The sequence below is a fragment of the Cellulomonas sp. HD19AZ1 genome (assembly GCF_004535805.1).
In the GTDB taxonomy this organism is placed as follows: Bacteria; Actinomycetota; Actinomycetes; order Actinomycetales; family Cellulomonadaceae; genus Cellulomonas; species Cellulomonas iranensis.
This window is the reverse complement of the sequence record NZ_SPHX01000009.1, coordinates 1-57,671: the sequence shown is the minus strand read 5'-3', so window position 1 is coordinate 57,671 and position 57,671 is coordinate 1. Positions and strand designations below refer to the sequence as shown.

Below are 57,671 nucleotides of genomic sequence, written 5' to 3'. Positions count from 1 at the left end.
ACAGGGGGCCGCGCGCGCTGAGCGGCCGGGCGTCAGCAGGAGAAGTGAGGGGTGTACGCATGTCTGACACGAGCGAGGGGTGGGGCTCGCAGGGCCTCAACCTCGGGGACGAGCTGTTCCAGGGCGCGGACCGCGTCAAGAGCTTCGCGGACGACTCGGGGTGGGCGACCACGCCGAGCGCACCGTCGGCGCCGGTGTCGCCCGAACCGGCGTCCCGGGCCGCGGGGAGCGACCTCGCGGAGAGTCGGCGACGCCTGGGCGCAGCACGGGCCCAGCTGCTGCAGACGTCGGAGGGTGCGCCGGTCGTCGAGCCCGCCCAGTGGGGGGCGCGAGCCGTCCTGCGGCGGTCGAGCGGCGGTCTCCTGCGCCCCGGAGCGGGGAAGGCTGAACGCGCGTACCAGGCGGACCTCGAGGTCATCCGCCGGTTCCAGTGGCCGGGCCCGTTCAGCGTGCTCGTCGCCAACAAGAAGGGGGGCGTCGGCAAGACGCCCACGTGCCTGCTGCTCGCCGGCGTGCTGGCGTACGTCAGGACGGGCGGTGTGGTCGCCCTCGAGGGAGCCGACGCGGCCGGGACGCTCGCGCTGCGCGCGGAGCGATCCCAGGAGTCGGTGCGCGGCATCAGCGAGCTGCTCGCCGAGTTCGCCAGGATCCGCACAGCGGCCAACCTCGCGTGGTTCACGCAGCTGCAGTCGTCCGGCGCCGCGGTCCTCGGCTCGATCAGCGACCGCACCACCCTGGACGAGAGCCACGTGCGCGCGCTGCGGCGTCTGCTCGACCAGTACTACGCGATCAACGTCGTCGACACGGGCAACAACCCGGAGGCCTCGGCCTTCCTGCAGTGCATCGACGGAGCCGACGTGCTGGTGCTTCCCACGGTGCTGTCCACGGGCTCCGTCGTCTCCCTGATCGACACGCTCTACCGCGTCCGCGGCGAGCTGCCGCGCGGCGAGCTCCTGGCCGACAACGCGGTCGTGATCGTCACCGACGACGGCCGCTCCGTCGACGCCAAGGAGGCGGCACGCCTGCGCGGCGCGCTGGACGAGCTCGAGCTCGGTGCCGTCGTCGACGTGCCGTTCGACCCGCACATCGCTGCGGGCAACGAGATCTCGCTGGGTCGTCTGTCGCAGGCGTCCCAGCGCGCGTGGGTGCGCGCCACGGCCCAGGTCGTGACGTGCGCCAGCAACCTCCTGCCCCACCTCAACCTCGGAAGGACCCACTGATGAACAGCACGATCCACACCGTCATCGGCACCGCCGCACAGGACGGCCGCATCATCGCCATCGAGAGCCCGATCAACGGACTGGGGCCGTCGTTCTCGTTCGGTGGTCCCTTCGACACCTGGTGGAGGAGCGCCTTCGCGGCGTTCTGGGGACTCGTGATCATTGGCTGCCTCGTGTTCTGCCTGGGCTCGATCCTGAAGCTGCGGTCGACAAGTGACAACCCCCACGCGCACAAGCAGGGGCAGGAGGCGCTGAAGATCTCGTCCATCGCGCTCGGGCTCTCGGTGGCCTTCGGCGTGCTCGTCACCGTGGTCTTCTACATCGCCGGCTGATGACGACTGAGCCACGCCAGCGCAGGGGCGTATGGATCGCTGTCGGGTGCATCTCGGCAGTCGCAGTGCTGGCAGCGGTGGCCGTTGTGGTCGCGCCGCTGCTGGTCAGGGGAGAGTCCCCTGCCAGCAGCGGCCCCACGGCGGGCGAGTCGTCCGTGCCCGCGACGACGACGGCCAGCAGCGTCGCGGGATGTCAGGCGGGGCGCGACGTCACGAACGCTTCGGTCCTCGAGGCACAGCGTGTCGCCGAGCTGAGCGACGCGGGTGCGGCCGCGTTCGCTGCTGACCTGTTCCGGTGGTTGGGCACGGATCCGACCGCGGACCAGGCCGACGAGCTGGCGACGACGGTGGCGAGCATCCTCGCGCCTGACGCGGACCCCCAGCTGAAGAAGACGTTAGAGGCGGCCGTCGAGCAGGCGCGCGAAGGGGCGTCTGCAGATGACTGGCACGTCAGCACCGAGGACGCGCACTTCTACATCGAGGCGTCCACAGGAGTCGCCACGGTCGTCTCGGTATCCGCGACCCGTGTCTTCGACGACGGGACGACTCAGAGCGGCGCTCAGACCTTCACCTTGGTGCAGGGCGCGCCCGGGTGGCAGCTGCAGCGGATGGTCCCGACGCGTGACGCGTCCGACCTCCGGCTGCTGGGGCAGCGGTACGAGGGGGGTTGCTGATGCACGCGGCTGTTGTGCCTGGAGCGATCGGAGACACCATCGGGGACATCTGGGATGCGGTCACCGGCCCGGCGTCCGGGGTCGTCGAGGGCATCTCGTTCGCGGCGGATCCGCTCGCGTGGTCGTTGGGGAAGGTCCAGGACGCGCTCGACGGCCTGGTGAGCCGGCTGCTGCCCTGGCTGATGAGCGCGACCAAGCCCGATCTGACGGCCGAGTGGTTCCTCAACCAGTACGCCCTCGCCTTCGGCCTCGCGGTCCTGGTGTGGCTCGTGATCGTGCTCTCCCGGCTGCTGGCCGCGGCGCGCGGCCGGATGTCGGGCGGGGATCTGATCGAGCTGCTGACGACCCGATCACTGACCTTCATCGGTGGTGCCATGTGGGGTCCCGCCGTGGCGTGGTGGATCGTCGGCATCTTCCACGCGCTGAGCGAGGGACTGGTGGGCCTCTTCAGCACGACGAGCGAGGGCGCGCTCACCAGCCTCCTCGCGATCATCCGGGGCGACTGGATCGACATCCCCGGCGGCACGCTGTTCGCCATCTTCTTGCTCGTCGGCATGCTCTTCGCCATGACGGCCGTCGTCGTCATGCTCATCGTCGCGATGGTCGCCCTCTACCTGTCGGGCGTGATCTTCCCGCTGGGCTGGGTCTGGATCACCGACGACCCCGCACGCCGGGTCATCGCGACACGCTTGGCGTTCACCTGGCTGGGCCTGAACGCTGCCCACCCGCTGATGATCTTCATGATGGCGGCCTCGTTCGCCTACATCGGCAGCATCGTCCCGATGTCCGGCGACCCCGGCATCGTCCTGCTGACGAACGGCATCGCCGCGTTCATCGTGCTGATCATCACGGCGTTCTCGCCGGCCCTGCTGTTCAAGTTCGCTCCCGTCCTGCCGACGACCGCCGGCCAGTCGATGCCCTCGCTCGGCGTCGGAGGCGGCGGAGGCGGCTCGCGGTTCGGCGCCGGCGACCTGCGAACGGTCGCCGACGGGAACGCGGCCGACGACGACTTCGCAGGCGAACCTCCAGAGCCCGCTGCCGGGTCGAACGGCCCGGGAGCACCCGGGGCGAACGGAGCGGGCGGAGACCCTGGCCCGCTCGAGGCGGAAGCGATGAACGCGAGCGTCACGGACGATCCAAGCGGCGCGGACGCCGGCACCGGCGGGGGCGCCGGGGAGTCGAATGCCGGTGAGGGGTCGCCCCTGGGTGCTGATGCACCAGGCGCTGGTGAGAGCGCTGAGGCGACTCCGGGTGCGATGCCAGGGGGCCCCGACGGCGCGTCTGCCGGCGCACCGATCGGCGCCTCCAGCACCTCGGAGGCAGCCCAGGCCGCGGGCGGTGCGTCCGCGGGCGCAGAAGGCGCTTCGAGCGCAGCCGCCGCGGGTGAGGCCGCCGAGGCGGCCGCGGCCGCGGGCGCCGCGGAGAGCGCGACTGGGGTCGGCGCGGTCGTCGGGATCCCGACGCTGGTTGCCGCCGCCGCACTCGAGGCCACGTCCAAGGTCGTGGAGGCCGGCGGAGCAGCCGGCGACATGGCCGCTTCAGACATGCAGTCAGCTCAGGAGGGAAGCCAGTGACACGGCTGTCAGTGCTCGGAGGGGAGACCGGCGGCCGCGGCCTGCTCGGCGCCGGGATGAGCCGTCAGAGGAAGGTCGGGCTGGTTGCCGCCTGCATCGTGGGCGGCTTCCTGACGTTGTCGCTCCACATCCCCGGCGCGGTGATCACCGTCTGCCTCATCATCGCGGTGCTGGTTGCGACGACGGGGGAGAACACGCTCTGGACGCAGCACGTCGCCCGCGCTCGCCTGAGAGACGCGGCCAAGCGGGGGACGGACGTGTACCGCCCGTACGACGCAGCCGAGTGGGAGCGGCTCGCGAGCAACACCGATCGCAGCGAGCGCAAGGCGGTCATCCGCGCGCTGGCTGCTCTGCGACAGATGCCCCCCGGCGCGGACGGCATGGGGTGGCTGGACATGCGGGCCTCGCACCCGGGCGTCGCGTGGCACGCCCCCCGTGGGGAGAGCGAGTACTTCTCGGTGTGCTTCGCGGTGACGGGGCAGCTGCGCGGCATCCAGTCGTCACGAGCCGTCGACCAGGCCGGCGAGCTGTTCGGGCGGTTCCAGGCGTCGCTGGGCAAGCTGTCGTCGCTGGCGTCCGGCGTGCAGACCCTCACACGGGTGCTGCCCCCGGACTCTGCTCGCCACGAGGCGTGGGTGCGGTCGCAGCTCGCGCCGCTCCCGGAGCGCGTGACTGGCGACGACGAGACGGCCCGTCGGGCACGACGCGCCTACACCGGACACATCGAGGCCGTCCGCTCGTACGACGCCCTGCTGCGTCAGATGTCCCGCGGCGCGATGATCTCGCGTCACTACGTCATCGTGACCTGGCGCAACGACGCACGGTTCGCGGCGGCCGCCGCGACCAAGGGCCCAGGGCGGGACGGCTGGCGCGAGCTCATGGCGGACGAGATCGCGTCGATCCGGCGGCGCCTGCAGGCCGCCGGCGAAGGTCGGGTCGACGTCCTGACAGCGCGTCAGACGGCCGCGGTGATCCGGAACATGCAGCACCCCGACTGGCCCATCGATCAGGCCGCCGACGTCGATCCGACGCTCTTCGGGATGGCGTCGGACCCGGCGCCGAAGGCGCATCACGTGAGCGCGCCTGGTCCGGACGGTCACGCCGCGGACTGGTACCACGCGACGGCCCAGGCGGTACCAGCGTCGATCGCCACCGGACCCCGCACGCTGCTGTGGCTGCTGCCGGTGCTGACGAACATGCGGCTGCCGATCATCCGCACGGTCTCGATCACCCGAGTCGTGGTGCCCACCGGTCAGGCGAAGCGCAGCGCTCGCCAGGACGTCACCTCCGACCAGGCGCAGCAGCTCAGCGACAGGGACAAGGGCCGTCTGGTCGACGAGGACACCGTCGTACGGCTCAACGCGGCGAAGAGACGACGAGCAGACCTCGCGCCGGGCACCGGCCATGCCGGGGTGGAGTACCTCATCCACGTGACCGTCTCGGCGCGCACGCCCGAGGCTCTCGCCCAGGCACGCCGCCAGATGAGCGAGGCGTTCGACAACAGCCTCGGCATCGAGCAGCTCGAGTGGTTCGACTCCTACCAGCCGGCTGCGTCCGGCCTGACGTGGCCGATCGGGCGCGGCCTGCGACCCCCGAAGACGAGCTGGGGCGACCGCTTCGAGCGGCGCACCGCACGCGACTGAACAAGCGGAGGCGACATGACACCCACCAAGGCACCCGAGGCCCCTGCCCGCCGCGCGCGCCAGACAGCGACCCCCGTCGTGAACGACGACCCGACCGACGACGTCGACGCGACCAGCACCGTGGAGTTCGGCCCGTGGCTCGCCCAGGGCGCCGAGCTTCGCGTCAGCAAGTGGCGAGCGGGGCGCGGCTTCTATGCCCCCGCGCACCGCGGCGCACCGACGTCGACGCGCCAGGCGGAGGTTCTGAACACGGCTGCGATCGCGGCTCCGACCGACGAGGAGGGCGTAGTCATCGGCGAGGACCGCCTCTCGCGCACCCTCGTCGCGGGCGACCCGTTCACCGCCTACCAGAAGGGGCTGATCTCGTCCCCCAACGTCGTGGTGGTTGGCGACGTCGGTGCCGGGAAGTCCTCCCTGACCAAGACCGTGTGCGTGCTGCGCGTGCTCCCGCTGCGCCGGCGGCGCGTCGTGGTGTTCGACAAGAAGGACCAGGGCGGGCGCGGGGAGTACACCAGCCTGGTCGAGCGCAACGGTTCCACGCCGATCTTCTTCTCGCTGGACGGCAGCGAGAAGCGGTCGATCATCAACCTGCTCGATCCGGCGATCGTGCTCGGTGCTGGGCTGGGGCGCACGCTCGACCTCCTGCGGGCCGTCGCAGAGACCGTCGCTGGGCGAGGGCTCGACGACTGGGAGATGGAGGCGCTGCGGCGCGCTCTGCGGATGACCATGACGTGGGGGGAGAGCGCGGGTCGTGCTCCGACGTTGGTCGACCTCGCCGCCCAGCTGCCGCGCGTGCACACGACTCGGGACGAGCTGTCCCCCGCCGCCCGGGAGCGGCTGCACCAGTCGGCCGCGACCGTGATGTTCGTCCTCTCGGGATTGCTCGAGGAGTTCTCGGGCCTCTTCGACGGCGAGACGAGCAAGGCCATCGATCTGTCTGACCGCCTCACCTCGTTCGACATCTCGCAACTGCCGGCGACGGGGCCGGCTGCGCCCATGGTCGTGGCGGCGGCGAACATGTGGCTGATGGGCGTCCTGCGCCGCCGGCGCGGGTGGTTCACCAACGTCCTGGCCGAGGAGGGCTGGGACCTCATCGGCGGAGCGAACGGTGCCCTGTGGCGCTCGCTCATCAAGCTCGCCCGCGGGCTCGGCGTCTCGATGATCACGAACATCCACAAGCTCGCGGACATCCCGAAGAGCTCGCCGGCGTACGCGATCATCCAGGAGGCGCAGACCGTGCACGTGTTCCGGCAGTCGCGGGCCGAGGATCAGGCCGCCTCGATCGAGGCGTTCAACCTCGAGAGCAGCGCGGGCGGCTCGCTCGGGTCCCTGACGACCGGCGACCACCTCTACAAGGTCGGGTCGAACGCCGAGGTGCGCGTACGGCACGTCCGGACGCCGTGGGAGATCGCGGTCACCAACACCGATGAGGCGATGACCGAGAACGGCCGGGGGCAGGCGTGACCACCAAGGAGAACCTGCGCTACTACGGCCTCGCGACGGCTGTGCTGCTGACCGCGGTGGTGGCGTGGCACATCGCCGCGGCCGTCACGCTCGGAACCGACCTCCTGGATCCGGTCAGCGGCCTCGACGTCCTCAAGGCCACCCTGGGCAGCGGCGACCCCGCTCCCGAGACCCCTCACGCGACCTCGTCGACCGCCGGGGTCGGTGCTGCTCTGTTCGTCCTGGCCATCGTGACCGCGGTCGTCGTCGACGTCCGGCGCCGCCGAGCGCGCGCCGTCAGCACGCCCGGGCAGATGGCCGGGGGTCGCGCGCTCCGACGAGAGATGGCTGGCTCCGCGGAGGAGAGCGCGCTGAGGCCCTTCGCCTACCTCGACGGCCAAGCCCTCACCCTGCGCAACGAGGACAACGGCGCCGTGGTCGCCCCGCCGCGCATCGGCAAGACGATGTACCTGGCGATCCCGCTGATCGTCGACGCGCCCGGGGCCGTGGTCTCGACGTCGACGAAGCCTGACGTCCTGCGTCTGACCGCCGGCATCCGCGAGAGGGTCGGCACGGTGCACGTCTTCGACCCCGAGGGCGTGTCCCTGTGGCCGAACCGCATCCAGTGGGACATGGTCACCGGCTGCGAGGTCCCCGAGGAGGCCGCAGAGCGCGCGGGCGCGCTGGTGGGGTCCCGCGACCTGGGGGACGGACGCAACGCGTCGTTCTTCCAGGAGGCCGCCGACACCGTGCTGCGGTGCCTGCTGCACGCGGCCGCGCTCAAGCCCGGCGGCAACATGCGCGACGTCGTGCGGTGGGCGCGCGACTTCTCGCTCGATGAACCGTACGACCTGCTGCGCGAGCGCGGAGGCGGCGTCAAGGGGTGGGTGGACGACCTCGCCAAGTTCTGCCGGGGTGAGGCCCGCGAGACCGTCTCGAGCACCGACATGTCGCTCGGTCTCGTGCTGAAGGCCTTCGGTCTGCCGGCCGTGCTCGACTCGGTCTGCCCGCGCCCGGGGGAGGGGTTCGACCCCACGCGGTTCCACACGACGCGCGACACGCTCTACCTGCTGTCGCGTTCGGGCAAGACGTCTCTCTCCGCGCCGATCATCACGGCCCTGGTGACCGCTGTCGAGCGCCGCGCGCGCCTCGCCGCCGGGCACACGGCAACCGGTCGCATCGACCCGCCGATCTCGCTGATCCTGGACGAGGTGGCGAACGTCGCGCCCGTGCGCGACCTCGCTTCGCTCATGTCGGACGGTGGTGGCCGCGGCGTTCTGACCTGGGTCTTCGTGCAGTCCCGCCGCCAGCTCGCCCAGCGCTACGGCCAGGACGACGCCAAGACGATCCTGGACTCCGCGTCGGTGTTCGTGATGCTGGCCGGCTGCAAGGACGTCGACCACCTGCGAGAGCTGTCCGCGCTGGCCGGAGAGCACCTGGTCGAGCGCGTCTCGTCGTCGACGGGCACCGGGGGAAGCGCCCAGGGCTCGGTACAGCACTCGTGGGAGCGGCAGCCCCTCATGGCACCCGAGGCGATCCGCACGATCGGCATGGGCAAGGCGTTCATGCTCTACCGCGCGGCCGCTCCAGCCGTGGCCACGCTCGTGCCGTGGTGGGAGCGCAAGGACCGGCGCGACTTCGAGGCGTCCCTGGCCTCCGTGCTGCGGCGTGAGGGGCTGGGCGCGACCATCTCGGCCGACGACCTCATCGCACAGGCGACGAACGAGCACGAGAACGACCTCGCCGAGGCGGCGTCATGACCGCCGCCGGCTGGCCGGGCACGCCGGCCGACGACGGAGCCCTGTACGACGGCGTGCCGCTTGGGGGGCCGTTCGGTGACGGGCCACCTGCCCAGGCACCGCCAGGGCAGGTGGAGTTCGACCCGGTCCTGCTGGCCGCAGACGTCGCCCAGGCCCTGCGCGACGTGGCTTCGCTCACCGAGCTCATCGTCGGCGAGCAGAGCGGGCTGCTGCCGAAGCTGGAGGAGCACCAGGAGGCGATCGACGCGATCCTGAGCCTGCTCGAGGCGGCCCCCGGCGGGCCATGGGCCTGGGACAAGCTCACGGGGGCGGCACTTCGCGACCTGTGGCTGAAGCTGGGGGAGTGGGTCGCCTGGCTCGAGCAGCGCTACCTGATCGCGCTGTCGAGCGACACGTACGAGCTCGCACGGTGCTGGTGGCGACACCCGATCGCCGTCGAGCTCCTGACAGCGCTGATGGTCGCCCACTGGGCGACCTACTCAGCAAAGGTCCAGGTGCCGTCGTTCGCGCTGGTCGACTGGCACACCCGCGCGTTCGAGCCGGTGTTCGCGACCTTGAAGGCGATGCGCGTCTTCAACAACTGCAAGGACGGGCACACGGACCCGACACGCAGCCCCAAGCACGACCCGGCCACGTTCGTGGCATGGGTCGACGAGGTCGCGCCCGAGGTCGACGAAGACGACGTCGAGGTCGCCGACGAGCGGGAAGAGGAGCAGCTGTGAACCGGTGGGTGGCAGGACTGGTGGCTGTCGTCGTGCTGACGCTCGCGGCGTGCTCGACCGGAGAGGCCACGACGTCGCCCTCCTCGTCGCCGGCCCCGGCGACTCCTGCGGCACGAGCAACCGACATCGGTCCGGACGGTGATCACGCCAGCGAGGCTCCGCTCGACGAAGAGGGCCACGACGAGGACGGACACGACGACCTGGAGGTCGAGGCGCCGGAGCTGCCGACGTGGGACGAGCGGGCGGCGATCGACGCCGCCGCCCGGGCGGAAGGGTTCGTCAGGGCCTGGGCGCGCCCCGAGCTCGACGCCGCTGCGTGGCTCGCAGGTGTGCAGGGCTTCCTCACCCCGTCGGCCGCAGAGGGCTACGTCTGGACCGACCCGACGACCGTGCCGGCCACCGAGATCACGGGGCCAGGCACGGTCGTCGAAGGGACCGCGACGAGCGCCGTGGTCAGGGTGCGGACCGACGCGGGGGATCACGACGTGCAGCTCGTGCGCGCCGAGGCCGGCGCCCCGTGGCTCGTCGCATCGCTCACACCTGCCCCGCCCGAGGGGAGCGAGCGGTGAAGAAGGTCATCGCGGCCGTCCTGGTCGTCGTCCTGCTCCTGGGAGGTGCCGCGTTCTTCGGCATGAGCGTGCTCGGCTCGACGCTCGGGACCCTCATGGCCGTGTGCCAGCCCCGCGGCGATGGCGCCCAGGGCGAACTCGTCGTCGTCGGTGACCTGCCGGCGGTCGACGGCTTCACCGACGTCCAGGTCCGCAACGCCGCGGTGATCGTGTCGATCGCGAACCAGCGGGGCCTGGGGGCCCAGGGCGCGCGCGTCGGCATCATCACCGCGCTGCAGGAGTCCGGGCTGCGCAACCTCGCCAACGCGGGGAAGTTCCGCTACCCGGCCAGGACCACCGTCATGACGGCCGCGCAGTGGGCGGCGATCCAGCCGTTCGTCGCGTCGTCGGTGAACTACCCGAACGACGGCGTGGCACCTGGCGACTGGGACTCGATCGGCCTGTTCCAGGGCCGCCCGTCGGCCGGCTGGGGAGGCCAGGGCAGCTGGACCGAGCGGATCACCAACCTGCTCAACCCGTCCTACACCGCCGGCCGGTTCTTCGACGCGCTGGTCAAGATCGACGGCTGGCAGCAGATGCGGCCCGCGGCAGCGGCTCAGGCGGTCCAGCGGTCGGCGTACCCGGACGCGTACGACAAGCACTGGGAGAAGTCGGGGGTCCTCGTACAGGCGCTGACCGGCGTCGACGTCTCGAACACCTCCGGCGGGCCGTGCGCGGCGCCGGTGTCGAACGGCCCCGTCACGGCCGACGGCTGGACCAAGCCGATCACCAACTACAAGAAGCTCACCTCGCCGTTCGGGATGCGGTTCCACCCCGTCGACAACGTGTGGAAGCTGCACGCCGGGATGGACATCTCGGCCGCACGGGGGACGCCGTTCTTCGCGGCCGCCGACGGGCTGGTCGTCAAGGCGGGCGCCGCGGGCAGCAACGCGAACGGGCTGCAGTGGGTCGTGATCGACCACGGTGGCGGCGTCGTCACCCGCTACCTGCACTCGGACCCTGGAGGCATCTTCGTCAAGCCGGGCCAGCGCGTCACAGCGGGCCAGCAGATCGCGGCCGTGGGCATGTCCGGGAAGACGACAGGACCGCACCTGCACTTCGAGGTCGTCATCGACGGGAAGCCCGTCAACCCGTTGCCCTTCCTCGAGGAGCGGGGCATCACGTTCTAGCGCTGTTCGGGCGCCAGACGCCTGAGGGGCTCCACTCGCGATCGAGTGGAGCCCCTCAGGTGTCTGGTGCCAGGGTGCTAGCAGTGGACCTTGAGCAGACCCTGGTTGCACACGATGAGGACCTGCTCGCCCGACTCGATGACATGGAAACCACGCCTGGTCGCAACCGCTATCACCTCTTCGATTGAACTGTATTTATCGACGTGGAACCGGTGCCGCCTGACAACACCCCCCTTTGCTACCTGTGCCGCCTGTAGCCATCGCTCTAACCATTTGTTCATGCTGCTCTCCAACGCTCTGATAGGTGGTCGTGCCAGCAAACTGGGCACAACCGCTATTATACACTAAAGAGCATCGAGGAAATGTCGGGTGCTGCGACTGAAAGGGACTCTGCGCCTTTCCAAACGGTAAAGCCCAGGGGGAAGCTCGCGCGATTCGTGGTGACCGACCCCTGCCTCAAGGGCTGGCGTCAGGTCGTGATCTCCTCGCCACGGCTCTTCGACAGGTAGTAGCGCCGGTGACGCAGCACGACATCCCCTGTGCCGATAGCCGCGACGGCGCCGGGCGCTGGCTCCGGACCGGGGATGATCTGCCAGCCACCCTGCGTCTCGGCGGTGGGGGCGATCGGTACGCCGCCGATGGCCAAGTCCCAGCGGTCGGACGCGCCGGTGTCGGCGGGGTCGTTGTAGTGCACGGCAGCTACGACCTCGTCGGCGGCGTCGCCGAGCTCTCGGCGCTGGTAGACGTCGATCCATTCGGCGAGCGTGTGCGTGCACGCGCACCAGGCTTCGATCGTCCGACCAGGGCCGAGGAGCACGGGTGAGGGGATCGGCGTCACGCCGTCGTCCTTCTCGATCAGCCCGAACACGTTCATGCGCACATGGCGGTGCGAGTCGTTCACGATCCGGACGCCGGCCCGCACCATGATGAGCCGGCCTCGGTCTCGTGGCAGGAACAGCGACTCGGGCGCCAAGCCTCGGCGCAGCTGGTTCGGTGAACCGCCGGCGAAGGCGGATGGCTCCAGGGGGGGCCAATCGACCTCGTCGAGAAACACACCGATCGACGGGGTGGCGGCGTCGATGCGTGCACGAACGGCCTCGTCGGCCTGTCGTAGCGCGACGACGAGAGCGTCGTTCGCCGTCTTTAGGCCCCGGGAGGATGCGTCAGCCGCCCGGCGGGTCTCCCATGATTGCCATGCGACCAGCAGGGCCGCCGCCACAGCCGCGACGGCGGCCACCGACGCCGCGAGATCCGCGCTCATGGCGTCAGCGTCCCACGCAGATGCCGTCTGCTGCGGGTGAATCACCCCACGCGGCAGCATCAGGACCGACACACGGCGGCTCGCCTGGCCATTGCGATGAGGCGCTGCACGTTAGGGAGGGGTCGCGCCGACGGGCTGGTCGTCAAGGCGGGCGCCGCGGGCAGCAACGCGAACGGTCTGCAGTGGGTCGTGATCGATCACGGCGGCGGCGGCGTCATCCGCTACCTGCACTCGGACCCCAGCGGGATCTTCGTGAGGCCGGGCCAGCGCGTCACCGCGGGCCAGCAGATCGCGGCCGTCGGCATGTCGGGGAAGGCGACCGGGCCGCACCTGCACTTCGAGGTCGTGATCGACGGCAAGCCGATCGACCCCAAGACGTTCCTCGCTGACCGGGGCATCACGTTCTAGAGCTGGCCCTCCGCGTGTCCACCGCGGCGCCTGCCGCGGTGGACACGCGGCCTCAGGCGCCGATCTGCGGCAGGTAGGCGAAGGGTCCGCCGCTGCGTGCGGACGACCGCCCCCCGAGCATCACCTGGACGGTGTCTCGCTCCTGGTCGCTCAGGTCGGGCGCGAGGTAGTCGCGCTCAGGCTCGCCGAGCGCTCGGCTACGGCCGGCGATGCTCGCGCTGAAGGCGTAGCGCACCTCGACGGTGGTCGTCTGCGCACCACGTCCGGGGATGACTCGGCGGACCTGGGTCTCGGTGTCGATGATCTTCAGCACGGTGACGACGAAGCCTGCGAGCGTCACGGGCAGGAGCCCGGCGGCCACCACCTGCTCGGCGTCGCATCGCCACCACCGCCGGTCGGCGTCGAGCTGCTGGGCATCGGTCAGCATCGCGCCCTCGCCGATGTAGTCGCGCTCCCCGTCGGGGTCGATCTGCGCCACCGCCTGGCGCAGGACGGGCTGGACACCGTCGGTGTACAGGAACGGGCGTCGGGCCAGCGAGAGCACGCGGCCGGCTCTCAGGTCCGGGAGGTAGCCGGAAGCTGTGAGCTTCTCGACGCTGCGCGCAGTCGTCTGGAGCATCTCGGCCACCTGGCGCCGCGACAGTTCATCGGCCTGCAGGGTCGACGGATAGACGGGCGTGATCGTGTTCGTCATCGCGGTCTCCTGGGATGGGGCATGGGCCTGCCCTCGGGGGCACCAACGCGGTAGTGGGTCGGCATGCCCGACGCTACCACGTGTAGGACGTCAATACGATGTCGGACAGCGGATTGGTGACATAATAACGGTTATCGGTATCATCGGAGGGGCACCGACCCGACGAGAGGGCTCGTTCCACCGCGCCCGCAGCCGCGCATGCGCCGACGACGTCGGCGAGGCTTCTCCGCCCTGATCTCTGCCACCCTGGGTCGGTGGATCTGACGACCTGGGTGGCCCCCGTCATCACCGGATTGGTGGCTCTGGCCGGAATCGGCGCGACTCTTGCGACCGCCGCGAAGGGGCGCGCGCAGGCAGCCCAGCTCGCGGCGGATCGGCACCAGACGGAACGTGCAGAAGACCGACGCCGCGAGAGAATCACCCTCTTTGTCGACGCGCTTGCACACGTCAGACACCTCGAACGGAAGCTCAACCGGTTTTGGGTGGGCGACAGCTACAACGGCTACGACGCATCCCCAAAGCCCGCAGGCCCACCGATGTCTCTCACCCCACTGGATGAGGTCGGTATTCGCATCGAGCTCATCGCGCCCGATGCCGTGCAAAGGGCATGGGTGAAGTTCGTCGAAGCGACGGAGAGCCTGGGCTGGTGGTTCGAGACGGACTGGAATGGCGAGGCTGATGCGAAAGTTCCTGCCAGCGTCGCTAAGCCGCTGTACGCGTCAATGCGAGAACTACGAACGGCATGCAGGCACGCCCTCCAGGGGGACTCAGCGCCAGACTGATCGTCGTCAGGAAGCGTGACCCTCGCGCACCCGGCCTTGGCTCGCCCGCGCCCGCGCCCGCGCGAGCCAAGCAGAGAACGCCAGAGCAGCAGCCAACGAGAGGCCCGCAAGACAACGCCCCACGAGACTGCCGTCGGCAGCGGTGTACAGCATGCCCGCGCCGATCAGCATGAATGCTGGTGCAGCGACCGCGATGGTGCCCAAGCACAACGCGGAGACGAGCCGCCTCCGCAGGAGGCCGTGCACGGCCGACCGAGCCCACCGTCCCGCGAGGCTGGTCGCCGTCGCTCCGGCGAGTAGGAGGACGACCGGACCGATGACGTTCTGGACCATGTCTCGCCTCCCGTGGGGTGATGAGGTGACCGTAGCGGTGAGCTCCGACACGGACGACCAGATGTCGGCGAGGAACCGGCCGGGTCAGACCTGGGGGCCACCGGGCGCGTCGCGCCGGGGACCGTCGTCGGCGCGACGCGCGCGCTTCGCCTGCTCCTCCCGCAGCCGCTGCGCACGTGCGGCAGCGTCGTCCTGCTGGTCGTGGAGCGCGGCCTCTCGCGCGTCACGCAGCGCCGCAGCGCGCTCGGCCAGCCCCTGCCGCTGCGTCTGCTGCTCGGCGCGGCGTCGCGCGTCGGCGATGCGCTGCTCGGTCTGCACCCGCAGACGCGCGCGCTCGACGCCTTGCGCACTGGTGGCGACGCGCGGGTTCTCGGTGGCCACCCGCGTCAGGGCACCAGCGGCGAGGGATCGGGCACGTTCCTGCACACCCCGGCCGCTGGCCGGCGGCAGCACGTCGTTCGTCGCGACGGACCACTGGTCGCGGTAGGCGACGATCGTGCGGACGTCGCGGCGCCAGGCCGCGGCCTCGGCCTCGTCGCTGGGGACGGGGCGGATGTGCGCGGCGGCCCAGGCGGGCGGGGCGTACTCGACCTGGGCGACGAGGCCGTCGAGCCGTGCGGCCATGAGCTGCTGCTGCTTGTGGAGCCACTCGGCGACGGGCTGGTCGACGTCGGGCGCGCTCGTCGACGTCGCGCTGTCGTTGGTCGCGGTCCCGTGGCTCGAGGGGTCGGCGGGTGGAGCGTCGCTCGGCGGGGTGCCGGCGCGCGCGGCCGCCTGCTCGACCATGGCCTCTGCGTGCGCGTTCAGGAAGATCTCCGCGATCGATTCTGGCGCGGCGTCGCCCATGGCCTCACGGGTCAGGGTCGCGGCCGCGATGACGCTCGCTGCCGGCAGGGTGGCCACGGCGGCGGCGATGTCGCGCGTGGCGCTCACCCGGTGCTCGACCCACTCGAAGTTGTACTGCTCGAGCATCCGCTTGACCACCACGTCGGTGAGCTCACCAGCGGTGTGGAGCGCGATCTGGAGCTCGGCGGAGCGTCCGGCCTTGACCAGGTCGGCCGGGTCGGCGCCGTCCCCGAGGACCACCGCGCGGACCTCGGCCGCCTCGTTCGGGTCGAGCATCGTCCAGAGGCGGACGGCCGCCTTCACGCCAGCCTCGTCGCCGTCGGTGGCCACGACGAGCCGCCCGAGCCCGCCCGGCACGACGGCGCGCAGAACGTCGAGCTGCTCGGTCGTCACGGACGTGCCACAAGGCGCGAGCGGGACGAAGCCGTCGCCGAGCGTGGCCACGGCCCCGTGGTCCATGGCGCCCTCGACGAGGACCGGGGTCGCGCCACCCTGCAACGCGGCGATGGCTGCCGCGTCGAGGCCGTAGAGCCGCTCGCTCTTGCGGTAGGCGGCGGTCTCCGGGGAGTTGATGTATTTCGGCGTGCCCTCGTGGTCCTCGAGGGGGTTGGACCGGGCGGTGAAGGCTCGGATGCGGTCGTGCTCGTCAAGGACCGGCAGGACGAGCCGGTCGCGGAATCGGTCGATGAGCTGCCCGCGCTTGGACGTCGTGGCGAGGCCGGCCGCGGTCAGATCGTCGTCGGTGAAGCCCTGCGCCCGCAGGGCGTCGATGGTGGTGGTCCACCCCGCTGGCGCGTGGCCGGCGTCGAGCGCGGCGAGGCGTCGTTCGGCGAGGTAGGTCGGGACCCAGGAGTCCTCCTGCTCCGCACGGCCCTGCCACAGCCGCCACGCGGCCTCGTTCACCTCGAGGACGCGTGCGACGTCGGGGCCGATCGGCTCGACCGGTTCCGGTGCGCTGCTGGCCTCCGGCGGTGCGTCGTGGGGCTCGAGGCCGGGCTCGGGCGCTGCTGGCTGGGGACCGGCCTCGGGGCGCGCGAGCGGCGGCGTCAGCCACACGGGGAGGCGACCGTTCGGGTCACCGCCGGGCTCGCCCAGGCGCCAGTGCAGCACCTGGGCAGCCGACGTCGCGCTCTGAAGCTCGCGCTGTTGCGCGGCCTCCCGGAGATGCGGGACGAGGTCGGTGCCCGCTCGTTCGTGACGTAGCAGCAGGGCACGCAGCGCGGGCCAGGCGGCGTCGGCGAGGACCGCGTCGGCGAGGTCGGGGACTGCGGCACGCACGACGTCGACGAGGCGCGTCTCGGCCGCGGCCGAGACGACCCGCTCCCACACGTCCTCGTACTGCGGTGCGAGGGTGGCCAGGGAGATGGCCTGCTCGTGCTGGTCGTTGAGCGTCGATGTCGCCGACGGTGTGGTGTCCGTGCGCGAGAGGACCGACACCAGGCAGTCGCGGACGGCCTGGGCGCCGGTCGGCTGCTGGTGCAGGTCGGGGTCGACGAGCTCGTCGACCGCGACGTAGACGCGGTTGCTCTGCCGGCCTCGCGTGATGCCCGTGTAGAGCTGCTCGCGGCTGGCCGTGGCAGCCGCGAGGTAGTGGGCGGTGTCGACGGTCATGCCCTGGGCACGGTGGATCGTGGTGGCGTAGGCGAGCTCGACGTGGTCGTCGACGTAGTCCGCCGGCAGCGTGACGAAGCCGTGGTGGTCGCGGTGCCGCAGGCGCAGCGCACCGTCGTCGCCGCGCTCGACGACGGTCCAGACGTCACCGTTCTTGACGAAGTCGGTCCCGCGCTCGACCCGCAGGCGGCGGTCGTTCTGGCGTGTGACCACGAGGTCTCCGACACCGGCGGTCGAGTCGTCGTGCAGGGTCACGCCGCCGTGCTCGACCTCGCCTGCAGCGACCCGGTCGAGGCGCGCGCGTGTCGACAGCGCGAGGACGTCGTCGCGCGAGGCGGCGATCATCAGCGACGTCCTGTCGGCGCGGTGGTCGGCCAACCAGCTGGCGTAGATCTCCTCGAGCATGGCTTCACGGGTGCCGCCGAAGGTCCGCTGGTGCTCGATGTAGAAGTCGATCGCGGCGACGTCGCCGTCGCGAAGGGAGAGGGAGGCTGCTGCCTCTCCCTCGGTGGTGAACCGGTGGACGGCGGCGAGGTGGGTCGCGCCGACCTGCTCGTCGATCAGGCGCAGCACCCCTCCTGCGCCGACGGCCTGCAGCTGAGCGGGGTCACCGAGCAGTCGCACGCTGGCGCCGTTCGCTCGTGCGAGCTGGAGCAGCGCGTCCAGGTCGGGCGTCGAGGCCATGCCGGCCTCGTCGACGAGCAGGATCGTCCGCTCGTCGAGGTGCAGGGCCTCGGGTACCTCGTCGCCGGCACGCTCGCTCATCTGGTGCGCGTGCAGCAGCTTCTGGATCGTGTCGGCGCGCACGCCGAGCTCGTCACCGAGGACGGCGGCGGCCGCGGCGGACGGTGCCAGGCCGAGCACCTGTCCCCCGGCCTCACGGACGGCGGCGGCGAAGACGCCCATCGCGCTCGTCTTGCCGGCGCCTGCCGGACCGATCCCGGCCTCGACGACGTGACCGCCGCACGCGAACCGGCGGGCGAGCTCGACCTGCGCGTCGTTCAGGCGCCGACCCTTCTCCTCTGCGGCGCGCTCGACGGCAGCGGCGACGACGTCGGCTCCGACGACGAAGCCGCCGAGGGTCCGTGCCCCGGCGACGAGTCGGTCCTCGGCGTCCAGGACGCTGAGCGTGGTGAACCGCTCGGTGGCGTGCTGGCGGTAGACGCTCTCGCCGGAGACGCGCTGGAGGGCCGCTGGCGCAGGGTTCAGGTCCGGGGGCGTGAGGGCGAGGGAGGCGGCGACCGCGGAGGTCACGAGCTGCTCAGCGAGCGGCTCGATGCGCTCGGCGTCGACGAGGCCGACCTGCGTGCGGGCGACGCGCTGCGCCTCGGCTTCGATGTGGCCGATGGTCCACACCGCGCGGGCCTGGGCGAGCTGGGTCATGACCTGCTCGTGCAGCTCGTCGAACGTCGCTGGTGCGTCGTGCTCGGACCGGAGCTCCCGTCGGTGCGTCGCTGAGCGCAGGACGCGATCGACGGCCCGCGGCGACCCGAGGACGCGCTCGGCGCGCGCACGCCACTGCTCGCGACGCGTCGAGAGGGCGACGCCCTCCTCCTTCGCCTGGCGGGTGGTGAGCGTCGCCTGCTGCGCCATCTTGTACTGGGTGGCCTTGCTGGGCTCGTGGCCGTGCTCGGAGCGGTAGGCGGTGACGAGGTCTTGGTACGCCTGCTCGATGGAAGCGCGGCGCGCCGAGAACTCTTCACGCAGCTCGACGGGGATGCCTGCGATCTCGCGCACGGGACGCTTCTCGCGCGGGCCGGCCTGCTCGACGAACTCCACCCCGAGTCGACGGGACACCTCGGTCTCGACGAGCGTGTTGTACCGCTCGGACGCAGCCACACCGAGCGCGTGCAGCACCCGCCCGTCGAGTGAGCGCCACTTGCCGTCCAGGCCCAGCACCTTGTTCGACACCGCGACGTGCGTGTGGAGGTTCGGGTCGCCTGCGCGTGAGTCGATGTGATCGAACGCGGTCGCCACGAGTCCGTGGGTGTCGACCTGTGCCACGCCGGCGGCGCCCACGCGCGTCACAGCCGCCTCGGTCTCGAGCCAGGCGAGCGCGCCCTGCCACGCCGCCTGGTGAGCCTCCGCCACCTCGCGCTGGATCCGCTCGTCGCCCAGGCCCCACAGGACGGAGACGGACTTCACGGGCGTGAAGACGAGGTCGTAGCCGGCGACGGGCTGCCTGCGCTGGCCGCGTGCCGTGGCGAGGTACCGCGCGATGTCCGCCGGGGTGAACGCCTTGCCCGCGGCAGCGAGGGTCTGCCCGGCCGCGGCACGGCGCAGGCGATCGCGCTCGGCTCCAGGCTCCGCGGGTCGGCCGTGCTCGACGGCGAACGCCTCGTGCTCGTGCTCGAGGCGCGCCTCGAAGCCGTCGTCCTCCGGCTGCCGGAAGCGCGGGAACCGGCGCCCGAGCTGCGTCGCGCGCAGCGCGTCCTCGACGCTCGCGCCCGAGTGCACAAGGTCGCGCTCCATGACGTCGGCGTTGGGGTGTCGGCCCTCGCCGAACAGCGCCTTCATCTGCGCCTCGGTGACCTCGCCGGTGACACCGAGCTGGGAGAGCCCCTCCCCTACCCAGCGGCCCGGAGGGTTCCCGTCGTGCACGTAGTAGTCCGTCAGGGACTCGCCCCGCTGCCGCGTCACGTCGTGCGAGGCGACCTGCCGCGTGAGGTACGTGTACCCGTCGCCGGCGTGCAGGACGTGGACGGTCATCACGGCCGCACCACCCCCCTCACGGGCCGCCGAGAAGCGTTCTCGATAGACCCCGGACGGGCCGGACTCGGCGCGCCACACACTGTAGTGCAAGAGGTGTGTAAGTCGTGGTCTTCGTCTTGTGGGGGAGGTGCTGTCGATGGGATGCTGACCTCATCGGCTGGGGAGCCTCTGTGACTGTTCGATCAGCACAGACGTTGCCGAACAAAGGAACCGTCGTGAATGACGACGTAGACGAGCAGGTGTCGACAGGCAGGGTGGGCGCGACAGAACGTCAGGAGCAGCAGGGATCGGCGGCCCACGACCACGGCGGGGCGACGATCTACACGACGCCTGGCTGCGTGCAGTGCACCGCCACCCAGCGCGCGATGACGGCCGCCGAGGTCCCCTACCGCGTCGTCGACGTGACGCAGGATCGGGCCGCCGGCGACTTCGTGCGCGGCCTCGGCTACACCAGTGCGCCCGTGGTCGTGACCGAGCGCAACGTGCCGGGGCTGGTGAGCGGGAACCACTGGTCCGGGTACCGGCCGGACGTGATCCGCGCGTACGCCGCCGCCCGCGCCGTCGACGTCCCGAGCGAACGCACCGCGGCGCCGTCGGTCGATCTGGCCGCCCGCGCCCGCTCGCTCGACCGCGAGCCGGCCGTCAGCCGGCCGGGCTTCGACGACCCGCCCACCGCCCGCGTTCCCGCACGACAGGTCGGGCAGTAGCGGGGCGCCGGCGATGGGTTCGCTCGCAACACTGGTCACGACCGTAGGTGTCGTCACCGCTCCCCCGCGTCTGCATCACACCGCCACAGGTTCGCCGCGCGTCGACCTGACGATCGAGGTGCCGGTCAACTCTCCGGTCGATGACGATGCGCAGACGGACGTGATGGCGACGCGTCACGACGTCCGGATCAGCGGTCCCCAGGCGCTCAACGTCAACGCCTCGGTCGGACCCGGAGACCGCGTCGTCGTCGTGGGCCGCCTCGTGTCGTACGTGCACGTCGACGGTGGCGGGCAGCGATTCCGACGTGCGCGGGTGCTCGCGGACGTCGTCGCGACGTCCCTCGAGACGGCCACCGCGGTCCTGACCCCCTCAGGCATGGAACACGCCCCCGACCTCTCCCCCAGCATCAGCTCGCAGCACTGACCACCCACGAACCGGAGGATCTCCACCATGGCAACGACCCGCACCGCAGACCGCACGGCCGCTCGGGAGCGCGCTCGTCAGCGCCGCCTCGAGCTCGACGCCGAGCAGATCAAGCGCGACCAGCAGGTCGACGAGGCGGTCGCTGACTTCTACGCGGCCGCGGACGAGATCGACGACCTGCGTCGGAAGATCGCGGCCGCCGAGCAGGAACAGAGCGACGCGATCGGGCGGTTGCTGGCGCTCGACGAGAAGCCCAAGCGCGCGCAGGCCCTTCTCGCGATCGACGCGGCCGAGTGGAACCGACTCAAGCCGCCGTCGCCGAGCACGCTCCGCGGTGCGGCGCCGTCGGCCCCGTCCGACGCGACGAGCGAGCACCGGTGAACGACGTCGAGGCGGACCTGCGCCTCCTGACATTCGGGGTGCCGGGGTTCGACCGCGCAGCGAACGATGCCCGCGTGGCCTTCCTCGAAGAGCAGCTCGCGCTCCCTCCCGACGAGCGACACCTTCCGGTGCCGGGCTCTCTCGAGGTGCCGGCAGAGGTGCAGGCTGCCGCGCTCGAGGTCGTTGCGCGGGAGGTCGTCGCCCACGGCGGCGACGTCGAGCGCGTAGCGCATGCCCTGTACCCGGACGCGCCGGAGGAGGTCGAGGCTGCTGCAGCACAGGTCGAGTCCGCGTGGGAGCGGGAGGCTCACGCGGTGTCCGCATCCGGCGCGGTCGTCGCCGCCCTCGAGGCCGGTCGAGGCCCTGACGACCCCGACGACGTCACGCGCGGGATCGCATCAGCCACAGCGGACTGGGAGCAGCGCGCGCAGTTCGTCGCCGCCCGTGCGCACGTTGGCGCGCCCACGAGCGACGCAGCGGCGCGGGCACGGCGACTGTCGGAGCAGAGCGGCGCGCTGCTCGAGCGCGTACGCGACCTGCACGGCGAGCAGGACGAGGTCGCGATCGCCGACGACGCCCTCGAGCGCACTCACCTCAACCTCGCGGCACGGGTCGAGTCGATCCAGGGCCAGGTTGCTGACCTCGCCTACACGATCGACCCGCCGCCCACACCGGGCGCGTCGCTGCACCACTGATCCAGCCGAGGGGTCCCGTCCGGCGCGCGTCCGGGCGGGGCCCTTCGCCGCGCCGAGGCACTTGGCACCTCAGCCCTTGCGGGGCTCCCGCAGGTGCTTCGTCCACGACTGCGTCGTCACGTCGGTGATGCCGGCGCGCTGGCTCAACGACCGGAAGGGCACGACCCGCGCGGCGTAGGTCCCCGCGACGGCGGCCCGCAGGCGAGCACGCCGCGCCGTCTCGTCGGCGGTCGCACGTCCGGGTGCCATCGTCACGGTGGGCGCCAGCTTGTCGATGAGCGCGAGGCCGTTGACCGCGAACCACGCCGCGGCCCAGGTGTCCTCAGGGAGGCTCGAGGCGAGCGCGTACTCGGCGAGCCGGGCGCCGGCAGGGATGAGTCCGTCGTCGTTGGTGTGCGTCAACCAGGCGGCAACCAGTCGCACCGGGCGCAGCGTCGCCTTGTGGGCGGCGGCGACGTCGTCGGGGAGGTCCTTGTACGTGGCGCGCAGGTTGAGCGCTGCCTGCATGCGCTCGTCCCAGTCCCACGAGCTCAGCACAGTTGCGGTCTGAGCGAGGGCGGCCGTCCACGGTTCCTCGCTCGATCCGCCCCCGGCGTCAGCCTGCAGACGCAGCGCGTGCGCCGCGGTCGACCCTGCCGCCGCCGCGATGCGCGCCATCTTGGTTCCGGTCCGCGGCACCGGGTGTGCGCTCTCGACGTCGCGGAAAACCTGCTGGCCGTCGACGTCGACGTCGCGCTGCGCCGCGGCGCGCGCGGTGTCGAGGACTGCGAGGTACGCCGCCGCGGCGTCCTCCGGGATCTGCTCGAGGTGTCGGCTGGTCATCGTGGTCTTCCTGTCGGGGTGCGCTGATCATTGTCCCCGCGGTCGCCCACCATGGGGGCGCCCGGGTCGCGCGTGGTCGTCGAGTGCCCGACGCACCGGGACCGTCTCGTGCGGGTCACGCCACACGAGCGGCATGCGCCGACACTCCCCTGATGCCGGCGGCCACGACCCGACCCGCGCGCGGTCTCGCGCACGCCCGAGGGCGGGGCCACAGTGGCCCCGCCCTCGGGTCGCCGCGTCACGGCTCTCACCGTGCCGGCCTCGGACCGGCACCGAGGTTCAGGTCCGCGATGAAGCGGTGGACGACGGCGATCGCGTCGCGCGCCGAGTGGACCTCGACCTGCTCGAGCGCCGTGGCGTCCTCCGGCCGTCCGTAGAGCCCGACGAGGAAGTTCTCACCAGGGTGCGCGTCCCAGTCGCTCACGACGATGCAGTGGCCGTGCACCTCGAGGGTCACGCCGCCGCGACGCTCCCGCTCGTCGTAGTACCGCGAACCGGGGAGCGCGTCCGCGACGTCACGCAGCGTGCCGACCTCCGAGTAGACCAGGTGCATCGCACCGCGGTCGTTGCCGTCGAGCTTCTTGTCCTGCTGCTCGGGGAACCACCAGCAGTCGATCTCGGGGCGTGCGTCGAGCACGCCGGCACGGTTCGCCTGCAGGACGTCCTTCACGATGCGTGCTGCGGCCTCGCGGCTCGGGGCGTAGACGTCGAAGACGACCGGGACCTCGAACTCCTGGTCAGCCGACGGGGTGAGCGTGGTGTTCATGCATGCTCCTAGCGGCGCGGGTGCCCGGGTGACTCCCGGGCGTTCCTTCCCAACGAGATAACTATAGCAGAAAGGCACCAGCAGAGATAGTTAGGTCTCAGCGGGCCGGTCGCCGGTCCCGGCGCGGCGCGAGCTGGACGTAGTAGAGGCGCTCCCAGCCGTCGGGAACGACGACAGCCACTCGGAAGGGCTGGGGGCGGCTCGGGATCGCTCCGCGCGTGACGCGCACGGTGGCGTCGACCCAGGGCTGCCCACCGTCCTCCGTGCCGTCGTCGATCAGGGCGGCGATGTCGGCGCAATACGTGTCCACGGCGTCGCTCCACGTCATGACGTCGCGGGAGGTGTCCACGTCCGGCGGCCATCCAGGCACGTGGCTGCCGACTACCCACAACGCCTCGGGCTTACCCTCGAGCCGCCGCAAGCCCCTGTCCGCACCCTCGACGTCCACGTAGGTGTGCCCGTCCGTGCCGAGGTACGCCGTCGGCTCGCCCGCGCACGCTCGCTGCGCGACGACCGCGACGTCCTCGCTGATCCACCGGCGCGTGACCACGCGCGAGTCCCATCGTTCGTTCATGCTCCTGCTCCCCTCACGTGCGGCTCGGCCCTCCTGCCCGGGGCGCGGCCCGGCGCCTCGTAGGGAGGTGCCGGGCCGCGTCGCTCAGATCAGGGCAGCCGCCGCCAGGTCGGTGATGGCTCGTGCGGCACCCGCGACTTCGTGCGCGTCACGCGTCTGCACCCACAGGTCGTCGCTGCTGTCGGCGAACCGCGCGATGTAGAAGAGCGGGCCCGACCACGTCATCTCGACCGAGGCGACGATCCAGTCACGCCCCGAGGTGTGGGAGAGCACCACCATCACGTTCCGGCCCGCACCGAACGTGGCGCGCGGGTTCCCCGGGAGGCCGGCGGTGCGCAGGTCACGCGCCAGGACGAGGGCGAGCCGACCCTCCTCGCTCTCCGCGAGGAGGTCGTCGTCGCCGAACTCGGCCGCCAGAGCGGGGGCAGCGATGCACGAGTCTCGGCACTCCTCACCGCTGAACGCACCACAGGTCTCACACGGGATGTCGCCCAGGCTGGGCGTGTCCATGGCCACGATGACGCAGCCCGCGCGGCACTCCTCGCCGGGCTCGGCGCCGCAGCCGTGGCAGGTGCCGGCCAGGCGGTTGGGGTCGTCGAGCGAGTGGGTCACGACTGCAACGGTGGATGCCATGAGGCTCCCCTTTCGAGGGGCGGGGTGCCCGGGCGACTCCCGCGCGTTACCTCCCCGCCTGACTCTAACTATAGCATATGGGGCTTGGCGAGCATAGTTAGGGTCTCGGTCGCTGGGCCCGAGTCGACTGTCCGCTCGGGCCCAGCGACGGCTGTCGGATCAGACCCCGTCGTCAGCCGGGATCATCTGCGCCTCGACCTCCGAGAGGTGGTACCCCCAGGAGCGCAGCGCGGTGAAGTAGGCCGCGACGCACAGTGACGGGCTGCGCCAGGTCTGGACACTGGTGCTCTCCTCGATCGCCGCCAGGATGACCACGAGCGCGATCATCTGCGCGCGCTGACCGCTGACCTTCTCCACGACGCCCTTGAACGCCGCCCCGGAGGCGTAGCGCCCTTCGACCTCGGTGATGCCGAGGAACGACCGCGCCAGCGCGTTGCCCCGCTCTCGCGTGGAGTCGTCGAGGGTGCCGACCGTCGCGGCGTTCGTGAGCGCTGAGACGACGAACGCCGTGGCGTTCGCGGGGGCCGACTTGCGCTTGGCGAAGGCCGTCAGCCACTCGCGGCGGACCGTCTCGGCCGATCGCCACGCGGCGTTCGTCTCGATGACGTGGCGCCGCTCGGCCCTCTTCTCCTCCTTGGCCGCTTCCTCCTCTTCCTCGGTGAGGGGCGCACTCCCCCACCGGCGCGTGTGGCCGTTCTCGTCCGGGCTCGTGCAGCCGTACACGACCGCGAGCTCGCCCTTCCAGTTCGTGGTGACGAAGGCAGCCCGAGCGGGGCACGTCTCGTGCTCCTCGGTCGACATGCCTCGCCCGTCGCCGCCGGCCAGGTCGTACAACTCGGTCAGGTCGACGCGGCCGTCCACCACGGTCAACCCCTTGGCCGTCAGATCCTCGACGAGGGCCGCGCGCGCAACCTCCTGCGCACGGTCGTCCCTCGCGCGCTGTGCCACATGGGCGAACGTCTCCGGCTCGTCGACCGCGGCGATGGTCAGAGCCTCGACGACCTCCGCGTCATCTTCGAACTCCGCGATCACGGCGGCTTGGTCCAGCGTGATCGCGTACTGCTCAGCGGCCGCGCGGGCGACCTTCGACGACCCGACCTTCAGCGCAGCGGTCACCCGCTCCTTCTTGGCGTGGGTCCGCCGCGCGATCTGCGAGGCGCTGAGCCCGAGCAGCGCCAGCTGCTGGAAGGCGTCCGCTTCGTCGCCCGTCGACAGGGCACGGCGGTGGTGGTTCTCGCTCCACTGCTCGATGAGTCGGCGCGCCTCGCCGTCGTCGCCCTCGACGATCAGAGCGGGGATCGTCTCGCGGCCAGCCGCGATCGCCCCGAGCGTGCGGCGCTGCCCAGCGCGCACGCGCAGCCCCTCCTCGACCTGGTGCACCAGGACGGGCACCAGCACGCCGTAGTCCCGGATCGAGGCGACGAACTCGGCGTCGAGCTCCACGTCGCTGCGGACGTTCGCTTCGAGGATCAGCGCGTTCGGGTCGACGTGAACGATCGCGGCGGAGGTCGCGGGCGCGGTCTGAATGCTCATTGGTGCTCCTTGCAAAGTGGGTGCCCAGGCGATTCCCGGGCGTTCCTTCCCACATCTCAACTATAGCACGCAATGCGTCCGGAGCATAATTAGCCTGGCGCCTCCGCCGCTCCCCCCGAGAAACGTCCCTTGCCAACCCTGTCCAGCGTCCGACCTCGGCCACCAAGAGATGAAACAGCAGGTCCCGGAAGTCGAGGACCCCAGAGAAGGAGGCGTGTCAATCCCCCGAGCCAGACTCCCCTACGGCTGCCGTAGCCGAAGGGAAGAGCGAGGACTCAAGTTTGGTGACCTCGTGGGCGGCCCGCCATGACAGACGTTTTCCATCCCGCAAGGAGAGCAAGATGACTGTGGTGATTTGCAAGGAGCACCAGGTGGAGATGGTGTATGACGTCGACTGCTGGCGCTGCCCAGAGGGCAACTGCGTCAGCGCTCGACGCGGTTGCATCTGAGGCCCCGCGGGTGGCGGGCCGACCGCGCACCCGTGGGTACCTGCGCGACAGCGCGCCCGAGCTTGACACTGCGCGCATCGGTGCTTCCCCGGCGCACGACCGAGGTCGTAGGCTGATAGATGAACGGTCGTACAAGTCGTGTCCGAGGTGGCTCGGCATGCCGCCGGGCGCGATGCGGGCGTTCCTTCACCTGGGCACGGTGCTCGGGTTGATTGGTCGACACGGGAGCTGCTTGGGCGGATGAGCGCACTTGGCGAAGGCAACCTGGGTGGCTGCGTTCGACCCGTGCTGCCGCATCGTCCCCGGAGCCGGTGTGCGCGCGGTGAGGCCGCAGGCACAATCCAGAACTAGGCACAGGGATTCGCAGTAACTCCGAAGGATCGCCGGCCGGGCGGCGGGAATCCGAGGAGCCCGTGATGCCCCCTGACGTCCCGACATGGCTGCCACTCGTCGAACACGCACGTCCAGTCGCTGTCGTGCTGTTCGGTCTCTCGATGCTCGCCCGTGGAGCGTTCTGGGTATGGATCCTGCGCGACGACTCGCGGACGCGCCGGTTTACCCGGATCACGAAGGCGCGGCGTCGGCGCCGCAAGAAACGATGGGCATGACGAGGCGCCCCGCCGCTACCGCAGGGGGCGCCTCGTCATACCCGGCCGCGCCGGGAGGGCCCGAAGCCCTCGGGGTTGCTGGGCTCATCCCCGCGTGCGGGGAGACCGGCGACATGCCGACCCAGGCGGGTCCATCCCCGCGTGCGGGGATCAGTCGATGATCACCGTAGCGGGGAGCGGGTCGGCGTGGGCGTCGATCGCGCGGGTCATCTTGGCGACGACCTTGCCCGCGAGGTCGAGCCGGGAGCGACCCTCGTCGTCGAGCTCGCGCAGGGCGTCGCCGTCGACGTTCTTCCATGCGATGTCCCAGCGCCGCAGCTTGACGCGCACGTCGGTCGAGCTCATGCCGGCGGCGACCTGGCCGCGCATGTTCGGGCCGACGAGGTCGACGAGGATCGCGAGGCCGTCGTCGAGGGCGACGTTGACCGGGACGCGGGTGCCGTCGGTGACGGTGCTGGCCCACCGGTAGACGGTCTGGCGCGTGACGCCGGCGGCGCGGGCGATCGCGGCGACGTCCGCGCCGGCGTCGCGGGCGGCGGCGACGGCCTCGACGAGGGCCGCCTCGGCGGCGTCGCGGCGCGCTGCTGCGGCCGCGACGTCGTCGAGGGCGCTCACCGGGCGTCCCGGGCCTGCTCGAGGTCGGCCAGGTAGTCGCCGATGACGACCGGGTGCGCGAAGCCGGTGACGCGGCGGGCGTGCGCGGTGGCGTCGATCATGTCCTGCGCGTCGCGCTCGGTGCACCGGCGGCCGGTGCCCTTGGTGCCGGTGAGCGCGGCGGCCGCGTCGCGGACCTCCTCGACCGCGCCGGCGGCGAAGTACATGCCGTCCTGCCAGGTGTGGACCGGGCGACCCTCGGTGTCGTAGGCGGTGCGCACGGTGCTCGCGGTCGCGTTGACGTCGCGGGCGATGCGGCGGGCGGCGGTGGTGATCGGGGTCTGCGTCGCGGTGCTCATCTCGGGTTCCTTCCCTCGCTGTCGGTGTATGACGATCATACACATGTAGTGTGTGATCGTCATACACCCATGAGGGTGGACGTGCGGCCCTGTCGGCAGCGCGAGAGAGCATGTGGGCGTGCACGAGTCTTCGCGTCCCCGCTGGCGCCGAGTGCGCGGCGGGTACCAGCTGGTACCTCCGCCGGAGTGTCCAGCGTGCGGGTGGGGCTGGCCGGTCGACGGGCCGTGGCGCCCGGACGACCACCACCTGACGTGCGGGTGCCCGGGCGCGGACCGGCTGACGCACATCGCCTGGCGGTGCCGGCACTGCGGGGCCCTCGTCGCTGAGGGCTGCCAGGACGTCGACGCGTGGCACCCAGGGCGCGTGCCGGTCGCCCTGACCGGAGATGACCGGTGGGCAATCCCCGGCAGGGCATGACGCGGTGCGTCCGCCGCTTGGAGGCCGACGCCCCGGCAGCAAGGGGTCAGAGATGCCGGGGCGTCAGCCTGCGGAGCAGCCTAGGGGGTTGGCGGCGGCGGAGCGGACGGCGGCCGTCGCGCTCGCCGCGGGTCTTACTGCTGCTCGCTCGTGTCCTACCGTCCTCCCGCGCAAGTCGCGCTGGACCAGAGGCCGAGCCCTTCGTCGCGCGCGTGACGCTGCGACTCGGCCAGGATGTCGTGATGAATGCCGAGCACCTCGTAGGTGTATTCGCGTGCGAAGCCCTCAGCCACGAGGACGTCGTTGACGAGGACGTCGTCGAGCCAGACGTACGCCAGGGTCCGGCCGTAGACGTCGGTCTGGTCCTGGGTGGGGTCAGGCTCGAGGCGCACCGTCTGGCCGGTGAGGAGCTCCGTGGTTCTCGCTGCAGCCTCGGGGCCGAAGCACTCGACGGGGGCACCCGGCTTGACACTCTCGGGCGTGTCGATGCCCAGGAGCCGGACTCTGCGCTCGACGCCCTGCTGGTCGACGAGGATGGTGTCACCGTCGATCACGCGGCGGACGTCCGCTGTCACTTCCTGCCCGGGGGTGGCGCTCGGTGCGTCCTGGGGGCTGTTGTCGACGTAGTCGATGCGGTACGCGATCACGGCCCCGCTCACGATGAGGAAGGCCAAGACCCCCCACGGAGCACGTGACAGCCGACCGCGTCTCATCGGACCACGCTCCGGTCGGCGCCCTCGATCTCGGCAAGCTCGCGGCGTGCCTCTCGTAGCTCGGTACGCGCCATGGTCGACCCGACGACGACGACCAGGACCATGACCAGCAGGAGGCTTGCGCCGACCAGCATCAGCAGGCGCGTCACCGGTGTGGTGTCGTGCCCGAGCGGGACCGCGCTGATCCCGGCCAAGGCGCAGACGACCAGGAGGCGGATGCCGCGCATGAACCACTTCTCGGACTCGACGCTGGCGGCTCGGAGCCGCCCGGTGGCTATCGAGCATGGATCTAACGCTGCAAAGGTACGCAAAACAGGACCTCTTCTCAGGTGAATGTGTGGGGGTACTGCGCACTGCGGGATTGATTGGCCGAACGGCCCAATCCTCTCGCACGCGTAGGCGTTTTGGTGGGGGTCAAGCGCGGTGGCGCTCGACCCCCACCGGAGATTCACCAGGCCGCGTCGACTCGGTGCCGGTAGCCGAGACCGGAGGCGCGCAGGACGTCGGGCAGCGCGCCCGCGCGAGGGTCATGGGGCCGGCCGGTCATCGGCAGCGGGGTCCGCTCGTACGCGTGCGTCTCGACGAGCGCGAGCAGCTCGTCGAACGCGGTCGTTTGGGCGGGGCGTGGCTCATCGATCGCGAGGCGGACGCCGGCGCAGACGCCGCGCTCACGCAGCAGCTGGTCGAACGTCGCTGCGTAGGCTCGGCGGTAGAGGTCGACGTCGTGCTCCCACAGCTCTTCGATCCGGTTCCGGGTGACGTGCAGCCTGGCCAGGGCGGTGGCGGCGGCGGGTGAGTGCTCCTGGCCTTGGGCGAGCATCGCGGCGCGCAGCGCTCTGAGCTCCTCCCACAGGTCACGGCGGCGCGTGTCCGTGGTCTCGTCGGTCGGGTCCAGGGTTAGGAACTCGGCCTCCAGGCCGTCTGCGTGGGCCCGCTGGTCGAGGCGCCCGCCGACACGGGCGAGGTTGTCCTCGGTCTGCGTGATGAGCAGGTCGAGCTGGCGCAGGTCGTCGTCGACGAGCTCGCGCACGCCGAGTCGCACCAGCGCGGCGGCGGGGTCGAAGCACAGGGCGATGGGGATCGTGCGGTAGCGCAGCAGTTCGAGGTCGTCGCCGTCCGTGAGCATGGCGACGAGCTGCCGCACCAGGTCGGCTTGCGCGCTGAGGGCCGGCTCCTGCGGCGTCCGGTGCAACCACGGCACGTTCGCCACCACGGCGGCGAGGGTGTGGGCCACCCACTCGACGAACGTCTCCTCGCACTCTCGGACGTCGAGTACGTCGGCGTCGAGGTCCCTGACGGCCTGGGTCATGACGTCGATGGCCGGGGTGAGCACGACCGTCGGGTCGCTCATCGCAGCGCCCCGGTCAGGCTGCAGGCGCGGTTGGTGCTCGTAGCCGCCACGTGGCGCGGTGCGTGGTCCACGCACCCCTGGGTGGCTCGACGGGGTGATCCCGCCCGAGGGATGATGTACATGGGAGTCCTCCAGTTGCGTTGGTGGGTTCCTCGCCCCGGCGGTGTTCCAGCACCGTCGGGGCATCTTCAGTTGTGGGTGGTGCGACCGGGGCCTGCGGCCCCGGGGGTCTCAGCCGGTCGGACGCAGGTAGTCCTCGACCGCTGCGCGCAGGACGTCGCTGATCGAGCGCCCCTCACGGTTGGCGCGCTCGACGAGCAGGTCGTCAAGGTCGTGCGGCAGCCGCGTCTGGCGCGAGGGGGACTTGCCCGCTCCGGACAGGCTCGGCCGACCACGACCGCGCCTGGTGGCGGCGTCGAGCTCGTCCGGACTCATGTACTGCGCGAGGAAGTCTCGGCCGGCGCCCGGGCCGCCGCTGCGAACCTTGGCGCCGCGCGGCAGGGCGAAGTCGGCGGACTCGACGCGGCGGCTCAGCTCGTCGAAGTGGGCGTCGTCCGCGTGAGCGGTGGGGCGCTTCGTGTCGGTCACTGCTGCTCCCTTCGAGCGGCGTCGATGATCTTGGGTCGGGCGGCCATGACGTGGAAGACGACGAGTCCCGTAGCGGTCCGCTCCACCATCACCTCGAGCAGCGTTCCGTCGAGCCCGGGGCCGATGAACAGGTCCGGCGCCGCGCGACCTGCCACCCGTGTCGTGCCGAACGGCGAGCAGCGCAACTCGTAGTTGAGCATCGCGTTGATCGCGTCCTCGTGCGGGACACCGTGCTTGTCCGCGCTGCTCGACCACCTGATCTGCATGCTAATAGTGTATCCGTTTATTGGCTAGGGGACAATGCGCCTACGCATGTTCTCCCTGGTCAGGACGGGTTGTGCGGTGCGGACCTGGGGAGTTGAGCGTGGCGTAGAGCGCGCGGACCTCGTCCAGTCGCGCAGCAAGCGCGGTGACCTCCTGCCGGGCGGCGGCCCGCTCGGCCTCGAGGTCGAGGATGCGCCTCTCCCGCTCATCCATGTCAGCGCACATCCGCTCGCGCTCGCCTCGAGCCTGGTCGACGAGGGCCTGCGCGGCGGTCAGGTCGTCGGCGAGGCGCCGCGCCTGAGCCAGGGCCGCGTCACGCTCGTGCGTGAGGGCGGCGACGTTGGCAGCCAGTCGCTCGACGTCCTCGTGCGCGCGGGTCGCTTCGCGCTCTGCGGCGAGCGCCGCCGAGCGGGCGTGCTGCTCCGCGGTGAGCGCCTCCTCCGCTGCCGCCTCAGCGTCGGCCCGGAGCTGGTCGGCCTCTGCCGCGGCCGCCTCTGCTCGTCGACGCCGCCTCTCGGCCTCCGCTGCGTCGGAGCGCGCCTGTGCGGCGCGCTGCTCGGCGGCCGCCGTGACGCTCTCCAGTTCGACCTCGACGGCTGCGACCTCCCCCAGCGTGCGCAGCTCCTCCACGACGCCGGTCGCCGTGGCCGCCATGGCCATCGCAGCAGCCTCGAAGCGCTCGACCAGGGTCGCGGCACGCTCGCGCACGACCACGACCGCGGGCTCCCCGGTCCCCTCGCTCTTGGAGCCCTGCTGGTCACCGGGCTCGGCGCCTCGGCGTGCGCGGTACGCCGCGGCGCGGTTGTGCGCGGGGTCGTCGCAGTACGCCGGCGGGCGCCCGCGACCGTCACCGGGCTCGGTCGCTCGGGTGCAGCCTGGGAAGCGGCAGGTGCTGCGTCCGTCCAGCCCCGTTTCGTTTCGTAGCGTCACGCACATACCGTAGCGCGCCACGAAACGAAACGGGGCCGATCTCGGCTAGAACCGCATGGCTGGCCCACGTAGGTCCCGTTGCGGGGCGACGTCCCGCGTGTCGACGCCCGGTGCGCCAGGCGCTCTGAGCGCGGCCGCCCGGGTGGCGAGGCTCGGCTGGTCCGGGAGGGATGGCTTGGGCGCCTCGGGCTCCTGCGTGGGTGGGTTGAGGATCGACTCGATGCGCTGCAGTTCGGCGCGGGCGGCAGCCAGCTGCTCGGCGTGCTTGAAGGGTCGAGCCTGCGCCGCTTCGGCCTGTGTGACGTCGCGCTGCGCGGTGACGATGTCCGTTCGGACGCGCTCGACCGTGGCGGGGAGTCGTTCGACGCGGTGCTCGATCTGTCGGACCAGCCCGAGGCCCTCCCCCGCCGCCGTCTCGACGTCGACGCGCCAGGCGGTGCGCGGTACGCCCGCGAGCTCGAGCAGGAAACCGGGCTCCCGGAGCAGAAGGGCTCCGGCGCGCGGGGCGGCGGCCGCGGTGACCGTGTGGCCGGCGACCTCGCAGAGGACACCGAGCGGTCGCGGTTCGAGGTGGGAGGTGAGCGTCTGCTCAGCATGGTCGTGAGCCCACGACCGTAGGGCGGCAGCGGCGTCCGTGCGGGACGCGTACTGGCGGCCGCCCACGGTCATGATGAACGCGTCCCCCGCCGTCGAGGTCGACCGCTCGGCGGCCGCGACGAGCGCCGGCAGGTCGGCTTCCGCCGCGCTCAACGTCTCGCTGGCGGCCTGCCGGCCCCGCGCGAGGTGGACCTGGTTGCGGTGGTGCGCCCTCTCGAGCCGTTCGTACTTGGTGACCGCCTGCAGCGCCTTCTCGCGCTCCATGACCAGGGGGTTCCCCGAGGCCAGGGCCTTGACCTCGGCGAACGACAGCGCGGAGTCGCCGACGTCCTCGATCTCGCGGACGTCGAGGCGTCCGCGCATGACCTGGGCGATGAACCGGGCCTTGCGCTCGACGGTCTGCCACGAGTACGCGTCGAAGGATCGCTCGGTGACCCACCGGTAGATCTCGATCTCGGGGTTCTGGTTCCCCTGCCGCAGGATCCGCCCGTCGCGCTGCTCGAGGTCGGCGGGTCGCCAGGGGCAGTCGAGGTGGTGCAGGGCGACCGCACGCGCCTGGACGTTCGTGCCCACGCCCATCTTCTGCGTCGAGCCGACGAGGACCGAGACGTGGCCGGCGCGCGCCGCGGCGAACAGGCGGGCCTTGTCGGCGTCCTTCGCGGCCTCGTGCATGAAGACGATCTGCTCGCGCGGCATGCCCCGGCGAACGAGCTGGCGGCGCAGCTCGTCGTAGACGTTCCAGTTGGCCGAGGGTGTGCCCAGGTCGCAGAACACGAGCTGCAGCGCACCGGGGACGGCGGCGACTTGGCCTGTGACCGTGTCGAGGTAGCGGCGGTCCTTGTTGGCCTGCCAGATCGCGACCATCTTGTCGGCCGCGGCCTCGGTCTTGTTGTCCTCGGTGCGCTGCCCGCCGGCCAGGCGCAGGTCGAGGGCGGCCTTCCGGCCGTCGGTGGTGATCTTGAGCATGTTGTCGGTGGTCGCGTCGACCCGGCGGCTCTGGACGGCGTCGGCGCGCTCGCCCAGCCACTCGACGTACTGCACGAGCTCGTCGGACGGCGGCAGGATCATCGTGCGCGGGCCTCGGGTGCCGTCGGGCCGGGCCGCGATGAGGGGGCGGTCGAGGTTGAGGTCCTCGGCGGTCTTGACGTCGGCGAACGTGTGCCACGTGCGCAGCATCTCCGGGACGTTCTGGAACCTGGCGAACCGCGACTTCTGCTTGTACCCGCCGGTCACCGACATCTCGATCTCGGTGACGACCTCGCCGAAGGTCGCCGCCCAGGCGTCGAACTGGTCGACGCCCGCTGCACGCAGCAGATCCGGGCGCAGCAGCCGCTGCATGACGTGCGCCTCGGTGACGCTGTTGGCGATCGGTGTGGCGGTGGCGCCCGTGACCACGCGCTGCCCGTGGCGGCCGCGCAGGTACTCGAGCTTCATGTGCAGGTCGGTGGCGCGCTGCGAGCCGGCGATGGCCGCGTCGGGGATGTTCGAGACGGTCATCAGGTTCTTGAAGTCGTGGAGCTCGTCGACCACGACGTAGTCGATGCCCGTCTCCTCGAACGTGATGCCGGGGTCCTGCGGCGAGTCGAGCTTTGCCCGGACACGTTCCTCTACGGCGGCGACGGCCTTCTCCAGGCGCTTGACCGTGCCCGACCCGCGCTCGTCAGCGAGGCGGGCGAGCATGGCGCGCACGGACTGCATCTCGCTGTCGAGGTAGTCCGCCTCGGTCTGCCGCGACACCGGGATCCGCTCGAAGGCGCCGCGCGTCAGGATGATCGCGTCCCAGTCGCCGGTGGCGGCGCGCGCGACGAACCGGCGACGGCCGTCGCCGGCCAGGTCCTCGCCCGACGCGGCGAGGAGTCGGGCGGCGGGGTACAGCTGGAGCCACTCGCGCGTGAACTGCTCGAGCATGTGGTTCGGGACGTTGACGACCGGCTTGTTCACCAGACCGAGTCGGCGGAGCTCCATGACGCCCATGGCCATCTCGGCGGTCTTGCCGGCGCCGACCTCATGGAAGAGGCCGACCGCGGGCTCGGCGATCATGCGCGCGACGGCGGTGCGCTGGTGCTCTCGTGGGGTGAAGGTGCTGACCAGGCCTGGCAGCGTGAGCCGCTTCCCCTCGGCGGTGTAGTCGCGCAGCACGAGGGCGTTGAACATCCGGTTGTACGTTGCAGCCAGGCGTTCGGCACGCTCGGGGTCCTCCCACACCCACTCGGCGAACCGTTCCTGGAGCGCCCCGGCCTTCTCGCGCGCTGCCTCCGTCTCAGTGGGGTTGAGCACCCGCCCGCCACCGTCGACGGCGTCCGTGACCTGGATCTGCCGCTGCTCGAGGACGGCCTTGAGGATGGCCGGCGCCGGCATCCTGGCGGTGCCCCAGTCGCTCGTGGCCTGGATGGTGTAGGTCCGCGCCTTGACGTCCCACACTGCCCCGCCGGCGTGGATCACCCGGGCGTCGGGGTCGGCGAGGATCTCTCGCACGAACTGCGTGTGGGTGTCCTCGTCGAGCCATGCGGCGCCCAGGCGGGCGGCGATCTCGTCGACGCCCAGCGGGGTGGGCACGACCTCCTCGAGCGCGCGGACGTTGACCTGGTAGCGGGGATCGCGGTCGGCTGCTGCTCGAGCGGCGTCGAGCTTGTCGAGGACGTTGCCCGAGAGGTACTCCGCGGACGGGATGATCTTGTGCTCGTCGGCGGGGTCGTCGTAGACGAGCTGGCCGAGCTGCGCACGGGCATCCTGGACGTCCACGCCGAGCAGGGACGCGATGTGCTCGAGGTCCGCGCGGCCGAGTGCTTCGACGGTGACGGCCAGAGCCTCCCCCACGTCGTCGACGCCGAGCACCGGGGTGCGCGGCACGACCACGCGCTGCTCGAGGATCTGCGCCGGCGTCGCTGTCCCTGTGGCGTCGTCGTAGATCTCCAGCGCCATCACGAGGGCGTTGAACGGGTCCTTGCGGAAGGTGTTCATCACCGGTGGCCGCACCCGCGCGAGGCGCTGCTCGCCGGTGGCAGGGTCGACCCGGCCGGTGTTGCGCGTCGAGAAGCGGTTGAGGGCCCCGAACCGGGCGACGTAGGCGGCGTAGCTCGTCCGCAGGGTGCGGCGCGCCGTGTCGAGCTCGGGGGTGTCGTCGGCGCTCTCGGCTTCCAGGGTGAGCAGATGACGTGCGCCGTCCCGCAGGCTGAGCAGCTCCCGGAGCTCCCGGGCGCGGGTCCCCGGCACCGCCAGGGGCTCGTGTACGCCGTCGACGAGCATCGTGAACGTGCCGTCGGGCGCCGTGCTGATGTGGCCCTCCCAGAGACCGTCGTCCGCCTGTGCGACGCGTGCCGGCTGTGTGGGGGTTGCGGTCGCGGCGGGGGTCCAGGTGAGACCTTGGGCGCGGCCCCGTCGCACGACGTCGCTGAGGGCGCCCTCGAGCATCTGCGGGATCCGCGTGAGGTCGCTCTCGACGGTCAGCGTCTCCTCGCCGTACATGCCGTGACCGACGCGATAGGTCCCGAGCACGTGGTCGGGGTGGTCGAGGAAGTAGTTGTTGGTGCGGACGGTGTGCGCATCGACGCGGTGGGCACCGACCGTCTCCCACACCGAGTCCCGGACCGTCTCTCCGTCCTCCCGGCGGCGCATGACGAGAAGGTCGGTGACGACCTCCGTGCCTGCGGCACGCCGGTGCGCGCCTGCAGGAAGGCGGACGGCGCCGACGAGCTCGGCGAGCTGGTTCATCTCGCGGCGTGCTGCCGGGTTGACCTGGTCCATCGTGAAGCGCGACGTGAGGGCCACGAGCATGCCGCCGGGCCGCGTCAGCGCGAGCGACTTCAGCAGGAAGTGGTTGTGCATCACGTGCCCGCCCCGGTTGTGCACCGGGTCGTGCAGGCGAACGTCCGCGAAGGGGACGTTGCCGACCACCGCGTCGAAGTAGCCGGCCGGTCGGCGGAACTCGGCGAAGGACTGCGCGTGCACGTCGGCGTGCGGGTACAGGGCTGCCGCGATGGCGGCTGACACCGGGTCGAGCTCGACGCCGGTCATGGCGGCGCCCTCGGGCGCCAGGCCGATGAACGTGCCGGCACCGGAGCCCGGCTCCAGGACGCGGCCGCCGTCGAAGCCAAGGTCACCGAGGGTCCGCCAGATGGCGCGGACGTAGGTCGGGTCCGTGTAGTGGGCGTTGATCGTCGTCCTGCGGGCGGCCGCGTACTCGCTGTCGCTCAGGAGCCGCTGCAGCTCGTCGCGCTCGCTCGACCACTCGGTACGGGTCTCGTCGAAGACGCCCGGCACGGCGCCCCAGGCGGACCACCGGGCGAGCGTCTGCTGCTCCTGGGCCGTGGCGCCGCGTTCGTCGCGCTGAAGGGCGCGCAGCGTGCGCAACGCAGCGAGGTTCGCCTGGACTCTTGCTCGCTGCCCCGAGGGGGCAAGGTCGTCCTGGGTGGCCGGTCGGAACCGGTCGAGCGTCAGTCCCTGGCGTCCCTGACCATCTGGTGCGCCTCCAGGACCGCCATCCCGATCTCGGAGGGAGGCTCGGTTGGCTCGCTCTCCGGCCCGATCGAGAACACGAGCTCGTCCAACGCCATCTCCTGCGCCGCGGTCTGCGCGCGGTTGAGCCGTCCCACCTTCGCCAGGTAGTCCTCCCCCGGCTCGTCCGGCCCCGCGAGCTCGATCGTCAGTGCGCTCACTCGCGACTCGATCTGCTGCGAGAGGTCCCTGAAGAAGGCCTCCGGCTCCTGCATGACCAGCAGCTCGTTCGGTCGAGCCTGCTGCCACCACGTCCTCGCGGTGCGCTCGTACGCGCTCATCTCGAACCTCCTCAGGTGCTGCCCACAACAGGTCCAACTCGCCCTGACCATCGATCTGGACGTTCCTACGCCGTGCTGCCACCAGCCGCCCCTACCGCTCATGGCTCCCCGCTCGAACCTACGGGCGGGGGGTGACACCAGCGGGTGAGGGTTGCGCCCGGCACGGCACCGAGGCGTTCACCCGGTCAGGGCCGCCGAGCCGACCAGGCGCGAGCAGCAGCCAATGCGCGCGCGACGAGGTCAGCGTCGCCGTCCGGGACGCGCAGTTCGGCCATCTCGTCTACTACGGCCTCGCCGCGCTCGGCGTGCGCGCGGAACCTCTCGGCGATCTGGGCGACGGTCACGGTCTCGCGCGGCGAGGCGTCGGGCGTCTCCGAGGTGGCGGGGTGCTCAGCCACGGGACGCCTGCCTGCCTGCCTCGTCGTCGGCGCCGTCTACGACGACGACCTTGCCCTCCCACACGTCCAGCGCCAGCCTCAGCGCCTGGTCCAGGATGTCGACGACCTTGGCGTTCTCGCGTGCGGCGTAGTCGTCGACCCGGGCGCGCAGGTTGAGCTCGATCTGGTTGGTGAACGGCAGCATCACGCGCTCGCTACGCCGGGGTCGGCCAGGACCCCGCCTAACGGTGGTCGCCGAAGGGGGTGCGTCTGCTGCGGCGCCCGACACGTGGGCGGTGGGCTCGTCTGCGGCGGCCGGTGCAGCCGGAGGCTGCTGGCGGACGGGTGCCGGTGCGGGCGCCGGCGGGATCGGCGCTGACGTCGACGACGGCTTCTTCAGTGCCTCGTCGACACCGCCACCCACGAGCGAGGCCACGATGTCGCTGTTCGTCTGCACTCGGCCCAGGGCCTTGCGTCGTCCTTCAGCCATGTCAGTGACCTTCCTGCATGAGCCAGGCCGCGAGCCTGGAGAAGTCGTCGGCGATCGCCGCGGCCGTCTTGCCGCTCATCGCCGACACGGGCTGGTGTCGTGCTGCGGCGGTGGGAACCACCGTCGACCTGCGCAGGTACGGGGACCTGACGACGTCCGTGCCGAGGAACTCCTTGAGCTCCTGCAGCCCCTGCTGGTGCTCGACCGTTCGGAGGTCGACGTCGTTGGCGATGACGCCCGCCAGACGCAAGGCGGGGTTCAGCTGCGGGTTGCGCTTGATCTGACCGAGGGTCTCGACGAACTCCCCCACGCCACGGATCGAGTAGGGCTCCAGCGTGGTCACGACGAGCACTCGGGACGCGACGATCAGGCCGTTGAGCGTCAGACGGCCAAGGCTCGGCGGCAGGTCGATGAGGATGTCGTCGAAGGACTCGAGGCCGTCCGCCTCGTGCATCGCGTTCATGAGGCGGTGCTCGGGGGTCATGATCGACTCACCCTCGAACAACGACAGTCGCTTGCTGCCCGGGACTGCGCTCACGCCGGCCCAGGCGGTGTCGACGATCGCGTCGCCGATGACGCCGGTCTCCTCCGAGCGCAGGACGTCGTACATGTCGAAGTCGCCCGTCGCGTCGAGCGAGTCCGTGGAGTTGGCCTGCGGGTCGAGGTCCAGGACGCAGACCTTGCGCCCCGCCGTTGCCAGCGCGTGGGCGAGGTTCAGCGTCAGCGTCGTCTTGCCGACGCCGCCCTTCTGGTTGGCGACCGCGGTGACCCGCGGACCGCTCCCCTGCTCCCGTGCACGTGCGTTCATGAGCACATCCTTCCAGCAGTGCGGCTGTATGTATGCCCAACACGCCGGGTGGACGTGTGGCTTGGCGTACCGACGGCCGTACTGCATGCCGTAGGTACGTGCGTGCGGGTGTCAGTGTGGCCGGGCGTGCGTGTGCCTGTCAAGCCGTACGGCATTACATACATAAAGAAATAAGGAGGAGAGGTGTCCCGCCTGCGCGTCGGCGGGCGCCGGCCGGCACGCGGCGACCCCCACCCAGGGCCGAGTGCGGTCGGCCCTGGGCGCCCCGATCTCCGGTCATGACCGTGACCATCGGCTCGCCGCTCGCGCTGCGGCGATCTTGGCGCGGACGTCGGCCAGCGAAGGGGAGGTGTCTGCTGCGACGAGCCTGAGAGGTCGCGTGCTGTGGCGCTCTCGCTCGGCGCGTTGGCGGGCCCGGCGCTCGGCGATCTCCGCTTGGCGCCGGGCGCCGGGGCTCGTGTGCACGGTGCCGTCGTCGAACCGCCAAGCCCTGAGGCGGTGGGCCAGCCACCGACCGACGTTCCTCACGCCCCGGGCACCGTCGTGAGGCCAGAGCGTGTCGTCGGGGCGTTGGTCGACCGCGACGGCGAGCTCGGACGTCGTCCAGCCGGCTTCGACGAAGTCGCGGACGATCCAGGCCACGTGTCGGTCACTAATTCTACGCAAAACGGGCAGCCGCTCGCGCAAGGCGATGGCCATGGTCAGCCGTGCGTCGTCCGGGCGGGGTGGTGAGGACCTGGGGGCCGGCGGCCGCGAGGTGTGCTGGCCTGATGTCGGACTTGGCGCGCTGCGGCGCGTAGCGCCGCTGAGGGCAGCGCCGCGCAGCGGCGTCGGTTCGGGGTCTTCGCCTCGCGCGCGCGCGTGCGTGGGGGAACCTTTCAACGACCTGGTGGTCGGAGGGGTATCACTTTCATCCACCGGCTGCTCGACCAACTCAAGCGAGCCCGGGACGCACAGCACGTAGACGGCAGCGAGGTTGCCGTGCTGGTCGGCGGACGTGGTGGCCGTGTGCGCGGACTGGCCGGTGGCCACGGTGCCCAGCAGGCCGGCCGCGCACAGGCGGCGCACCACGCGCCCCACCGTCGGCCGGGAGACGCCCGCGCGGTCGGCGAGCACGGCCCACGTCGGCCGAGTGGTGCAGGTGTCCCACTCGGCCCACAGCGCCAGGTGCTCGGCGACCGCGACCACGTTGCGGTACGCGTCCTGACGGAGCGTGGCGAACGCGGGGTGCGCGCGCACCGCGGCGACGTACGTGCGCTGATCCGCGACGCGTACCGCGCCGCTGGGGATCGCAGCGGCTACGTGCCTGGGGGAGGTCTCCTGCGCGCGTGAGGGCCGCGCGCGGACGGGCCGCCTGCCGGCGCTGGGTGCGCCCACCGCGGCCGACAGGTCGCCGGCATCCAGCGATCGCGGCTCGTCGTGGGGAAGCGCGCCAGCGTTGTGCCGCTCGAGATGCCCGGAAGCGAGGTTCAGCAGGAACCGCGCCTGCGCGCGGCGCTGGGTGGGCGGCACGTTGTCGACCACGCCCAGCTCCTCGAGCGCCGCAGGACCCAGGACGGTGCCCGGCACCGCCTCGTGCCGGACCAGCCAGCGGGTGAGCACCTGCGAGGCCAGCAGCGGGTGCGGTGCGAGGCCCACGGCCACGATCGCACGGGGGTCGAGCCGCTGGCCGGCCGCGCGAGCCGCGGCCGCCCATGCCTCGATCGGCTCGACCCTGCCCGGGCGTCGCCGGCTGTTTCCGGGCACGCCTGTGACCCGCGCGGCGGCGGGTCGGTGGGTCTGCGGTTCGAGGGCTCTGGCGGCCGGCCTCACCCCACCCGGCCCGGGAGGGTGCGGCGCTGGACGCGGGCACGCGACAGAGCCCCGGGGCCGCTGGCCACGGGGCTGAGGAGGGCGGGGGAGCCCGTCGACGGGCTCGTTACGACACGCCCGGACGGCGTGTCACCCGTGTGAGGGTGCGCAAAACTCGCGAACGCGGGTATCGTCGACTCCATCGTGAAGCACCTCAGGGTGCGCTACAGGGAGTCCATCACCAGGGTTCCGCCGCCAAGCTAGAAGACTGGTGAGGACTTTCGGGCTTGGGCCCGCCCCTTCGGGGGCGGGCCCGTTCTCGTATTGGGTTAGGCGGACTGGATCAGTCGCGCAGCCCCCTTCCGGCTTCGGGAGGCGCGTCGCGCCTTGGGCTGGGTCTCGGGCTTCCGCTTGTCGTCGACGTCAAGCGTCGGCTGCTCGAACGAGGTGTCCTCGCGCTTCCACCAGGTGGGGAGGCCGTCGGAACCCAGGTCGGCACGCGCGTTCTCCAGGATGTGCTGCATGACCAGCCACTTCGGCCCCCACTCCTTGCCGCCGGCGGCGGCGTAGATGTCCTCCACGACGGCCTTGGCGTCGGGGGTCACCTCGAGGAAGAGCGCAGCGGTGTTCGGCCTCGTCGGTCGCGACCCCTTGGCTGCCATGCGCAGACCATATCCATATGACCGCGGCACGTAGGTGCTAGCGCGCGGCGTGTCGCTCGAATGCACCATCGGGGCGGACGGGGACCTCAGACGCTCGTGATTCCAGCGTCACGCGTGCGAACGAGAACGCGCCACGGCACGCCCACGGCGCGGCCGCTGCACGCGCCCGTCCGCGACACCAGCGTCTGCTCGCTGCACAACAGGTGGCGCCTCGGGGAAGCCGGCCTCGGCCATCCCGCGGGCGAACGCCTCGAGTGCGAGCTCGACCTCGCCGGCGGCGCGGTAGCGGTCCGCGAGCTTCCGCCACGCCCCTGCGGAGCGCCGGCACGCGGACATCGTGGACAGACGCTCCGCGGCCCACCGGTAGGCGGTGAGCGCCTGGTCCGGCTGCCCGAGCGCCTGGTGGACGTCGCCGAGCACGAGGTGGGCCTCGGAGGCCTCCAGTCGAGGCTCGTCGCCGAGCCGCGCGATGGCCTGATTGGCGAGCGCGCGCGCCTCGTCGACGTCGCCAGAGAGCAGCTGGGCCCGCGCTTGTTCGGTCTCCAGGACCGCGAGCTCGACGGGGGAGCCAGCCGCGGTCAGCCCAGGGCGCGCGTGCTCGAGCTGCAGGAGAGCGTCAGCGGGTGCCGGCACTGGACTGACGAGCAGGAGGTGGGCGAAGTACACCCGCAGGCGTGGAAGGTCCCGGACGCTGTTGTACTCGCCGAGAAGCGCCAGGGCGCGCTCGGCGTAGCGCCGCGCGGTGACGAAGTCCCGACGCTCCTCCGCCAGCAGGCCGGCGTTCCAGTAGACGGAGCCGCGTCCGAGAGGCGTCCCCAGCTCTTCGGCCTGGCGGATGAGCCGTCCGGCGCGGTTCGTGGCGGCGGCGAGGTCGCCGCGCTCGGTGTAGGCCCACAGCACCGCGGCACCGAGCCGCAGGTGCTCGTCGGTGCCGGCGAGGCCAGCTGCCTCGAGGCGCGCAAGCTCCGCCTCGCCGATCTCTCCGGCGCGGATGAGGTCGCCGGACTCGATGCTGTACGTCACGAGCGGCATCGCGGCGGCCGCAGCGTCGAACGCATCATCGCGTTCGTGAGCGTCCTGCAGGACCTCCTCCAAGATCGCGATCGCGCGGTCCAGGTCACCGCACAGCTCGTGCGCCTCGGCGAGCGCGGTACGGGCTCGCGCGCGCGTCGCGGGTGAGACCCGCTCCAGGTCGAGCCCGACGAGGCGGTCGAGGGCACCGGCGGCGTCACCTTGGGTGAGGGCAAGCCGTGCGAAGTCGACAGCGACCTCGACGCCACCGTCGACGGTCTGCCAGCCCTGCTCGAGGAAGGTAGGGCTGGTGTCCAGCGCTCGCGCTAGCGCCTCAAGCACATGGCTCGAGGGGGACCGGAGCCCGGTCTCGATCAGCGATACGTGACTCGCGCTCATCTTCGCCTCGGCGCCGAGAGCGGCCTGCGACATGCCCTTGGCGGCACGGGCGGCACGAACACGATCCCCGAGCGTCTCGTTGCGGTGTGCAGCCATCGACTAGTGGACCTTGCAGCACCCGATCCCGAGCGGGACCGCGCCGGGGCCGGACGCCGACGTCGACGCACCACCACTCGGGACACCGATCCACACGAAGAGGCCTACAAGGGCGGCGCACGCCGCGGACGCGAATCGCATCAGGTCAACCTGTCTCTGAAGCCGACGATGGCATAGACAGTCAACCATGCCAGCACTGACTCACCGACCGGCGATAACTAGACAAAGAGGGTCAGATTCACCCTGACGAGGTCACGGCGCACTGACAGTTGGTCACGAAAGTTGTTGACACCGATGGGCTGGTGCAAGGGTCGCCGCACAGGGAGTGCAGGCCACCAGGGGGTGAGACGTGAGGGCGACAGTAATGATGGCAAGCGTTCTCACTTGCCGCCCCTCGAGGCTACTGACCTCGCAGGAAGCCGTTGAACTGCTCGATCATCTGCTCGCGTCGCTCGACATCGACGCTCCAGAGCGTGACCCGGCGTGCGCGCACCTCGCGGGGAGTGTCCGCTCGCACGAGGCCGACCTCCTCGAGCTTGGCGAGGTGCTTCAGCGCGTAGTTCCGTGCGATGCCAACGCGCTGAGCCAGGTCGGTCGTCGACAGCGGTCCGGAGCGCCCGAGCTCCGACACGATCATCCCGCGTACGCGGTTGCCGACCGCGTCGTAGATCACAGCGACCTCCCGTGGTACGGGGGGCTCGATGAGTCGGGACACGCGCCTAGTGTGCCCGAGCCCTGCCAGGGGGAACGGGCTGCGCGCGCATCGCTCCGCCGGAATCCCATGAACCGTCACCCTACTGCCTACTTCAGTTCGGCAGTAGGGTGCCGATGGAAGAGGGGACTCGACGCAGGCACACGTGCCTGACGTCGAGCCACACAGGGGATCGGCGAGCGACTTCGTGTCGCTCTGCCGCCGCAGCACGCCCATGGAGGGGAACATGGCGATGACGGACCAGGGGGCCCGCGTCGAGCTCGAGGGCCAGGAGGGCTCCGAGGCGACGCCGCACCGTCGGCGAGGACGCACCTACGCGGCGGTCGGGGTCGCGGTGGTGCTCGCGCTCGGTTGCGGCGGAGCCGTGACGTACACCCGGTGGGACGCTGCGCAGGAGCAACTGCTCGCCGTGGCGCAGACCGAGTACGAGAGCGCTCGCGCGGACCACGCGGCAGCCCTGACCGAGGCGCGCACCGCGCTCAAGGGCATCACGCACGACGACCTTCACGGGTTGCTCGAGGTCGCGGTGGAGCAGGCGGCGGTAACCGAGGTCAGCGCGCAGGGCTCGCGCAGCGACCGAGCCACTGCGCTCGAGGGCGCCACCGAGACCGTCCGCCGCTCCGCCGCGTCCCTGCGGGCCAAGACCGAGGAGACGGTCGCCGCGCAGCACGCGTGGGAGCTGGAGCAGGCCCGCGCCGACTACGCGCAGGCGGGCGCGGAGCTCGCCGCCGCGATCGACGCGGCGGACGCCGTCCTGAGCGCGTCCGAGGGTCGGGTGCTCGACGAGGCGCCCCGCGCGGCCCTGGCCGCCGCGATCGACGCGGCGACGGCGCTGCGCGACCAGCCGCCAGCGGAGGACGCCGACGTTGACGCACTCACCGCGGCGACGTCGGCCGCGAGCGAGGCGACGTCGGTGCTGCCCACCGTCGCGCAGGCCGTGGTCGACCAGCAGGCCGCGTGGCAGGCCGAGCAGGACCGGATCGCCGGCGAGCAGGCTGCGCGCGCCGCCGCGGAGCAGGCAGCCAAGGCCCGGCCGTCGGCCCCTCAGCAGCCGCGCGCGTCGACGGGCAAGAGCGCCAGCTCGCAGCAGTCGTCGAGCGGGAGCAAGAACAGCACGTCGTCCGGCGGTGGAACGCGCTCGTCCTCGAGCGCTGCAGCGCCAGCACCGCCGCGGCAGCCGCCGCCGCAGGAGGAGACCTACTGCATCACGACGGACGAGAGCGGCGGCTCGTGGACGGGCTGCTGATGTACGTGACGTGCTGAGACACCCCTGACAAAAGGTGAGGGGCCCGGGCGGCAACCCGGACCCCTCTACCCACACAACAACCGATCGGCCAGATCAACCCACGCAGGCGCGAGCCTGAGAAGAGGACTGCTGTGCGAGCTCAATCATCCTTCCACGCTGTGCCGTCTTCGGCAGCCTCCTTGGCTGCCGAACACCGCCCGCGGCGCAAGCGTGCGCTGGTGGCCCTGACCAGCGTCCTCGCGCTGCTCGCGATCCTCGTGTTCGCCCCGACGGCCTCGGCCGCGATGGGCCAGCGCGTGGCGCCGGGCCAGGCGCTGGCCGGCGGCGGCCGTGCCGCCGGCGAGGGCTACACCATCACCGGCTTCACGAACCAGGGCGCAGCGTTCCTCGGGCCGCTCAACGACCCGACCGGCGGACCCAACTGGGTGTGGTGCACCAACGTCGGCCTCAACATCCCGTCCGGTGGTGTGACGTCCGTCGAGACGGTCACCGACGCGGACGCCGCGATGGTGGCGTGGCTGACCTACCAGCTGCAGTACGACCCGGGCTCCCTCGGCGTGGGGGACCGCGCGCTGTCGAACGCGGCAGGCGGCGCGATCGTGCACCTGCTGTACGAGCAGGGCAGCAACGGGGTGTCGGCTGAGCAGCGCAAGGCGGCCCTGCGCTCGGCGATGTGGCCCGCGCTCAGCGCGGAGGTCGACCGGCTCCTGGACCTCGCCCGCGCCTCGGTCAACCTCAACGCGACGACGGAGATCCAGACCTACGACCTCGGCGGACAGCGCACCGGCGTCATCTCCAACCTCGGCCTGCGCAACGGCCGCGGTGAGTACATCGCCGGCGTGCCGTTCACGAGCACGCTGACGACCGGGGCGGTCTTCGACACGAACGGCAACGGGATCGCGGACCCCGGCGAGACCAGCGTCTACAGCGGCACGACCCCCGGGCACGCGTTCGAGCTGCGTTGGGTCGCCACCGCGGGCGTGCACGACGTGCGGGCCCGGACCGAGTTCCGCGTCGACCGGCGACGACTCGAGATGCGTCGCACCGGCGCGAGCACGCAGGACGTGCTTGGCCCGACCGGCACCGACCCGGTCATCTACCCGTCCGGCGGCGTGCAGTTCCGCGCGGTCGGGGACTTCCAGCCGACGATCGCGAGCCAGCTCTCGACCCGGTACGCCGACAAGAACGAGCTCGTCCGCGAGTCCGTCATCGTGGGCCTGAACCCGGGCGACGTCTGGTCGCAGGTCGGCGGTCAGGGCGTCTCGGTCCGCGTCGATGGTGCCGTGTACGGACCGCTGGACGGGGAGAAGCCGTTCTCCTCGACGGTGCCGGCAGGCACGCCGCTGGCGGGAACGTTCGAGCTCGATGTGAACGGGCCCGGCTCGTACAACGTCAACTGGACGTCGCCGACGAGCGCGACCTATGCGTTCGTCTGGCAGATCCGCAAGGACGCCACCCCGAACAACCAGATGTACGTGCGCGCGAGCGTGAGCGACGGGTTCATGGCGCCGTCGGAGATCGTGACGGTGCGGATGACCCCGCAGCTGCGCACGCAGGTCCGCGACCGGCTCGTCGACGACCCGAACGCCCCGCTCGTCGACGCCGTGACCGTGTCGCTGCCCGGCTCCGACGTGTGGCCGGCCGACGCGAGCGGCAACCCGCTGCCGCTCGTGCAGCGGAACACCGTCTACGGCCCGTTCAACGTCCCCACGCCCCCACGCCAGAACGTCCCTGCCGGGGCGCCGGTGTACGGCACGGAGATGCTGACGTTCTACAAGGCCGGCACCAAGCCGACGTCGGGCGCGATCCGTCGTGGCCCCGACGGGGCCTTCTACACCTGGGTGGCGGAGGTCCGCATGGAGGACCAGTCGCCCGCGATGCAGCAGGTGCTCGCCGGGCCCGTGCGCGACTGGTTCATGCTCGAGACCGAGACGACGTCGGCCCGGCACCACATCAAGCACTACTCCGAGGTGCGCGAGTACAACGTCGTGCGCGGCGGGCGAGCGTTCGACCGCATCGACATCGACGGTTACCCCGAGGACCACGGCACGTTCCAGGGCATCGGAGGCTGGAAGCCGGACCTCGGTACCGCCGAGGTCACGGTCTACCGCCGCGACACGCCGTTCACCACCGTGGAGGTCCCCGACGACGCGGAGGCCGTCAAGACGATCACCGTCCCGGCAAAGAACGGCACCTACAACATCGGCTACGTCGAGGCCGACGCGGTCTTCGCCGAGAGGTGGGGCCACTACGTGTTCGTCTACTCCTTCGCGGGTGACGACCGTGTCGCACCGTTCACGAGCGCGGCCAACGACATCCGCGAGCAGTTCTACGTGCCGCCGGACGGCGCGGACCGGCTCTGGATGACGTCGACCGCGACGACGGACGCCGTCGCGGGCGAGGGCACGATCGAGGACCTGGTGCTCATCAACGGCACGCCGCCGGCCGGGGCGACGCTCGAGTGGCAGACCTGCATGGTCCGCTTCGAGCACCCGTTCACCTGCCCGAACCCGGTGACGACGTACTCCACGCCCGTCGACGGGCCCGGCTTCTACAAGCACCCGCCATTCCCGACGCCGACGCTGGCCGACTTCCCGGCCGGTGAGCTCACGGCCTCGTTCGGGTGGGCGCCGATCCTGCGCGCCGCGAACGGCGACGTCCTGCTACGCGAGCCTTTCGGGACGCCGGCGCAGGTCACCACGATCCGTGCCGAGGTCCCGCCGTGGTCCTCGCAGGCCACGCCCACCGCCAAGGTCGGCGACGAGACGTCGGACGTCGTGACGTTCGACGGCCCGACGCGCTCGGACTGGACCGTGCAGTGGCAGGCCGCCTGGCTCGACGAGGACGACAACCCGATCGAGGGCACGGTCGTCGACGTCGGCGAGCCGGTCGCCGTCGACCCCGAGAACCCGACCGTGACGTCCCCGACGTGGACGGTCGAGGTCCCCGCGGACACCAAGCCCGGCACGACCCTGCGCCGCGGCTGGCAGCCGATCCTCTTCGACGGGGTCGGGCGCGAGCTCAAGCGCGAGCCGTGGGGGACCACCGGTCAGGTGACGGTCGTGGACTACCCGCTGCCGACGATGACCTCGCGCGCCACGCCCTCGGGGCTGCTGGGCGAGGTCACCCAGGACTCGGTGACGATCACCGGTCCGGTCCGTGAGGGCTCGCGCCTGATCTGGTCGGCCTGCTACTACGTCGAGGCCGAGGACACCGAGGCGGCGTGCCGCCCGGACGCGACGCCGGTGCCGGACGGCCCGGTGCTCGAGGACGGGTCGGTGGGCCTGGTGCTCCCCGCCCTGGGCGTGGGGGAGGAGTTCACCGCCGAGTCCCCGGAGCACGAGCTGACGGCCGGCGGGCTCGTGCCCGACCTGGGCCTGCGCTTCACGTGGGTGCCGCGGGTCGTCGACACCGACGACGAGGTGCTGGTGCAGGAGCGCGTCGGTGAGCCGTCGCAGACCACGACGGTGAAGTTCCCGCCGATCAAGGCCACCACGACGGCGTACCACGTGCCCTCCGACCCGGCCCAGCAGGGGCCGGTCTACGGGGACGCGATCGGTGACCGCGTCGTGGTCGACGGCGACATCCTGCCCGGCGACTCGGTGACGGTCCGGCTCTACGCGTGGGAGCGCGGGACGCCGCCGCTGTGCACCGGCACGCCGCTGGCCGAGGTCGAACTCGAGCTCGTGGCCGGCACGGCGACCTACGACACCGGCGCGATCTACACCACGTCCGCGAAGCGCACGAACCTCATCTACGGCTTCCAGGAGACCACCGTCTCCCGCGGGAAGGCCGTGGTGTCCGAGTGCGGGCTCGCAGCCGAGACCGTCGACCCACGCACGCCGCCGACGAGCGGAAGCTCCGAGGCGAGCGCCGGTGACTCGACCGCGAAGGCGCTGGCCGTCACGGGCTTCCAGCGCTGGGGCCTGCTGTTCCTCGGCGCGGGCCTCATCGCCTTCGGCTGGGGCTCCGTGGCCCACGCCCGGGCACGCAAGACGCAGGTCGCGTAGCGCGGCACCGCCTGGGGGTGGTCCGCCGTGACCACCCCCAGGCCCTCTCCCCACCCACTTCTGAACGAACCGGAGAATCCGATGACCGAGTTGACGCCCCTGCGCGACGAGCTGACCTCCTCCCGTCGTGGCCGCGCCGCCACGAGCCCTCGCCCCACCCTGCTGCGTTCGACCATGCGTGCGGTGGGCGGCGCCTCACGCACGCCGGCCGCCAAGATCGCGGCGGTCTCGATCGCCCTGGCGCTGGTCGGCGGGGGTGTCGCTGGGACGTCGGCGACGTTCTTCGACGAGGCCCGCATCGATGTGAACGTCGCGGCGGGCACGCTGGACATCAACGTCGACGGCCAGCAGGGGAACCCCGCCCCGGTCGACCTGCCCCTTCCCCTGGCGCAGTTCAAGCCGGGCGACACGACCACCAAGACGGTCCAGGTGCGCAACACCGGGTCCCTGCCGGCCGTCGTGACCACGAAGATGGTCGGCCAGAGCCCCGACGCGCTCGGGGCCTGGCTCGACGCCACACTGACTGCCGCCCCGTCGGGGTCACCCGCCGTCACCAGCAGCGGGAAGGCCAACGGGGGGGCGAACCTCGCCCCGTTCACCGTCCCCGCCGGTGGCCAGGTTCCGCTCACCATCACGCTCACCCTGCCGGAGCGGACCCCGAACACCGAGCAGGGCAAGACCGACACCCTCACCCTCGCCCTGTCCGCCGCCCAGGAGTGACGGTGACGGTGACTCGGATGGGCGAGCGCGGGCGTCGCGCTGCCACGGCGGTCCTCTGGATCGCCGTGGCGGGCGCGCTCGTGCTCGCCCTGGGGACTCGACTCGGGTGGTGGCTCCCGCTCGAGGTGCGGGGTGGCTCCATGCAGCCCACGATCCCCAACGGCGCGCTGGTCGTGACGACCCCGAGGGACGTGCACCAGGTCGCCGTCGGCGACGTGGTCTCGTTCGTCGGGGACGACGGCAAGCGCGTCACGCACCGCGTGGTCGACGTCGACGCGTTCACAGGCGCCGTCACGACGCGCGGCGATGCGAACGTCGTCGACGACGCCACGCCGTACGCCGGCCCGCAGGTCGACGTCGTCCGGTTCTCCGTGCCGGGGCTGGGTGTGACGTGGCGCGCGGCCGCGGCGCTGGTGCGCAACCCGCTCATGCTTGCGGGGCTCGCCGTCGCGCTGCTCGTGCTCGCCCCGCGACGGGCCCGCTCCGGCCGCCACGCACACGACGACCGTGCGGTGACCGCATGAGCCCCGTTATGGCGTCCACGAGCGCCACGACCGCGCCCGACGCTCTCCCCGCCGGGACGATCCGGGTCAAGATCCCCGCCGCCGGGATGATCCGGGTCGAGCCCGACGCCGTCACCATCAGCGACCTGACCCCGGGTGACACCGGCGCGGTCGACGTCGAGGTGACCAACGTCTCCGACGTCGCGGCCTACGTGACGGTCACCGGAGACCACCTGCCTTCCGAACTCGCCGGCGAGGACGACGACCTGCTGCAGGTCGCCTTCGCTGGCTGCACCCAGCCCTGGGCTGGGGTCCCGACGGCACACGGAGCGGCGCCGAGCGCGCCCGTGTGCCGCAGCGGGGAAGTCCCGGCTTCGAGCGGCAGCTTGGCGGCGGTGCCGCTCGAAGCCGGGCACACCCTCCACCTGCTCGTCACGGCCGGCCTGAGCGAGGCTGCCGGCAACGATGCGCAGGGCCAGAGGTGGGGCGCCGCGATCAGCGTCCACGCCCAGGGCAGTGAGCCGCCCTCGCCCGCGCCGCTGGCGCTCACGGGCGTCGATGCGGTCTCCCTTGGCGTCATCGCGGTCACTCTGATCCTGGCGGGCGCCGTCGCCGCCGGGCGCCACCGGTCCCCGTCCTGGAAGGGCGGCAGCCGATGAGCCGCCGGACCAGTGCGGCGCGCCATCGTGCGCCTGGCCGCGCTCGAGGCCCCCTGCAGAACGTGCGCCCCCTGCGGGGCCTCGGCGTCCTCACCGCGTCGACACTCCTGGTTGGAGGCGCAGTCGGACCGGTCACGACCGGCGCGACCTTCACCGACGAAGTCGTGGCTCGGGTCTCGGTCAAGGCCGGTCCCGGCGTGCCGATGGTGCGCGCCGCGACGTCTCTCCCCGTCGCGGTCGGTATCGGCCGAGACGGGCAGGTCTACCAGTGGGGGACCGTCGGCCCAGGCTCGCTGTGGGGCGCCGCCACGCAGGTCACGACGACTCCGCAGCTCGCGACGCCGGCAGGCTTCGTCTGGCCGTCGCGCCCGGTCGAGATCGCCGTGGCCGGGCCGATCGCGACCCAGGCCACGGTCCTGGTTCTGCTCGAGGACGGCAGCCTCTACGCGTTCGGGTACGGCGGACAGGGGCTCCTCGGCCAGGGGACCACCGAGAACTCGGCGACGCCGATCAAGGTCAAGCTGCCGGCCGGCACGGTGGTGCGCGAGATCGCGATGAACTCCGGCAGCCACTCGGCCACCGACGGCGACGCCTCCGCGATGGTCCTGACGTCGACGGGAGACGTCTACGCCTGGGGCGCCAACCGCTACGGACAGCTCGGGATCGGGACCAAGACCACGGCGCTGACGCCGGTCAGGATGAGCTTCCCGGGAGGCGCCAAGATCGCCGGTATCGCTCGCGGAGGGACCACCGGCTACGCGTTCTCCGACGCGGGCACGCTGTACGCCTGGGGCCTTGGGGTCGAGGGTCGCCTCGCCACCGGCAACACCGCGGACTCGACGACGCCGGTCCAGGCGCAGCGCGGTCAGATGCCCGCGGGCGCCCGCGTGGTCGCCGTCGCCGCGGGCACCAACTCGGGCTACCTCCTGGCCTCGGACGGGGCGGTCTACGGCTGGGGCCGAGCGGCGCACGGGCGCCTGGGGACCGGTTCCCTCACGGACCCCAGCGTGCCCACCCGTGCCGCGATGCCGGCAGGTGTCACCTTCACCAGCCTGGTCGCGGGGCCGACCTTCGCGTTCGGTGCGACGGCCAGCGGTCAGGTCTACGCCTGGGGCTGGAATACGGCGGGGAACCTGTGCCTGCCGCCCGCCGACTCGGTCCTGGTGCCGACCCCCATCCCTCAGCCGGCCGGTGTGACGTACGCGGCCGCGGGAGCCACGGGCGGGTACTCGTCGGTCCTGCTCAGCACGGACGAGGACGCGTACTTCTGCGGCCAGCTGCCCTACCCGACCGGCCCATCGGTCTCGGTGCTCACCCAGGTGGTGCGCCCGTGGGCCTGATCTACCGCGCACCCATCAGCGGTGCGCGCACGAGCTGGGAGTCCACCGACGCCTCGTCACTGGACTCCCGCACGACGGCGCGCCGGCCCGGCACCCCCTGGCCCGCCGGTCGCGCCACCTCCCGGGCGCAGGGGGGCAGCGACCCCCTCCGCACCCCCCTGCGTCCGGGACCTCTCCGTCAGGCGCGCGCGCCGGACTGAACGACCCCCGCACCACGCGGGGCCAACGCCATCGCACCCACGGGGTGCATCCACCAATCGGTCGGGGGACTGATGACACGCCAGAGCCGTACCCACGTCGCACCCACAGCGGTGCACATGTCGCACCCGCCGCGCTCGACGAGCGCCGGTGCGAGCTCTGCGGCGTCACACATGAACCGGGAGGGCGCGGGCCGGCCCGGGGGAGGTTCCCCCGACCGATCGCCCGGCGGCCTGCGCCCTCCCACCTCAGCGGGCGGCGTTCGATGAGCGCGACGACCGCCTCCGCGGGACGCGACAGGGTGCCGGAGCGCGAGGTCCTGATCGTCGTCGGGAACGACGGGTCCGGCGTCGTCACGCTCGGTGAGCGCTCCGAGTCGATCGTGGAGGCGACCGCGGCGCAGGCGAGGCAGCGTGCGCTGGAGCTCGTGGTGGCCGAGGCCGAGCGCACGGGGGCGTCGGTGCCGTTCCTCGCGGTCGACGAGGGCGGGTCGCGTCACCTCGTCGCGCTGCCCGACGGGTCGGTACGTGCGAAGGACGACGTCACCGCGGCGCCCGCCGGTGCCACAGCGCGCGGGCGCGTCACGAGACTCCCTGCGGGCGACAGCCTGCAGGTTCCAGACCGGGAGGACACGGGCACGGCTCCGTGGGGGACGCCTCTAGGCTCCCCGGCCGATGCCCCTGCGGCGGCACGGCCCGTGTCCTCCCCGCTTCTTGCCGCACCGGCGTCGACCACGCCTCCGGCCGCGGCGCCGGGTCGACCTGGTCGACGCGGGGGTCGCGTCGTCCTCGTGGCGACGTTGGCTGCGGGGGTCGGCATCGCGGGCACCTGGTGGGCGATCCACCCGCCGCAGCAGATCCCGGCGCAGAGCGCCGCCGCCCCCTTCACGCCCGCGTGGACGGCGCAGCGGGACCGGGATGCTCGCGCACAGGTGGCTGGCCGACGTGCGGCGGCGCGCTCGGGCGCAACAGCGCTGAGCGCGGCCGCCCACCGTGTGCTCGAGGGCTCGCGCGGTCAGGTCGTCGACGAGCAGGTGCGCGTCGACCTCGCGGCTGCTGTAGCTCACCTGCGGCAGAGCGTCGCCGGTGGTGGGCCGGACGACTGGTCGTTCTGGAGCTCGAGCGTGGTCGTGGCGGTCAAGCAGGTCGTGAGCTCCAAGGAAGCGTGGCAGCAGGCTGAGGCGGAACGCGTCGCGGCCGAGCAGGCGGCCGCCGAGCGAGCGGCGGCCGAGCAGGCGGCCGCCGAGCAGGCAGCCGCCGCCCGGGCGGCAGAGCAGGCGGCCGCCGAGCGCGGGTCCGGCAAGGCGCCGCGGAGCGCGGACCGGCCATCTGCAGGGGCTGAGGCGCCGCCGGCGGCACCGGCCAGGCCCGTCGAGCAGGCGCCGAGCACCGAGCGGTTCATCAGGCCGGGCCGGGTCTCGTGGGACTCGGGTAGCCCAGGCACGGTCACGGTCAGCGTCACGACCGGTGGGGTCACCGGCCCCGTGGTCGTGACGATCGCCGGCTCCTCGATCACGGTCGGGGTCGGCTCCGGGACCTTCAGCGGGACGCTCACCGGTCTTCCGGCTGGCTCGCACACCTGGACGGCGTCGGTCGACGGCCTGGTGGCCACGAGCACGGCGACGGTCCCGTGATGGCCGTCATGACCAGCGCGGTCGACGCCCGAGCGCGTCGTCCGAGATCTGTCCGATCGGGCGCACAGGGGGCCGCGCGCGCTGAGCGGCCGGGCGTCAGCAGGAGAAGTGAGGGGTGTACGCATGTCTGACACGAGCGAGGGGTGGGGCTCGCAGGGCCTCAACCTCGGGGACGAGCTGTTCCAGGGCGCGGACCGCGTCAAGAGCTTCGCGGACGACTCGGGGTGGGCGACCACGCCGAGCGCACCGTCGGCGCCGGTGTCGCCCGAACCGGCGTCCCGGGCCGCGGGGAGCGACCTCGCGGAGAGTCGGCGACGCCTGGGCGCAGCACGGGCCCAGCTGCTGCAGACGTCGGAGGGTGCGCCGGTCGTCGAGCCCGCCCAGTGGGGGGCGCGAGCCGTCCTGCGGCGGTCGAGCGGCGGTCTCCTGCGCCCCGGAGCGGGGAAGGCTGAACGCGCGTACCAGGCGGACCTCGAGGTCATCCGCCGGTTCCAGTGGCCGGGCCCGTTCAGCGTGCTCGTCGCCAACAAGAAGGGGGGCGTCGGCAAGACGCCCACGTGCCTGCTGCTCGCCGGCGTGCTGGCGTACGTCAGGACGGGCGGTGTGGTCGCCCTCGAGGGAGCCGACGCGGCCGGGACGCTCGCGCTGCGCGCGGAGCGATCCCAGGAGTCGGTGCGCGGCATCAGCGAGCTGCTCGCCGAGTTCGCCAGGATCCGCACAGCGGCCAACCTCGCGTGGTTCACGCAGCTGCAGTCGTCCGGCGCCGCGGTCCTCGGCTCGATCAGCGACCGCACCACCCTGGACGAGAGCCACGTGCGCGCGCTGCGGCGTCTGCTCGACCAGTACTACGCGATCAACGTCGTCGACACGGGCAACAACCCGGAGGCCTCGGCCTTCCTGCAGTGCATCGACGGAGCCGACGTGCTGGTGCTTCCCACGGTGCTGTCCACGGGCTCCGTCGTCTCCCTGATCGACACGCTCTACCGCGTCCGCGGCGAGCTGCCGCGCGGCGAGCTCCTGGCCGACAACGCGGTCGTGATCGTCACCGACGACGGCCGCTCCGTCGACGCCAAGGAGGCGGCACGCCTGCGCGGCGCGCTGGACGAGCTCGAGCTCGGTGCCGTCGTCGACGTGCCGTTCGACCCGCACATCGCTGCGGGCAACGAGATCTCGCTGGGTCGTCTGTCGCAGGCGTCCCAGCGCGCGTGGGTGCGCGCCACGGCCCAGGTCGTGACGTGCGCCAGCAACCTCCTGCCCCACCTCAACCTCGGAAGGACCCACTGATGAACAGCACGATCCACACCGTCATCGGCACCGCCGCACAGGACGGCCGCATCATCGCCATCGAGAGCCCGATCAACGGACTGGGGCCGTCGTTCTCGTTCGGTGGTCCCTTCGACACCTGGTGGAGGAGCGCCTTCGCGGCGTTCTGGGGACTCGTGATCATTGGCTGCCTCGTGTTCTGCCTGGGCTCGATCCTGAAGCTGCGGTCGACAAGTGACAACCCCCACGCGCACAAGCAGGGGCAGGAGGCGCTGAAGATCTCGTCCATCGCGCTCGGGCTCTCGGTGGCCTTCGGCGTGCTCGTCACCGTGGTCTTCTACATCGCCGGCTGATGACGACTGAGCCACGCCAGCGCAGGGGCGTATGGATCGCTGTCGGGTGCATCTCGGCAGTCGCAGTGCTGGCAGCGGTGGCCGTTGTGGTCGCGCCGCTGCTGGTCAGGGGAGAGTCCCCTGCCAGCAGCGGCCCCACGGCGGGCGAGTCGTCCGTGCCCGCGACGACGACGGCCAGCAGCGTCGCGGGATGTCAGGCGGGGCGCGACGTCACGAACGCTTCGGTCCTCGAGGCACAGCGTGTCGCCGAGCTGAGCGACGCGGGTGCGGCCGCGTTCGCTGCTGACCTGTTCCGGTGGTTGGGCACGGATCCGACCGCGGACCAGGCCGACGAGCTGGCGACGACGGTGGCGAGCATCCTCGCGCCTGACGCGGACCCCCAGCTGAAGAAGACGTTAGAGGCGGCCGTCGAGCAGGCGCGCGAAGGGGCGTCTGCAGATGACTGGCACGTCAGCACCGAGGACGCGCACTTCTACATCGAGGCGTCCACAGGAGTCGCCACGGTCGTCTCGGTATCCGCGACCCGTGTCTTCGACGACGGGACGACTCAGAGCGGCGCTCAGACCTTCACCTTGGTGCAGGGCGCGCCCGGGTGGCAGCTGCAGCGGATGGTCCCGACGCGTGACGCGTCCGACCTCCGGCTGCTGGGGCAGCGGTACGAGGGGGGTTGCTGATGCACGCGGCTGTTGTGCCTGGAGCGATCGGAGACACCATCGGGGACATCTGGGATGCGGTCACCGGCCCGGCGTCCGGGGTCGTCGAGGGCATCTCGTTCGCGGCGGATCCGCTCGCGTGGTCGTTGGGGAAGGTCCAGGACGCGCTCGACGGCCTGGTGAGCCGGCTGCTGCCCTGGCTGATGAGCGCGACCAAGCCCGATCTGACGGCCGAGTGGTTCCTCAACCAGTACGCCCTCGCCTTCGGCCTCGCGGTCCTGGTGTGGCTCGTGATCGTGCTCTCCCGGCTGCTGGCCGCGGCGCGCGGCCGGATGTCGGGCGGGGATCTGATCGAGCTGCTGACGACCCGATCACTGACCTTCATCGGTGGTGCCATGTGGGGTCCCGCCGTGGCGTGGTGGATCGTCGGCATCTTCCACGCGCTGAGCGAGGGACTGGTGGGCCTCTTCAGCACGACGAGCGAGGGCGCGCTCACCAGCCTCCTCGCGATCATCCGGGGCGACTGGATCGACATCCCCGGCGGCACGCTGTTCGCCATCTTCTTGCTCGTCGGCATGCTCTTCGCCATGACGGCCGTCGTCGTCATGCTCATCGTCGCGATGGTCGCCCTCTACCTGTCGGGCGTGATCTTCCCGCTGGGCTGGGTCTGGATCACCGACGACCCCGCACGCCGGGTCATCGCGACACGCTTGGCGTTCACCTGGCTGGGCCTGAACGCTGCCCACCCGCTGATGATCTTCATGATGGCGGCCTCGTTCGCCTACATCGGCAGCATCGTCCCGATGTCCGGCG

Annotated in this window: 52 protein-coding genes; 27 read left to right on the top strand and 25 right to left on the bottom strand. The window is 71.7% G+C overall.

Annotation, left to right across the window (positions count from 1 at the left end; genetic code table 11):
* Positions 1 to 59: 59 nt before the first annotated feature.
* Genes E4A51_RS18130 through E4A51_RS18085 form a run of 10 tightly spaced genes read left to right on the top strand, consistent with a single transcriptional unit; the run spans position 60 to position 11,106 of the window.
* A complete protein-coding gene (locus E4A51_RS18130; protein ID WP_134852556.1) occupies positions 60 to 1,220 on the top strand; it encodes a ParA family protein in 1,161 nt (386 codons plus the stop codon).
* Positions 1,220 to 1,552, top strand: a complete 333-nt coding sequence (locus tag E4A51_RS18125; protein ID WP_134852555.1) for a hypothetical protein — start codon at positions 1,220 to 1,222, stop codon at positions 1,550 to 1,552. The genes E4A51_RS18130 and E4A51_RS18125 overlap by 1 nt, the downstream gene beginning before the upstream one ends.
* On the top strand, positions 1,552 to 2,226 hold the full coding sequence (locus E4A51_RS18120) for a hypothetical protein (RefSeq protein WP_134852554.1): 675 nt from the start codon (positions 1,552 to 1,554) through the stop codon (positions 2,224 to 2,226). The genes E4A51_RS18125 and E4A51_RS18120 overlap by 1 nt, the downstream gene beginning before the upstream one ends.
* Entirely contained in the window at positions 2,220 to 3,800 is a 1,581-nt protein-coding gene (locus E4A51_RS18115; protein WP_134852600.1) for a hypothetical protein, read from the top strand. Before E4A51_RS18120 ends, E4A51_RS18115 begins: the two co-directional genes overlap by 7 nt.
* A complete protein-coding gene (locus E4A51_RS18110) occupies positions 3,797 to 5,443 on the top strand; it encodes a hypothetical protein (RefSeq protein WP_134852599.1) in 1,647 nt (548 codons plus the stop codon). Before E4A51_RS18115 ends, E4A51_RS18110 begins: the two co-directional genes overlap by 4 nt.
* Positions 5,444 to 5,458: 15 nt before the next feature.
* The gene (locus E4A51_RS18105; RefSeq protein WP_134852598.1) at positions 5,459 to 6,907 is read left to right on the top strand and encodes an ATP/GTP-binding protein; all 1,449 of its coding nucleotides are present in this window, start codon (positions 5,459 to 5,461) and stop codon (positions 6,905 to 6,907) included.
* Complete coding sequence (locus E4A51_RS18100; protein ID WP_134852597.1) at positions 6,904 to 8,646, top strand: type IV secretory system conjugative DNA transfer family protein; 1,743 nt, start codon at positions 6,904 to 6,906, stop codon at positions 8,644 to 8,646. The genes E4A51_RS18105 and E4A51_RS18100 overlap by 4 nt, the downstream gene beginning before the upstream one ends.
* On the top strand, positions 8,643 to 9,368 hold the full coding sequence (locus E4A51_RS18095) for a hypothetical protein (RefSeq protein WP_134852596.1): 726 nt from the start codon (positions 8,643 to 8,645) through the stop codon (positions 9,366 to 9,368). Before E4A51_RS18100 ends, E4A51_RS18095 begins: the two co-directional genes overlap by 4 nt.
* 20 nt (positions 9,369 to 9,388) lie before the next feature.
* Positions 9,389 to 9,937, top strand: coding sequence for a hypothetical protein (locus E4A51_RS18090; RefSeq protein ID WP_134852595.1), 549 nt, complete (start codon positions 9,389 to 9,391; stop codon positions 9,935 to 9,937).
* Positions 9,934 to 11,106: a M23 family metallopeptidase gene (locus E4A51_RS18085; protein WP_134852594.1), complete on the top strand. Its 1,173-nt coding sequence runs from the start codon at positions 9,934 to 9,936 to the stop codon at positions 11,104 to 11,106. Before E4A51_RS18090 ends, E4A51_RS18085 begins: the two co-directional genes overlap by 4 nt.
* Positions 11,107 to 11,575: 469 nt before the next feature.
* Here the strand turns inward: E4A51_RS18085 and E4A51_RS18080 are convergent, their stop codons facing one another.
* Positions 11,576 to 12,367 (bottom strand): hypothetical protein, encoded by a 792-nt coding sequence (locus E4A51_RS18080; protein WP_134852593.1) that lies wholly within the window; start codon positions 12,365 to 12,367, stop codon positions 11,576 to 11,578.
* Between the two features lie 96 nt (positions 12,368 to 12,463).
* Here E4A51_RS18080 and E4A51_RS18075 point away from each other — a divergent pair, with 96 nt between their 5' ends.
* Complete coding sequence (locus tag E4A51_RS18075; RefSeq protein WP_134852592.1) at positions 12,464 to 12,775, top strand: M23 family metallopeptidase; 312 nt, start codon at positions 12,464 to 12,466, stop codon at positions 12,773 to 12,775.
* A gap of 52 nt (positions 12,776 to 12,827) precedes the next feature.
* On the opposite strand, the gene E4A51_RS18070 is transcribed toward E4A51_RS18075, so the two are convergent.
* Positions 12,828 to 13,469 (bottom strand): hypothetical protein, encoded by a 642-nt coding sequence (locus E4A51_RS18070; protein WP_134852591.1) that lies wholly within the window; start codon positions 13,467 to 13,469, stop codon positions 12,828 to 12,830.
* A 254-nt stretch (positions 13,470 to 13,723) separates the two neighbouring features.
* Here E4A51_RS18070 and E4A51_RS18065 point away from each other — a divergent pair, with 254 nt between their 5' ends.
* Entirely contained in the window at positions 13,724 to 14,251 is a 528-nt protein-coding gene (locus tag E4A51_RS18065; protein WP_134852590.1) for a hypothetical protein, read from the top strand.
* Between the two features lie 417 nt (positions 14,252 to 14,668).
* Here the strand turns inward: E4A51_RS18065 and mobF are convergent, their stop codons facing one another.
* Positions 14,669 to 19,750 (bottom strand): MobF family relaxase, encoded by a 5,082-nt coding sequence (gene mobF / locus E4A51_RS18060; protein ID WP_134852589.1) that lies wholly within the window; start codon positions 19,748 to 19,750, stop codon positions 14,669 to 14,671.
* Positions 19,751 to 19,923: 173 nt separating this feature from the next.
* Here mobF and E4A51_RS19015 point away from each other — a divergent pair, with 173 nt between their 5' ends.
* From E4A51_RS19015 to E4A51_RS18040, 4 genes are read left to right on the top strand one after another with little or no spacing between them, the layout of a single operon-like run.
* Complete coding sequence (locus E4A51_RS19015; protein ID WP_370297515.1) at positions 19,924 to 20,460, top strand: glutaredoxin family protein; 537 nt, start codon at positions 19,924 to 19,926, stop codon at positions 20,458 to 20,460.
* 13 nt (positions 20,461 to 20,473) lie between these two features.
* Complete coding sequence (locus E4A51_RS18050) at positions 20,474 to 20,884, top strand: single-stranded DNA-binding protein (protein ID WP_134852588.1); 411 nt, start codon at positions 20,474 to 20,476, stop codon at positions 20,882 to 20,884.
* Between the two features lie 27 nt (positions 20,885 to 20,911).
* On the top strand, positions 20,912 to 21,265 hold the full coding sequence (locus E4A51_RS18045; protein ID WP_134852587.1) for a hypothetical protein: 354 nt from the start codon (positions 20,912 to 20,914) through the stop codon (positions 21,263 to 21,265).
* Positions 21,262 to 21,960: a hypothetical protein gene (locus E4A51_RS18040; protein ID WP_134852586.1), complete on the top strand. Its 699-nt coding sequence runs from the start codon at positions 21,262 to 21,264 to the stop codon at positions 21,958 to 21,960. Before E4A51_RS18045 ends, E4A51_RS18040 begins: the two co-directional genes overlap by 4 nt.
* 69 nt (positions 21,961 to 22,029) lie before the next feature.
* Here the strand turns inward: E4A51_RS18040 and E4A51_RS18035 are convergent, their stop codons facing one another.
* From E4A51_RS18035 to E4A51_RS18480, 22 genes are all read right to left on the bottom strand, one after another.
* Positions 22,030 to 22,782 carry a hypothetical protein gene (locus E4A51_RS18035; protein WP_134852585.1) on the bottom strand — a complete coding sequence of 251 codons (753 nt, stop codon included), beginning with the start codon at positions 22,780 to 22,782 and terminating at the stop codon, positions 22,030 to 22,032.
* Between the two features lie 247 nt (positions 22,783 to 23,029).
* Positions 23,030 to 23,548 carry a hypothetical protein gene (locus E4A51_RS18030; protein WP_134852584.1) on the bottom strand — a complete coding sequence of 173 codons (519 nt, stop codon included), beginning with the start codon at positions 23,546 to 23,548 and terminating at the stop codon, positions 23,030 to 23,032.
* 97 nt (positions 23,549 to 23,645) lie between these two features.
* A complete protein-coding gene (locus E4A51_RS18025; protein ID WP_134852583.1) occupies positions 23,646 to 24,122 on the bottom strand; it encodes a hypothetical protein in 477 nt (158 codons plus the stop codon).
* Positions 24,123 to 24,206: 84 nt separating this feature from the next.
* Complete coding sequence (locus tag E4A51_RS18020; protein ID WP_134852582.1) at positions 24,207 to 24,734, bottom strand: hypothetical protein; 528 nt, start codon at positions 24,732 to 24,734, stop codon at positions 24,207 to 24,209.
* Positions 24,735 to 24,914: 180 nt separating this feature from the next.
* Entirely contained in the window at positions 24,915 to 26,288 is a 1,374-nt protein-coding gene (locus E4A51_RS18015) for a ParB N-terminal domain-containing protein (protein ID WP_134852581.1), read from the bottom strand.
* A gap of 1,207 nt (positions 26,289 to 27,495) precedes the next feature.
* Positions 27,496 to 27,960 (bottom strand): helix-turn-helix domain-containing protein, encoded by a 465-nt coding sequence (locus E4A51_RS18495; protein WP_167748965.1) that lies wholly within the window; start codon positions 27,958 to 27,960, stop codon positions 27,496 to 27,498.
* On the bottom strand, positions 27,957 to 28,298 hold the full coding sequence (locus E4A51_RS18000) for a hypothetical protein (RefSeq protein WP_134852578.1): 342 nt from the start codon (positions 28,296 to 28,298) through the stop codon (positions 27,957 to 27,959). The genes E4A51_RS18495 and E4A51_RS18000 overlap by 4 nt, the downstream gene beginning before the upstream one ends.
* Before the next feature lie 573 nt (positions 28,299 to 28,871).
* The gene (locus E4A51_RS18490; protein WP_167748964.1) at positions 28,872 to 29,363 is read right to left on the bottom strand and encodes a thermonuclease family protein; all 492 of its coding nucleotides are present in this window, start codon (positions 29,361 to 29,363) and stop codon (positions 28,872 to 28,874) included.
* Positions 29,364 to 29,425: 62 nt separating this feature from the next.
* Positions 29,426 to 29,656, bottom strand: a complete 231-nt coding sequence (locus E4A51_RS18485) for a hypothetical protein (protein WP_167748963.1) — start codon at positions 29,654 to 29,656, stop codon at positions 29,426 to 29,428.
* Between the two features lie 221 nt (positions 29,657 to 29,877).
* Positions 29,878 to 30,780 carry a hypothetical protein gene (locus tag E4A51_RS17990; protein ID WP_134852576.1) on the bottom strand — a complete coding sequence of 301 codons (903 nt, stop codon included), beginning with the start codon at positions 30,778 to 30,780 and terminating at the stop codon, positions 29,878 to 29,880.
* A 231-nt stretch (positions 30,781 to 31,011) separates the two neighbouring features.
* Positions 31,012 to 31,368: a ribbon-helix-helix domain-containing protein gene (locus E4A51_RS17985; protein WP_134852575.1), complete on the bottom strand. Its 357-nt coding sequence runs from the start codon at positions 31,366 to 31,368 to the stop codon at positions 31,012 to 31,014.
* Positions 31,365 to 31,634, bottom strand: coding sequence for a hypothetical protein (locus E4A51_RS17980; protein ID WP_134852574.1), 270 nt, complete (start codon positions 31,632 to 31,634; stop codon positions 31,365 to 31,367). Before E4A51_RS17980 ends, E4A51_RS17985 begins: the two co-directional genes overlap by 4 nt.
* 40 nt (positions 31,635 to 31,674) lie before the next feature.
* Entirely contained in the window at positions 31,675 to 32,346 is a 672-nt protein-coding gene (locus E4A51_RS17975) for a hypothetical protein (protein WP_134852573.1), read from the bottom strand.
* A 261-nt stretch (positions 32,347 to 32,607) separates the two neighbouring features.
* Positions 32,608 to 37,509, bottom strand: coding sequence for a helicase-related protein (locus E4A51_RS17970; protein WP_134852572.1), 4,902 nt, complete (start codon positions 37,507 to 37,509; stop codon positions 32,608 to 32,610).
* An 83-nt stretch (positions 37,510 to 37,592) separates the two neighbouring features.
* Positions 37,593 to 37,934, bottom strand: a complete 342-nt coding sequence (locus E4A51_RS17965) for a TnpV protein (protein WP_134852571.1) — start codon at positions 37,932 to 37,934, stop codon at positions 37,593 to 37,595.
* Between the two features lie 185 nt (positions 37,935 to 38,119).
* Positions 38,120 to 38,332: a hypothetical protein gene (locus E4A51_RS17960; RefSeq protein ID WP_134852570.1), complete on the bottom strand. Its 213-nt coding sequence runs from the start codon at positions 38,330 to 38,332 to the stop codon at positions 38,120 to 38,122.
* The gene (locus E4A51_RS17955; RefSeq protein WP_134852569.1) at positions 38,325 to 38,516 is read right to left on the bottom strand and encodes a hypothetical protein; all 192 of its coding nucleotides are present in this window, start codon (positions 38,514 to 38,516) and stop codon (positions 38,325 to 38,327) included. Before E4A51_RS17955 ends, E4A51_RS17960 begins: the two co-directional genes overlap by 8 nt.
* A 286-nt stretch (positions 38,517 to 38,802) precedes the next feature.
* Positions 38,803 to 39,609: a ParA family protein gene (locus tag E4A51_RS17950; RefSeq protein WP_167748962.1), complete on the bottom strand. Its 807-nt coding sequence runs from the start codon at positions 39,607 to 39,609 to the stop codon at positions 38,803 to 38,805.
* A 276-nt stretch (positions 39,610 to 39,885) separates the two neighbouring features.
* Positions 39,886 to 41,355, bottom strand: a complete 1,470-nt coding sequence (locus tag E4A51_RS17945; protein ID WP_134852567.1) for a hypothetical protein — start codon at positions 41,353 to 41,355, stop codon at positions 39,886 to 39,888.
* A gap of 374 nt (positions 41,356 to 41,729) precedes the next feature.
* Positions 41,730 to 42,062 (bottom strand): hypothetical protein, encoded by a 333-nt coding sequence (locus tag E4A51_RS17940; protein WP_134852566.1) that lies wholly within the window; start codon positions 42,060 to 42,062, stop codon positions 41,730 to 41,732.
* A 108-nt stretch (positions 42,063 to 42,170) separates the two neighbouring features.
* On the bottom strand, positions 42,171 to 43,568 hold the full coding sequence (locus tag E4A51_RS17935) for a helix-turn-helix transcriptional regulator (protein ID WP_134852565.1): 1,398 nt from the start codon (positions 43,566 to 43,568) through the stop codon (positions 42,171 to 42,173).
* 400 nt (positions 43,569 to 43,968) lie between these two features.
* Positions 43,969 to 44,241: a winged helix-turn-helix domain-containing protein gene (locus E4A51_RS18480; RefSeq protein ID WP_167748961.1), complete on the bottom strand. Its 273-nt coding sequence runs from the start codon at positions 44,239 to 44,241 to the stop codon at positions 43,969 to 43,971.
* Between the two features lie 265 nt (positions 44,242 to 44,506).
* On the opposite strand from E4A51_RS18480, the gene E4A51_RS17925 reads away from it, so the two are divergent.
* From E4A51_RS17925 to E4A51_RS17875, 11 genes are all read left to right on the top strand, one after another.
* Positions 44,507 to 45,526, top strand: a complete 1,020-nt coding sequence (locus E4A51_RS17925; RefSeq protein ID WP_134852563.1) for a hypothetical protein — start codon at positions 44,507 to 44,509, stop codon at positions 45,524 to 45,526.
* A 218-nt stretch (positions 45,527 to 45,744) separates the two neighbouring features.
* Positions 45,745 to 49,536, top strand: coding sequence for a hypothetical protein (locus E4A51_RS17920; protein ID WP_134852562.1), 3,792 nt, complete (start codon positions 45,745 to 45,747; stop codon positions 49,534 to 49,536).
* 81 nt (positions 49,537 to 49,617) lie between these two features.
* Positions 49,618 to 50,256, top strand: a complete 639-nt coding sequence (locus tag E4A51_RS17915; protein ID WP_134852561.1) for a TasA family protein — start codon at positions 49,618 to 49,620, stop codon at positions 50,254 to 50,256.
* A 2-nt stretch (positions 50,257 to 50,258) separates the two neighbouring features.
* Positions 50,259 to 50,780: a signal peptidase I gene (locus tag E4A51_RS17910; RefSeq protein WP_134852560.1), complete on the top strand. Its 522-nt coding sequence runs from the start codon at positions 50,259 to 50,261 to the stop codon at positions 50,778 to 50,780.
* Positions 50,777 to 51,418: a hypothetical protein gene (locus E4A51_RS17905; protein WP_134852559.1), complete on the top strand. Its 642-nt coding sequence runs from the start codon at positions 50,777 to 50,779 to the stop codon at positions 51,416 to 51,418. Before E4A51_RS17910 ends, E4A51_RS17905 begins: the two co-directional genes overlap by 4 nt.
* 164 nt (positions 51,419 to 51,582) lie before the next feature.
* Positions 51,583 to 52,758 (top strand): hypothetical protein, encoded by a 1,176-nt coding sequence (locus E4A51_RS17900; protein ID WP_167748960.1) that lies wholly within the window; start codon positions 51,583 to 51,585, stop codon positions 52,756 to 52,758.
* Positions 52,759 to 53,746: 988 nt separating this feature from the next.
* Positions 53,747 to 54,589: an Ig-like domain repeat protein gene (locus E4A51_RS17895; protein ID WP_134852557.1), complete on the top strand. Its 843-nt coding sequence runs from the start codon at positions 53,747 to 53,749 to the stop codon at positions 54,587 to 54,589.
* Between the two features lie 123 nt (positions 54,590 to 54,712).
* Positions 54,713 to 55,873 carry a ParA family protein gene (locus tag E4A51_RS17890; RefSeq protein WP_134852556.1) on the top strand — a complete coding sequence of 387 codons (1,161 nt, stop codon included), beginning with the start codon at positions 54,713 to 54,715 and terminating at the stop codon, positions 55,871 to 55,873.
* Positions 55,873 to 56,205: a hypothetical protein gene (locus E4A51_RS17885; RefSeq protein WP_134852555.1), complete on the top strand. Its 333-nt coding sequence runs from the start codon at positions 55,873 to 55,875 to the stop codon at positions 56,203 to 56,205. The genes E4A51_RS17890 and E4A51_RS17885 overlap by 1 nt, the downstream gene beginning before the upstream one ends.
* Complete coding sequence (locus E4A51_RS17880) at positions 56,205 to 56,879, top strand: hypothetical protein (protein WP_134852554.1); 675 nt, start codon at positions 56,205 to 56,207, stop codon at positions 56,877 to 56,879. Before E4A51_RS17885 ends, E4A51_RS17880 begins: the two co-directional genes overlap by 1 nt.
* On the top strand, positions 56,873 to 57,671 hold a 799-nt coding region (locus tag E4A51_RS17875; RefSeq protein WP_134852553.1), incomplete at its 3' end, for a hypothetical protein. The genes E4A51_RS17880 and E4A51_RS17875, both read left to right, overlap by 7 nt.

Excerpts from the sequence above, each read along its gene's own strand:
- E4A51_RS17935 (WP_134852565.1), bottom strand. The coding sequence starts at position 43,568 with ATGGCTGCACACCGCAACGAGACGCTCGGGGATCGTGTTCGTGCCGCC.
- E4A51_RS17950 (WP_167748962.1), bottom strand. The coding sequence starts at position 39,609 with ATGAACGCACGTGCACGGGAGCAGGGGAGCGGTCCGCGGGTCACCGCG.
- E4A51_RS18125 (WP_134852555.1), top strand. The coding sequence starts at position 1,220 with ATGAACAGCACGATCCACACCGTCATCGGCACCGCCGCACAGGACGGC.
- mobF (WP_134852589.1), bottom strand. The coding sequence starts at position 19,750 with ATGACCGTCCACGTCCTGCACGCCGGCGACGGGTACACGTACCTCACG.
- E4A51_RS17925 (WP_134852563.1), top strand. The coding sequence starts at position 44,507 with ATGGCGATGACGGACCAGGGGGCCCGCGTCGAGCTCGAGGGCCAGGAG.
- E4A51_RS18025 (WP_134852583.1), bottom strand. The coding sequence starts at position 24,122 with ATGAACGAACGATGGGACTCGCGCGTGGTCACGCGCCGGTGGATCAGC.
- E4A51_RS18000 (WP_134852578.1), bottom strand. The coding sequence starts at position 28,298 with ATGAGCACCGCGACGCAGACCCCGATCACCACCGCCGCCCGCCGCATC.
- E4A51_RS17915 (WP_134852561.1), top strand. The coding sequence starts at position 49,618 with ATGACCGAGTTGACGCCCCTGCGCGACGAGCTGACCTCCTCCCGTCGT.
- E4A51_RS18050 (WP_134852588.1), top strand. The coding sequence starts at position 20,474 with ATGGGTTCGCTCGCAACACTGGTCACGACCGTAGGTGTCGTCACCGCT.
- E4A51_RS18070 (WP_134852591.1), bottom strand. The coding sequence starts at position 13,469 with ATGACGAACACGATCACGCCCGTCTATCCGTCGACCCTGCAGGCCGAT.
- E4A51_RS17905 (WP_134852559.1), top strand. The coding sequence starts at position 50,777 with ATGAGCCCCGTTATGGCGTCCACGAGCGCCACGACCGCGCCCGACGCT.
- E4A51_RS18075 (WP_134852592.1), top strand. The coding sequence starts at position 12,464 with ATGAGGCGCTGCACGTTAGGGAGGGGTCGCGCCGACGGGCTGGTCGTC.
- E4A51_RS17980 (WP_134852574.1), bottom strand. The coding sequence starts at position 31,634 with ATGCAGATCAGGTGGTCGAGCAGCGCGGACAAGCACGGTGTCCCGCAC.
- E4A51_RS17965 (WP_134852571.1), bottom strand. The coding sequence starts at position 37,934 with ATGAGCGCGTACGAGCGCACCGCGAGGACGTGGTGGCAGCAGGCTCGA.
- E4A51_RS17990 (WP_134852576.1), bottom strand. The coding sequence starts at position 30,780 with ATGAGCGACCCGACGGTCGTGCTCACCCCGGCCATCGACGTCATGACC.
- E4A51_RS17940 (WP_134852566.1), bottom strand. The coding sequence starts at position 42,062 with ATGGCAGCCAAGGGGTCGCGACCGACGAGGCCGAACACCGCTGCGCTC.
- E4A51_RS17955 (WP_134852569.1), bottom strand. The coding sequence starts at position 38,516 with ATGCTGCCGTTCACCAACCAGATCGAGCTCAACCTGCGCGCCCGGGTC.
- E4A51_RS18130 (WP_134852556.1), top strand. The coding sequence starts at position 60 with ATGTCTGACACGAGCGAGGGGTGGGGCTCGCAGGGCCTCAACCTCGGG.
- E4A51_RS17885 (WP_134852555.1), top strand. The coding sequence starts at position 55,873 with ATGAACAGCACGATCCACACCGTCATCGGCACCGCCGCACAGGACGGC.
- E4A51_RS18120 (WP_134852554.1), top strand. The coding sequence starts at position 1,552 with ATGACGACTGAGCCACGCCAGCGCAGGGGCGTATGGATCGCTGTCGGG.
- E4A51_RS18080 (WP_134852593.1), bottom strand. The coding sequence starts at position 12,367 with ATGAGCGCGGATCTCGCGGCGTCGGTGGCCGCCGTCGCGGCTGTGGCG.
- E4A51_RS18095 (WP_134852596.1), top strand. The coding sequence starts at position 8,643 with ATGACCGCCGCCGGCTGGCCGGGCACGCCGGCCGACGACGGAGCCCTG.
- E4A51_RS18035 (WP_134852585.1), bottom strand. The coding sequence starts at position 22,782 with ATGACCAGCCGACACCTCGAGCAGATCCCGGAGGACGCCGCGGCGGCG.
- E4A51_RS18030 (WP_134852584.1), bottom strand. The coding sequence starts at position 23,548 with ATGAACACCACGCTCACCCCGTCGGCTGACCAGGAGTTCGAGGTCCCG.
- E4A51_RS18015 (WP_134852581.1), bottom strand. The coding sequence starts at position 26,288 with ATGAGCATTCAGACCGCGCCCGCGACCTCCGCCGCGATCGTTCACGTC.
- E4A51_RS17880 (WP_134852554.1), top strand. The coding sequence starts at position 56,205 with ATGACGACTGAGCCACGCCAGCGCAGGGGCGTATGGATCGCTGTCGGG.
- E4A51_RS18045 (WP_134852587.1), top strand. The coding sequence starts at position 20,912 with ATGGCAACGACCCGCACCGCAGACCGCACGGCCGCTCGGGAGCGCGCT.
- E4A51_RS17890 (WP_134852556.1), top strand. The coding sequence starts at position 54,713 with ATGTCTGACACGAGCGAGGGGTGGGGCTCGCAGGGCCTCAACCTCGGG.
- E4A51_RS18485 (WP_167748963.1), bottom strand. The coding sequence starts at position 29,656 with ATGCGCGGCATCCGCCTCCTGGTCGTCTGCGCCTTGGCCGGGATCAGC.
- E4A51_RS18105 (WP_134852598.1), top strand. The coding sequence starts at position 5,459 with ATGACACCCACCAAGGCACCCGAGGCCCCTGCCCGCCGCGCGCGCCAG.